The 57,671-nt window shown below is 42.3% G+C and carries 51 protein-coding genes and 2 pseudogenes (1 of these 53 running past the window's edge); 39 read left to right on the top strand and 14 right to left on the bottom strand.

Features of this window, described 5'->3' with window-relative positions:
- A protein-coding gene (locus BLD48_RS08845) for a sensor domain-containing protein (protein ID WP_071499895.1) crosses the window boundary here: on the bottom strand, positions 1-1,308 show its 5' portion. 1,191 nt of this gene lie to the left of the window's left edge; 1,308 of the gene's 2,499 nt are visible here — the first part of the coding sequence; it begins with the start codon at positions 1,306-1,308; the stop codon falls past the left edge of the window.
- 231 nt (positions 1,309-1,539) lie between these two features.
- On the opposite strand from BLD48_RS08845, the gene BLD48_RS08840 reads away from it, so the two are divergent.
- Together BLD48_RS08840 and BLD48_RS08835 are read left to right on the top strand one after the other, a co-directional pair.
- Positions 1,540-2,328 carry a flagellar hook-basal body protein gene (locus BLD48_RS08840; RefSeq protein WP_071499894.1) on the top strand — a complete coding sequence of 263 codons (789 nt, stop codon included), beginning with the start codon at positions 1,540-1,542 and terminating at the stop codon, positions 2,326-2,328.
- 15 nt (positions 2,329-2,343) lie between these two features.
- The gene (locus BLD48_RS08835; RefSeq protein WP_071499893.1) at positions 2,344-3,126 is read left to right on the top strand and encodes a flagellar hook-basal body protein; all 783 of its coding nucleotides are present in this window, start codon (positions 2,344-2,346) and stop codon (positions 3,124-3,126) included.
- Between the two features lie 400 nt (positions 3,127-3,526).
- Here BLD48_RS08835 and BLD48_RS08830 read toward each other — a convergent pair whose 3' ends face one another.
- On the bottom strand, positions 3,527-6,070 hold the full coding sequence (locus tag BLD48_RS08830; protein ID WP_071499892.1) for an ATP-binding protein: 2,544 nt from the start codon (positions 6,068-6,070) through the stop codon (positions 3,527-3,529).
- 271 nt (positions 6,071-6,341) lie between these two features.
- Here BLD48_RS08830 and BLD48_RS08825 point away from each other — a divergent pair, with 271 nt between their 5' ends.
- The 3 genes from BLD48_RS08825 to BLD48_RS08815 all read left to right on the top strand — a co-directional run bounded on the left by BLD48_RS08825 (position 6,342) and on the right by BLD48_RS08815 (position 8,626).
- Entirely contained in the window at positions 6,342-7,499 is a 1,158-nt protein-coding gene (locus tag BLD48_RS08825) for an AI-2E family transporter (protein WP_014971385.1), read from the top strand.
- A gap of 72 nt (positions 7,500-7,571) precedes the next feature.
- Positions 7,572-7,895 carry a winged helix-turn-helix transcriptional regulator gene (locus BLD48_RS08820; RefSeq protein ID WP_071499891.1) on the top strand — a complete coding sequence of 108 codons (324 nt, stop codon included), beginning with the start codon at positions 7,572-7,574 and terminating at the stop codon, positions 7,893-7,895.
- Between the two features lie 137 nt (positions 7,896-8,032).
- The gene (locus BLD48_RS08815; protein WP_071499940.1) at positions 8,033-8,626 is read left to right on the top strand and encodes a hypothetical protein; all 594 of its coding nucleotides are present in this window, start codon (positions 8,033-8,035) and stop codon (positions 8,624-8,626) included.
- Positions 8,627-8,665: 39 nt separating this feature from the next.
- Here BLD48_RS08815 and BLD48_RS08810 read toward each other — a convergent pair whose 3' ends face one another.
- Entirely contained in the window at positions 8,666-9,598 is a 933-nt protein-coding gene (locus tag BLD48_RS08810) for a class F sortase (protein ID WP_071499890.1), read from the bottom strand.
- An 86-nt stretch (positions 9,599-9,684) separates the two neighbouring features.
- Positions 9,685-11,055, bottom strand: coding sequence for a copper amine oxidase (locus BLD48_RS08805; RefSeq protein WP_071499889.1), 1,371 nt, complete (start codon positions 11,053-11,055; stop codon positions 9,685-9,687).
- Positions 11,056-11,362: 307 nt separating this feature from the next.
- On the opposite strand from BLD48_RS08805, the gene BLD48_RS08800 reads away from it, so the two are divergent.
- From BLD48_RS08800 to BLD48_RS08790, 3 genes are read left to right on the top strand one after another with little or no spacing between them, the layout of a single operon-like run.
- The gene (locus BLD48_RS08800; protein WP_071499888.1) at positions 11,363-11,659 is read left to right on the top strand and encodes a DNA-directed RNA polymerase subunit beta; all 297 of its coding nucleotides are present in this window, start codon (positions 11,363-11,365) and stop codon (positions 11,657-11,659) included.
- Between the two features lie 27 nt (positions 11,660-11,686).
- Positions 11,687-12,109: a 3-hydroxyacyl-ACP dehydratase FabZ gene (gene fabZ / locus BLD48_RS08795; protein ID WP_014971379.1), complete on the top strand. Its 423-nt coding sequence runs from the start codon at positions 11,687-11,689 to the stop codon at positions 12,107-12,109.
- 7 nt (positions 12,110-12,116) lie between these two features.
- Positions 12,117-12,539, top strand: a complete 423-nt coding sequence (locus BLD48_RS08790) for a hypothetical protein (protein WP_071499887.1) — start codon at positions 12,117-12,119, stop codon at positions 12,537-12,539.
- 185 nt (positions 12,540-12,724) lie between these two features.
- Here BLD48_RS08790 and BLD48_RS08785 read toward each other — a convergent pair.
- Positions 12,725-13,447, bottom strand: a pseudogene (locus BLD48_RS08785) (RNA-guided endonuclease TnpB family protein); the annotation flags it as partial.
- Between the two features lie 169 nt (positions 13,448-13,616).
- On the opposite strand from BLD48_RS08785, the gene BLD48_RS08780 reads away from it, so the two are divergent.
- Positions 13,617-15,107, top strand: coding sequence for an SdrD B-like domain-containing protein (locus BLD48_RS08780; RefSeq protein WP_071499886.1), 1,491 nt, complete (start codon positions 13,617-13,619; stop codon positions 15,105-15,107).
- Positions 15,108-15,223: 116 nt separating this feature from the next.
- On the top strand, positions 15,224-15,655 hold the full coding sequence (locus BLD48_RS08775) for a helix-turn-helix domain-containing protein (RefSeq protein WP_071499885.1): 432 nt from the start codon (positions 15,224-15,226) through the stop codon (positions 15,653-15,655).
- A 424-nt stretch (positions 15,656-16,079) separates the two neighbouring features.
- Here the strand turns inward: BLD48_RS08775 and BLD48_RS08770 are convergent, their stop codons facing one another.
- A complete protein-coding gene (locus BLD48_RS08770) occupies positions 16,080-16,325 on the bottom strand; it encodes a hypothetical protein (protein WP_236624340.1) in 246 nt (81 codons plus the stop codon).
- Between the two features lie 110 nt (positions 16,326-16,435).
- On the opposite strand from BLD48_RS08770, the gene BLD48_RS08765 reads away from it, so the two are divergent.
- From BLD48_RS08765 to BLD48_RS08725, 9 genes are all read left to right on the top strand, one after another.
- Positions 16,436-17,677 carry a UDP-glucose dehydrogenase family protein gene (locus BLD48_RS08765; protein WP_071499884.1) on the top strand — a complete coding sequence of 414 codons (1,242 nt, stop codon included), beginning with the start codon at positions 16,436-16,438 and terminating at the stop codon, positions 17,675-17,677.
- A gap of 65 nt (positions 17,678-17,742) precedes the next feature.
- Entirely contained in the window at positions 17,743-18,156 is a 414-nt protein-coding gene (locus BLD48_RS08760; protein WP_071499883.1) for a hypothetical protein, read from the top strand.
- Between the two features lie 537 nt (positions 18,157-18,693).
- Positions 18,694-21,990, top strand: a complete 3,297-nt coding sequence (locus BLD48_RS08755; RefSeq protein WP_071499882.1) for a hypothetical protein — start codon at positions 18,694-18,696, stop codon at positions 21,988-21,990.
- A 216-nt stretch (positions 21,991-22,206) separates the two neighbouring features.
- Positions 22,207-24,888 carry a glycoside hydrolase family 70 protein gene (locus BLD48_RS08750; protein WP_071499881.1) on the top strand — a complete coding sequence of 894 codons (2,682 nt, stop codon included), beginning with the start codon at positions 22,207-22,209 and terminating at the stop codon, positions 24,886-24,888.
- A 146-nt stretch (positions 24,889-25,034) separates the two neighbouring features.
- Complete coding sequence (locus BLD48_RS08745; RefSeq protein ID WP_236629978.1) at positions 25,035-26,618, top strand: S8 family peptidase; 1,584 nt, start codon at positions 25,035-25,037, stop codon at positions 26,616-26,618.
- A 158-nt stretch (positions 26,619-26,776) separates the two neighbouring features.
- On the top strand, positions 26,777-28,345 hold the full coding sequence (locus BLD48_RS08740) for a S8 family peptidase (protein WP_071499880.1): 1,569 nt from the start codon (positions 26,777-26,779) through the stop codon (positions 28,343-28,345).
- Positions 28,342-29,076, top strand: a complete 735-nt coding sequence (locus BLD48_RS08735) for a hypothetical protein (protein ID WP_161487708.1) — start codon at positions 28,342-28,344, stop codon at positions 29,074-29,076. The genes BLD48_RS08740 and BLD48_RS08735 overlap by 4 nt, the downstream gene beginning before the upstream one ends.
- An 18-nt stretch (positions 29,077-29,094) precedes the next feature.
- Entirely contained in the window at positions 29,095-29,799 is a 705-nt protein-coding gene (locus BLD48_RS08730; RefSeq protein WP_083412283.1) for a hypothetical protein, read from the top strand.
- Between the two features lie 27 nt (positions 29,800-29,826).
- A complete protein-coding gene (locus BLD48_RS08725; RefSeq protein WP_026830250.1) occupies positions 29,827-30,540 on the top strand; it encodes a hypothetical protein in 714 nt (237 codons plus the stop codon).
- Between the two features lie 267 nt (positions 30,541-30,807).
- Here BLD48_RS08725 and tnpB read toward each other — a convergent pair whose 3' ends face one another.
- Positions 30,808-31,980, bottom strand: a complete 1,173-nt coding sequence (gene tnpB, locus BLD48_RS08720) for an IS200/IS605 family element RNA-guided endonuclease TnpB (RefSeq protein WP_071499878.1) — start codon at positions 31,978-31,980, stop codon at positions 30,808-30,810.
- A 122-nt stretch (positions 31,981-32,102) separates the two neighbouring features.
- Here tnpB and BLD48_RS08715 point away from each other — a divergent pair, with 122 nt between their 5' ends.
- The gene (locus BLD48_RS08715; RefSeq protein WP_071499877.1) at positions 32,103-33,029 is read left to right on the top strand and encodes an LCP family glycopolymer transferase; all 927 of its coding nucleotides are present in this window, start codon (positions 32,103-32,105) and stop codon (positions 33,027-33,029) included.
- A gap of 41 nt (positions 33,030-33,070) precedes the next feature.
- Here BLD48_RS08715 and BLD48_RS08710 read toward each other — a convergent pair whose 3' ends face one another.
- On the bottom strand, positions 33,071-34,231 hold the full coding sequence (locus BLD48_RS08710) for a hypothetical protein (RefSeq protein ID WP_071499876.1): 1,161 nt from the start codon (positions 34,229-34,231) through the stop codon (positions 33,071-33,073).
- A gap of 198 nt (positions 34,232-34,429) precedes the next feature.
- On the opposite strand from BLD48_RS08710, the gene BLD48_RS08705 reads away from it, so the two are divergent.
- From BLD48_RS08705 to BLD48_RS16295, 16 genes are all read left to right on the top strand, one after another.
- Positions 34,430-35,161, top strand: coding sequence for a YveK family protein (locus tag BLD48_RS08705; protein ID WP_071499875.1), 732 nt, complete (start codon positions 34,430-34,432; stop codon positions 35,159-35,161).
- The gene (locus BLD48_RS08700) at positions 35,154-35,849 is read left to right on the top strand and encodes a CpsD/CapB family tyrosine-protein kinase (protein ID WP_026830246.1); all 696 of its coding nucleotides are present in this window, start codon (positions 35,154-35,156) and stop codon (positions 35,847-35,849) included. The genes BLD48_RS08705 and BLD48_RS08700 overlap by 8 nt, the downstream gene beginning before the upstream one ends.
- An 11-nt stretch (positions 35,850-35,860) precedes the next feature.
- Positions 35,861-36,625, top strand: coding sequence for a tyrosine-protein phosphatase (locus BLD48_RS08695; RefSeq protein WP_071499874.1), 765 nt, complete (start codon positions 35,861-35,863; stop codon positions 36,623-36,625).
- Between the two features lie 190 nt (positions 36,626-36,815).
- Positions 36,816-37,709, top strand: a complete 894-nt coding sequence (gene galU, locus BLD48_RS08690) for a UTP--glucose-1-phosphate uridylyltransferase GalU (protein ID WP_071499873.1) — start codon at positions 36,816-36,818, stop codon at positions 37,707-37,709.
- Between the two features lie 39 nt (positions 37,710-37,748).
- On the top strand, positions 37,749-39,599 hold the full coding sequence (locus BLD48_RS08685; RefSeq protein WP_071499872.1) for a nucleoside-diphosphate sugar epimerase/dehydratase: 1,851 nt from the start codon (positions 37,749-37,751) through the stop codon (positions 39,597-39,599).
- A 29-nt stretch (positions 39,600-39,628) separates the two neighbouring features.
- A complete protein-coding gene (locus BLD48_RS08680; RefSeq protein WP_071499871.1) occupies positions 39,629-40,258 on the top strand; it encodes a sugar transferase in 630 nt (209 codons plus the stop codon).
- Between the two features lie 6 nt (positions 40,259-40,264).
- Positions 40,265-41,149, top strand: a complete 885-nt coding sequence (locus BLD48_RS08675) for an NAD-dependent epimerase/dehydratase family protein (RefSeq protein WP_071499870.1) — start codon at positions 40,265-40,267, stop codon at positions 41,147-41,149.
- A gap of 48 nt (positions 41,150-41,197) precedes the next feature.
- Positions 41,198-42,370, top strand: coding sequence for a glycosyltransferase family 4 protein (locus BLD48_RS08670; RefSeq protein WP_236629977.1), 1,173 nt, complete (start codon positions 41,198-41,200; stop codon positions 42,368-42,370).
- On the top strand, positions 42,363-43,397 hold the full coding sequence (locus tag BLD48_RS08665; protein WP_071499868.1) for a polysaccharide biosynthesis protein: 1,035 nt from the start codon (positions 42,363-42,365) through the stop codon (positions 43,395-43,397). Before BLD48_RS08670 ends, BLD48_RS08665 begins: the two co-directional genes overlap by 8 nt.
- Complete coding sequence (locus BLD48_RS08660) at positions 43,394-44,278, top strand: SDR family oxidoreductase (protein ID WP_071499867.1); 885 nt, start codon at positions 43,394-43,396, stop codon at positions 44,276-44,278. Before BLD48_RS08665 ends, BLD48_RS08660 begins: the two co-directional genes overlap by 4 nt.
- The gene (wecB, locus tag BLD48_RS08655) at positions 44,271-45,398 is read left to right on the top strand and encodes a non-hydrolyzing UDP-N-acetylglucosamine 2-epimerase (protein WP_071499866.1); all 1,128 of its coding nucleotides are present in this window, start codon (positions 44,271-44,273) and stop codon (positions 45,396-45,398) included. Before BLD48_RS08660 ends, wecB begins: the two co-directional genes overlap by 8 nt.
- Positions 45,399-45,400: 2 nt before the next feature.
- Positions 45,401-46,396, top strand: a complete 996-nt coding sequence (locus BLD48_RS08650) for a glycosyltransferase (protein ID WP_071499865.1) — start codon at positions 45,401-45,403, stop codon at positions 46,394-46,396.
- 17 nt (positions 46,397-46,413) lie between these two features.
- A complete protein-coding gene (wzy, locus tag BLD48_RS08645; RefSeq protein WP_071499864.1) occupies positions 46,414-47,868 on the top strand; it encodes an O-antigen polysaccharide polymerase Wzy in 1,455 nt (484 codons plus the stop codon).
- Positions 47,865-49,232 (top strand): oligosaccharide flippase family protein, encoded by a 1,368-nt coding sequence (locus BLD48_RS08640; protein ID WP_071499863.1) that lies wholly within the window; start codon positions 47,865-47,867, stop codon positions 49,230-49,232. The genes wzy and BLD48_RS08640 overlap by 4 nt, the downstream gene beginning before the upstream one ends.
- Positions 49,229-50,422: a glycosyltransferase family protein gene (locus tag BLD48_RS08635; RefSeq protein ID WP_071499862.1), complete on the top strand. Its 1,194-nt coding sequence runs from the start codon at positions 49,229-49,231 to the stop codon at positions 50,420-50,422. The genes BLD48_RS08640 and BLD48_RS08635 overlap by 4 nt, the downstream gene beginning before the upstream one ends.
- A 329-nt stretch (positions 50,423-50,751) precedes the next feature.
- On the top strand, positions 50,752-50,928 hold the full coding sequence (locus tag BLD48_RS16295; protein ID WP_161487707.1) for a hypothetical protein: 177 nt from the start codon (positions 50,752-50,754) through the stop codon (positions 50,926-50,928).
- Positions 50,929-51,044: 116 nt separating this feature from the next.
- Here BLD48_RS16295 and BLD48_RS08630 read toward each other — a convergent pair whose 3' ends face one another.
- The gene (locus tag BLD48_RS08630) at positions 51,045-51,875 is read right to left on the bottom strand and encodes a LicD family protein (protein WP_071499861.1); all 831 of its coding nucleotides are present in this window, start codon (positions 51,873-51,875) and stop codon (positions 51,045-51,047) included.
- A gap of 157 nt (positions 51,876-52,032) precedes the next feature.
- Between BLD48_RS08630 and BLD48_RS08620 the strand changes: the two are divergent.
- The 3 genes and pseudogenes from BLD48_RS08620 to BLD48_RS16590 all read left to right on the top strand — a co-directional run bounded on the left by BLD48_RS08620 (position 52,033) and on the right by BLD48_RS16590 (position 54,052).
- Positions 52,033-53,145 (top strand): annotated as a pseudogene (locus BLD48_RS08620) (acyltransferase family protein).
- A gap of 314 nt (positions 53,146-53,459) precedes the next feature.
- The gene (locus BLD48_RS16595; RefSeq protein ID WP_255366252.1) at positions 53,460-53,795 is read left to right on the top strand and encodes a tyrosine-type recombinase/integrase; all 336 of its coding nucleotides are present in this window, start codon (positions 53,460-53,462) and stop codon (positions 53,793-53,795) included.
- Positions 53,796-53,917: 122 nt separating this feature from the next.
- Positions 53,918-54,052 carry a site-specific integrase gene (locus BLD48_RS16590; protein WP_255366251.1) on the top strand — a complete coding sequence of 45 codons (135 nt, stop codon included), beginning with the start codon at positions 53,918-53,920 and terminating at the stop codon, positions 54,050-54,052.
- Positions 54,053-54,178: 126 nt separating this feature from the next.
- On the opposite strand, the gene BLD48_RS08610 is transcribed toward BLD48_RS16590, so the two are convergent.
- From BLD48_RS08610 to BLD48_RS08590, 5 genes are read right to left on the bottom strand one after another with little or no spacing between them, the layout of a single operon-like run.
- Complete coding sequence (locus BLD48_RS08610; RefSeq protein ID WP_071499858.1) at positions 54,179-54,565, bottom strand: metalloprotease family protein; 387 nt, start codon at positions 54,563-54,565, stop codon at positions 54,179-54,181.
- A complete protein-coding gene (locus tag BLD48_RS08605) occupies positions 54,555-54,830 on the bottom strand; it encodes a hypothetical protein (protein WP_071499857.1) in 276 nt (91 codons plus the stop codon). Before BLD48_RS08605 ends, BLD48_RS08610 begins: the two co-directional genes overlap by 11 nt.
- Positions 54,827-56,101, bottom strand: a complete 1,275-nt coding sequence (locus BLD48_RS08600) for a hypothetical protein (RefSeq protein WP_236629976.1) — start codon at positions 56,099-56,101, stop codon at positions 54,827-54,829. Before BLD48_RS08600 ends, BLD48_RS08605 begins: the two co-directional genes overlap by 4 nt.
- Before the next feature lie 46 nt (positions 56,102-56,147).
- A complete protein-coding gene (locus BLD48_RS08595) occupies positions 56,148-56,876 on the bottom strand; it encodes an ATP-binding cassette domain-containing protein (RefSeq protein WP_071499855.1) in 729 nt (242 codons plus the stop codon).
- Between the two features lie 55 nt (positions 56,877-56,931).
- On the bottom strand, positions 56,932-57,150 hold the full coding sequence (locus BLD48_RS08590; RefSeq protein WP_071499854.1) for a hypothetical protein: 219 nt from the start codon (positions 57,148-57,150) through the stop codon (positions 56,932-56,934).
- Between the last annotated feature and the right edge of the window lie 521 nt (positions 57,151-57,671).

Below are 57,671 nucleotides of genomic sequence, written 5' to 3'. Positions count from 1 at the left end.
GGGTTGTACCTTTAGTTTGGCACGGGACAAGGCACGATTAGCAGTGTGAAGCAATTCCGTTGCCGTCGTCTCGTCATGTTGGAACGGACTAAGACCAATCGCCAGTTCAGCCGCCAGCTCGTAGCCTTCAATCTGAAAACGGGTCTCGTTCAGCGTCAACAGATCAAGACACGTCTCCTTTAGTGAGACTTCGTCGAACGGTTGTGTCGACAAGGCGGCATAGTGGTCGCCGGCAAGTCGGGAACAGTAGAAATCCGGTAATTTTTCCGTCAAACAGTGGCTTGTCTGTCTTAACCAGTGATCACCGATATCGTAACCAATCTGTTCATTGATCTGATGCAACTGATTAAAATCAAGCGATAAAATCGTAAACGGGTGATCGGTCCGGATTAGATGCTCGACTTCTTCAAGGAATAAGGTCCGGTTCGGCAGTCCGGTCACTTCATCGTATAAAGAGAGTTTCCGGATATCCTCTTGTTGGATCGTCTGGTCCGGTACGGGCTCGGTTTCCGAATCGTCAGTCGCTTTTGCAGCGACTTGGAACAGAAAACTGAACAGTTCCTGGTTGCCTTCTTCGGAGCGGAGTCCCTGACAAGTCACGCCTCGTGTGTAGTCGCGTGTTTGGTTCATCCGCAAGCGGCAGGAGACAGTTGGTTCACCTGTCTGAAGGAGTGTCAGTTGTTTTTTGAAATGGGGCCGGTCATCCGGATGAATTTCAAGTAAAAATTCATCGTAATCGAGTGAAGCCAGCCGATGTTGCGAGATATTCAGTAAGGAGGCGAAATGAGCCGACAAAGTGAGATGGTCCTGCTTTGTTTCGTACTCAAAAAAAGCGAGTCCCGGAAGTGACGCCGTCAATTGTTCTTTTGCCGACAGCCGGGTATGTTGAAGCCGAAGCTGAACATGTTGGGTGATGTCCCGGGCGATACCGTAGACGCCGATGATGACATGGTTTTGATAAATCGGAATGTTCGTGACGTTCATCGTTAAGCGATACCCGTCATGATGGGCGACTTCTGCTGTGAAGTGGACGGTTTCGCCGCTCAATGCCCGTTGTTTGATCGGAGCAATTCGTTTGGCTTCAGCTGGTGTGATGAAGTCGCTGAAATGCTGGTGTTGGAGTTGTTTTCCCCCATAGCCTAGAAGAAGCGAAAGTTTTTGATTATAGGAGACGATCTGTCCTTCTAGATTCAAGGTATAGACGGCATCCGGATGATTCTCTAAAAAATGGGTCGCGTCGACAAGCTGTTTAAAATCCAAGGAGCCATTGATGAAGGATTCTGTATTCTTCTTTTTAAAGAAGGGCATAACCTCACCTCGTTTCGTGTCGTCATAGTGTAATTATAACAATTTATGGGAGTTGGAAATATCAAATCTGTTGAAAAATAAGCAAATGTTTTTGAACGAAAGGGGTAGGTCTTTCGATGCATCTACGTTTTTCATTTCCTTATTTTGAAAAAAACATCGAATTCCCCAAAAATTGACCGATATACTATAAAGAAGAGAATTGAACAATAAGTCAATGAGGAGCCAACACATATGTTACGAGGAATGTACACGGCATCCAATGCCATGCAGTCGTTACAACGGCAACAAGAAATGTTAAGTAACAACCTGGCGAATGCCCGGACACCGGGTTTTCGTGCGGATCAGGCATCCCTTCGGACATTTCCTGAGATGATGATCCAGCAGTCGGCCGTCAATGAACAGTCGGGCATCCGCTCACGCGGAACGGTCGGGAAACTGGCGACAGGTGTCTTCATGCAGGCAGCAACACCGAACTTTGCCCTGGGTTCGATCACCGAGACCGGAAATGCGACAGACATTCAAATCAGCTCGCTCGAAGGAGCCGCCCTGTTTACGGTTCGCCATGCGGACCCGACGACCGGTGAAGAAGAAACCCTTTATACGACAAACGGTCAGTTCGCTGTCGGACAGGATGGGTTTTTACGGACGACTGAAAATGATCTGGTACTTGGTGAGGATGGACAACCGTTGAACGTCGTCAATGAAGATTTCGTCGTCAGCGCAGACGGTGCTGTCACGGACGGGAACGGGCAAGCGATCGGGAACCTGGGTCTTGTCGTGACGGATCAACCGGAGACGCTCGAACGGACGGGGAACGGGTTGTTCCGGTCACCGGACGCATTGAACGCTGGTGCTGTCAAAGTGGATCAAGGGGTCCTTGAACTCGGGAACGTCGAAGTCGAACAGACGATGACACAGATGAACGCCGGTCTCCGCCAGTTCGAAGCCAATCAAAAAGTCATCCAGGCCTATGACCGGACTGCTGAAAGAGCGGTCTCGGAAATCGGACGTGTCCGTTAATCAAGGAGGAAATCCATGCAATCACTTTATACATCCGCCAGTACAATGGCGCAGCTCCAGAAGCAGCTCGATACGACAGGACATAACTTGGCGAATGCCAATACGAATGGCTATAAACGACGTGAATCGCAGTTTAATGAACTGCTTGTCCGTAATCTCAACAATCAACCGGCAGGACTTGCAACAGGTCCGTTGACGACACCAGCAGGACTTCGCCTCGGTGTCGGCGGTTATGTTGCCAATGAAGCGACGCGCTTTACGACGGGGACGTTCCAAAATACGGGGCGTAATCTGGACGCGGCTCTCAGTGATCCGCATCACTTTTTTGGTGTGATTGATGCGGATGGTGTGACGAAGTTTACGCGGGACGGCAACTTTGAATTGTCACCGCAAGCAAACGGACAAGTCCTGTTGACGGATGACGCGGGACGGTCGGTCATCAATCAAGCCAACGAACCGATCACGTTACCGGACAATGCGACCTCGATCGAACTGAACAAGGACGGCAACATCACGGGTATCCTGAACGGAGAACGGCGTGTACTCGCCCGGATCGGCGTCGCCGATATCCCGAACCACGGCGAATTGACCGAAGCAGGAGCAGGGCTCTACACGGCGACAGGGCAATATCAGAATGCAGCAGGTAATCCGTTGACCGTCGGGACACTTGAGACGTCAAACGTCGACATGGGAACAGAGATGACGAACTTGACGCAGATTCAACGGGCGTACCAGTTCAATTCCAAAGCCTTGACGACATCGGACCAGATGATGGGCATCGTGACGTCGCTTAAATAAGTCAGTTGGATCAATAGCAAAGGGGCTGACTCGAAAGTAAAGACGTCTCTCGATTAAAATGAATGAAGGGAGGTGGATTTCCGGTGTTTGATCCGGAAATCCACCTCCCTTTTCCTTCGTGAACAATAAGAATTTGCATAGAAACGGCCGATGACCCCGTGAAAAGATGGGATCATCGGCCATTTGATTGATGAAGGACGGAAACGTTCATCCTCGACTCCTATGGGAAAAGGAAGCGCGATTAGCGCTTCCGTCAGGAATAGGTAAGACCCGGCATGACCGCATGGAATGTGGGCTGCCGCGGCTTACCTTCCGCCCATGGAAAGCGAGGATGTCGAAACCGTCCGTCACAAGGATTGATTTTGGCCTGACTTATGAGTCAGCCCCTTTGTCGTCTGCATTATTCTTCATACGTCAGGATCGTCGAGATGACAGCAATCGGAAAGCGGATCGTAAAGGTGGATCCGACACCGACCGTCGATTCGACGTCGATCGTTCCGTTGTGGTGTTTGACGATTTCTTTACAGATCGATAAACCAAGTCCGGTTCCACCGATTTTGCGGGTTTCCGAATTGTCGACACGATAAAACTTATCAAACAGTTTCGACATCGCTTCTTGTGGAATACCGATTCCATGGTCACGAATCATGATTTCTGCGAACCCGTCCTGATTCTGGATCTGGATCGCGATATCCCCACCGTCCGGTGAGTACTTGATGGCGTTGCTCAGCAGGTTATTCAGCAACTGCTTGATTTTTTCGGAATCGGCATCGATCATGATCGGACCTTCTGCCTCGAACGTCAACTGATGGGTCGTATGTGACGCATCATGGAAATCAATCAGTTCACTGGCAAGCTGGACGAGGTCGAACGTCGCCATTTGGTAACGTTGTTCGCTCGATTCCATCCGCTGCACGTCAAGGAAATCATTGACGAGTGTCGTCAGGCGTCCGGTTTCTGAGTGGATCGTCGTTAAATATTTACGTTGTTTCATCGCATCAATTTCACGGTTCAGCATCAGTTCCGTAAAGCCATAGATGGAAGATAACGGTGTCCGGAGTTCATGGGAGACCGTTGAGACGAACTCTTCTTTCATCCGGTCCGCTTCCGTCTCTTTTGTGACATCACGCAAGACGAGCATCGTGCCGACCCAAATCTGATTGATTTGAATTTTTTCGGCATAGATTTGAATGTAGGCATTGTGAGAGCGAATCGAGACGACAAGACTTTCGCTCGGCAGGTTTTGTTCGACGATCTGTTCGATGTACTGTTCGAACGGTTCCGGCTCATCGATGATCGACGACAAGGCCGACATCGCCTGGCGGAACGATGACAAGTTGCTATCGTCCTGGTACTCCGTCTGGACTTCCGGGAACAGTTTCATCAACGGTTCGTTGACGAGCAGCTCGTCGGATTCATGTTCGATGTAGACGACGGCTTCTCGAATCGAGTTCAGCAGTTGGCCCGTCTTGTTTTTCTCGTGCATCATTTTTTCGTAAATCCCCATCCGCATCAAGGACAGTGACAACTGATGCGAGAACGAGAGGATATCGCCCATCTGTTCCGGTGTGAAGGCATCGCGGTAACGGACGAGATAAACGCAGGCGATGATTTTTTCTTCGTTCGGATCAAGAATCGGGACAGCGACTTCATACATATAATATGGATACGGTAACGGACTGTCGTGTGCGACTTGTTTCGACGAGTGGACCGGTCGTTTCAAGACACGCGCCCGGTGGAACAACGACTGGTCGTCCTTGACGAGTTGACCGACCATCTCTTCCGTCATCCCGTATTCGATCGTCGAGCGGACATCATGCTGGTCAAGGAACAATAAGGCACCGATTTCCGAGTGGGTGATCGAGACGAGCTTCTCGATGATTTCCGGGTAAGCGGTCAGCGTCTCGCGGGAAGCAAGGGTTTCCGTCAATTCGTTTCGGTACTTCAAGTGCTGTTCGCTTCGTAACGTGATTTCAAGTGCTTCTTCAAGTTCTTCCTGCTGCGCCTGCAGTTCTTCCTGCTGGGCGACGAGTTCCTCTTGTTGCGCTTGTAATTCCTCGTTTTTCGCGAGCAGATGGACCTTGTTGTCGGCGATGGATGCTGCCATCCGGTTAAACGAAGTGGTTAAGGTATACAACTCATCATGACGTGTTGGTAACGGGATCGCGGCAATGTCTTCACCGCCCGCAAGTAACGCACTGTCACGTGACAATGTATTGACCTGCTTCGTCACCCGGCTGATGAACGGGCGGACGAGTAACAGCAGGATGATGACAAGCACGGCCAGGTTCGATAACCAGATGATCTGGGCGACACGCATCTCATCCAATAGACTGGTCTTCGCTTCGACTTCCTTTTCTTGGATCAAGGTCAAGTAGTTCGCAAGCAACGTATCGATTCCCGCTGCATCGGCATCGGTCGTCAATTGACTATTCGTCCCTTTTAAAGTGCCGTTTTGATTAAATAAATCGTCACCGTTCGATAAGGAAGCAAGTGTTTTAGGGTCGAGGAACGATTCGTCGATGGCACCCTGTTTTTTCCCTGCGACATATTCCGTCAATAGCGGTAGGGCAGTGCCGAAATAATCGTCATAGAGCGTCCGTGTGGCACCCGCATATTCTTTTCCTTGGGTATAGATGGCATTGTCTTCGAACCACGCCGTCAAACGATTGATTTCACGCTGATTGCTTTTGATCGTATCGAGCATTTCCGGTGTTCCGAACAGCACATACGATTTCACGTTGCTCTGCACACGTGTCCATTCGTTGGCTAACGCGTTAGCGTTTGTCCGGCGTTCCCGTAGATCGTCGAATATCGCATTCGTTTGATCGATCTTACGTTCTGTATAGTTATAGACGATCGCTGATGTCAGGCTCAGTGCGATAAAAACCATATAAAAAGCGAACATCAATTGTCGACCAATTTTTTGATTAATCCATTTCACTTTTATTATCCTCCATATGTAGTTTTGTTAGGTTCAAAAAAATAATTTAATAGTTTAATAGTACTTTTTAGAAGGGTTTCCATCAAACTTTAACACTTAAAGATGTAAAAAAGATATTTCAAATGTTATCTTTTAAAAAAAAGTTCGAAATGTGAGCAGAAAAAGAAAAGAATGCCCTCAACTATTTTTTGAAAATAAGGATTAGAAAAGCCGGAATAAAGGGAATCTAATGAAGGAGACGCCATTATTTTAATCATAAGGAAGTGACAAGATGCAAAAAATGTTTGAGAACAAATGGTACCGTGGTGCCTGGTGGATCATGACGCTATTGATCATCGTCTGGGTCGGCAATCATGTGACGTTTTTATTCCGACCGTTAGCGATTTTATTGCAGATGGTCGTGCCACCGCTGGCGATTGCCGGTATCCTCTACTATGTTCTGCTCCCGATCGTCGAACTACTTGAGAAGAAGATGAAGCGGCGACCAGCCGTGATTGTCGTCTTGCTCGGATTGATCAGTATCTTGACGACGCTTGGATTCATCTTTGGTCCGATGTTGTCGGATCAGATTACGGAATTCGTCAACTCGATTCCGACGCTTGCGTCACAGTTCCAGCGTCAGCTTACTGATGTCCGGGACCAATTACAAAACAGTGCCTTTTTCTCACGTTTCTTAGGGGGACAGGACGATCTGTTTAATAAGTTTTCCGGAAACATTTCCGAATACGCTTCGTCGTTTCTGAAAAACATCGGAACCGGTGTCGGCGGATTCGTCAGTGTCATCACGACGACGGTCGTCACGATTATCATCATCCCGATCATGTTGATCTATATGTTGCTTGATGGGGATAAGTTAAAAGGGAACCTTGTCAAGATGATGCCTTACGAATACCATAAGGAAACGAAAAAAATCCTCAGTGATGTCCACTTGACGATCATGAGTTACATCCGTGGACAAGTCATCGTCAGTATCGGTGTCGGGATCATCGCCTACATCGGTTATCTGATTATTGGGATTGATTATGCGTTGTTACTTGCCCTGTTTGCGACGATGACGAACATCATCCCGTTCCTCGGACCGGTCATCGGGGTCGTGCCGGCACTCATCGTCGGTTTCATCCAGGATCCGATTCTAGCGGTTTATGCGGTCGTCGTCATGACGGTCGCCCAGCAGATCGACTCGCATATCATGTCACCGCTCGTCCAAGGGAAGACACTGGATGTCCATCCGCTCACGATCATCATCGTCTTACTGGTTGCCGGTAACATCGCCGGTTTCTTTGGTGTCCTGCTTGGTGTACCGTTCTACGCCGTCATGAAAGTCATCATCTTGAATATCCGTCGTCTGTATCATCTGCGTTCACAGAAGAAGATGGTCATCGCGGAAGACGAGAAGTCGTTTAGCACGATCGTGACGACAAAAGACTGACTTTGAATTTTCGGGTCAGTTCGGTCATACTGAAAAGGTAGTGTATCGTGTCACGAAAGGGGTATGCGCCAGATGGATCAACGTCATGTAGAAGAACAGGCCGATTTATTAGCACTCCAAAAGTTTCAACATAATTTCGAGAACAGTCTCAAGTCGAGCGTCATCTATGTGTTACGGGATGGAGCCTTGACGATCGGGGAGATTGAACAGCGTCTCGATCAATCCCACGGTCAGATTCTTGAGCAACTGCAGGAACTGATTGAAGATGGACTCGTCCTTCAACAGATGTCAGAAAAGGTACAAGGCTTGGCGTATTCCTTGACGGGTCCGGCGGAAGAACTCGTTCGCCAGTTCAAGGAATCGATTTCTTGGAGTAAACAACATATCACGTACTGATTGAATCTACCCTTGAGCAGATGCTCGAGGGTATTTTTGTATGATTATAATTGTGAAAAAATGTATAATTATTGAATCGAAAGCGACATAATAAGGGGGAAGAAAGTTGACGTCAGAGTAGGAAAGAAGGAATGGGTGTGAAAACAATCCTGTTGTATGTCTTGATACCGGTATGCGTCATCTTAGTCATCGTGAAATGGATCATTCCCGTCATGGGGTGGGGAGCGGACTCTGAACCTGTCGAGCCGAATCCGATTCCCATCATGCAAAAGTGGGATGAGGATCAATTGAAACAATTTGACCTGGAAAATCGGGTGGGTGTCCGTTATACGCTTGGTGGACTGGAAGTCGAGACGTTAGCGATGAAACAGCGGGACGCGGTCCGAACGACACCGTTGTTACGTGTAGCCATCTCGAAAGAAAAACTAATTCGAATTGGCTCTGCTTCGGATCATTTGTTGGCATTGACGGTGACGATTAAGAATCAATCAAATGATCCGATTAAACTGTCAGAAAAGCTGGGGGAGTATGAAACAGGTGGGAAAACGGTCCCTGTCATGCATGAGCAACATCCTCTGACTGGTTCTTATCGGGCTGGAGAAGAACGAACAGGAATGGTGTTTATTCCGACGAATCAGAAGCAACTGACGGCTGGACACCTCGATTTGCGCTACAAAACGATGTCGGGCGAAAAACAGCTACGTGTTCCGCTTCATCAACAAAAAAACTGACCGATTCGTGCAGAGATCTGCTTGAATCGGTCAGTCTACTTATTTTTGAACGGCACTGAATGCTTCTTCTGATTCGATACCGGCTTTATTGACGGCCGTGATGATGAATCGTCCTGTAGCGTCTTTCGGTAACGGGAAGGCTTTACGTTCGATGGATTCCGTCGCACCTAACTTTTTCCGTTTCCCGTCCTGTTCCTGATAGACGTTGTACTGGACAACTTCTTCATCCTTAGATGCATACCAGTTGACGAAACCGCCGGATACCCGGACGTTCGTCGCCGGTTTCGGTGGCGTTTTGACAGGGTCGGACGCTTTTGGATCGAGTTCTGTGAAGACGACAAGACGATTGTCGTACGTGCCTTCGTTTTCATCATAGATACCGATACACGTAATCAAATTTAAGTTCCGTTGATCGGACGCTCCGAAGATTTTTTCGAGTGGCGCATCGAGATGACCATACTCTACGAGCTTCTTGACCCGGAAGACAAGCGTTCGTCCAGACTCATCCTTGATTTTGATCGTGTCGCCTTTTTTCAGTTCATCGAGCCGGTTGAAGACGGCGGGACCGGTCTTCGTGTCGGTATGGCCGTCGATGACGGCATTGCCGACGTCACCCGGACGAGGACCGAACTTGTACCAGCCGACCTGCTGTTCATTTTTCGGAGTGCCCATGGCGCCTTTTTTATCTAAACCGACCTGCTCGACGTTCGTTTTGACATCGATTTTATCGATGGCTAACGTTTTTGGAAGTTCGACTTCATTGGTCGAAAGACTTTTAAATTCTTTTTTAAAGATTTCTGATGGTTTGAGTGGGTCTTCCTTTGTCTCGGAAGATGCCGCAGACTCAGTTTTTGCATCGCCTTGTGTGATAGTTGTTTTCGTTTCATCTGTGTTTCCGAACAATAGAAAAATTAACGTACCGATTGAAACGAGCATCAAGAGGATGCTGACCGGTAATAACCATTTTTTCAAGACACGTCACTCCTTTCCGAGACAAAGTCTCTTACGAAGAAAAAGGATAGTGCCGAGGCGCTATCCTTTTTAGTATACCCAATTTCTTATGCGTTTTGACGTTTACGTGCAAGCACGATTCCAGCTGCTCCAAGAGCAAGACCGAAGAGTGCGATTGCGCCAGTCGTTGCTGCTGTATTGTTGTCGCTCATACCGCCGTTACCTGTGTTCGGCATTGATTCTGGTGTACCGTCCATGAACTTCTCTGGTGATTGTTTGACGATCGCTTCACCAAGGTTCGCACCGACGCCGTACATGTAAGCGTAAGACTCACGGAACGTGTCGACAGAACCTTTGTAGTCGCCTTCGACATACTGCATGAACGTATCTTGGACGTAAGTCTCATGACCAGAAACTGCTTCTTGTGCTGCTTTTGTCGGAAGGTTTTCTTCCGTTGCTGCGCCAAGGAAGGCACCGAAGTCATTTGAGAACATTTTGAGCATGTCTTGCGCGTCACCCATCAATTTCTTGTCGTCGTTGATTGCTGCTGTGACAAGGTTTGCTTGTGCTTCGATATGGTTTTTCGTCCAGACTTGCTCGAACTGATCTGCACCCGCTTGACCGTAAACGGATTTCATGGCCGCTTTGAAGTCCGCTGTGTGCATGTCTTCCGCCCAGTTCGCTGCATCGTAGTCTTTCGCTTGATCGACGCCAGCTGTCATGCTGATGTTTGCAAGAGCGACGTGCTCAGCTGCGAGGCTGTTGAGTGTTGACCGGAGGTCAGCTGCTTTTGTGTCGGCTTTCGTGTTGTCGAACTTCTCAGGCATCTGTGTTGTGATCGCGACTGAGAGCGCTTTTGAGATGTCATACATGCGGCTGTAGCCTTCACGGAACGTGTTGTACGATCCTTCGTAGTCACCGGCTGCATATTGTTGGAATGTTTTGTAGACGTCTGCTTCATGCGTACGGAGCACTTCTTCCGCTGCTGCCTTCGGCAACTTACCTTCTGTTGCTGTATCTAAGAAACTCGAGAGGTCTTGGACGAACTCTTCCGTTTCCGCTTTTGACGCATTGATGCCGTCTTGGTCGTCTGCTTTGACCGCTTTGACGAGATCCGTTGTGTATTTGTTATGGTCGACGAAGATTTTCTCGAACTGTTTCGCGCCTTCTTCACCGTAGACCGATGCGATCGCTGGTGTCATGTCGAGTGCGTTCTGTTTGAGTGCTGCTTCGTAATACTTAGCATCTTTTGATCCGTCATATTGTTTTTTCATGTCCATGACGGCAAGCACGAAGTGCTCAGAAAGTAACTGGTCGAGTGTCGCACGAAGGTCAGCGGCTTTTGTGTTGACCGTGACGTTTTTCGCGCCGTCCTCATGTTTCATTTCATCTCCGCCACCAGAAGCGAATGCTGCCGTTCCTGGTAATACGAGTGCTGCTGCCATAGCTGTTGCTGCGAATTTTTTAGTGTGTTTCATCTTGATATCATCCTCTCAAATTTGGGTGTGTCTAACATGTATTTGGTAGTTGTTGTCTGTATCGTTCTGAACAGCATACGCGCCCGGATTTTATTTGGATTGAAAAATCGATAAAGTTTTTTTGAAAAAGGGTTCGAATCCACTTTGCTTCCTTATATAGAAATCGAGAAACTTTTTTTACAAGTTCATCGTTTGTGCGTGTTACACTTGAAAAAAGAACCGATTTGTACCTAAGTTGCAACTATTTAATACCAGGTACTAATATGCTATACTGTTCTTTAGACTGAACCAATGAAAGGTGATCAAGATGGTACAAAATCAAGCAGGAACGGACCAACCGACCCGTGAACGTCTGAAACGTAATCAACAGATAAAGAACGAGGAACAACAAGAGCAGGAACCAAGGCAGCGTAAAAGATTACGCGAGTATTCCTCACGCCGCGTTCCGATCATTGCGCGTTTGTTGATCATTCTTCTTCTTGTCGTCCTTGCGTTAGTCATCGGTGCGATGGTTGGATATGCGACACTTGGTGGTGGCGAAGCGATGGATGTCCTCAAGCTCGACACATGGACCCGCATCACCGATTTTTGGACGAAATCTTAAACTAACCAGTGATTGGAGCTGTGTGATATGTATACGATCGAACAAATCAAGGAAGTGATTCCACACCGTTATCCCTTTTTGCTCGTCGACCGGATTCTAGAAGTCGAAGAAGGCAAGCGGGCTGTCGGCATCAAAAATGTCACGGCCAATGAAGAATTCTTTAATGGCCATTTCCCGGATTACAACGTCATGCCGGGTGTCTTGATCGTCGAAGCCTTAGCACAAGTCGGTGCCTTTGCCGTACTGAAGATGGAACAGAATCAAGGCAAGCTTGCCTTTTTTGCCGGGATTGAGAATTGTCGTTTCAAGCGTCAAGTCGTACCCGGCGATCAGCTCAAACTGGAAGTCGAACTGACGAAACTGCGTGGACCAATTGGTAAAGGGCGTGCCACAGCCACAGTCGATGGGGAAGTCGCCTGTACTGCTGAACTGACTTTCGCGATTAAGTGAACATGTGATGAAGCGCTGGATGATTCCATTGGCGATTTCGTTGCTTGTCATTCCTGGTTGTCAGCGTGCGGACAAGGTAGAGACCGCTTCCCCGACGGTCATCATCGATCCTGTCAAACGCGCCGGACAAACAGAAAACATCTCAGCTCAGATCTCAGCGACGGAAAACGATCGGATGCGCCTGACGATCCGGACGGCAAACGATATCCGACTCGACGACCAACAAGTCGATATTCGTTTGGAAGTCGCCAATCAGTCGATTCCGTTCCCGTTTGTTTCATTCGAAGCGAAAAAAATGGGAGAAGTCAGAACCTATACGTCGGATACGACGATTGAAGAGCAAGTCTTTGACGAAAACCGGTTACCGGTGCTCATCATTGATGCAGGTGCAGGACGCGGGATTGAAATCCCGCTCGAAGTCGTTCGCTGAACCAAAAGAAGCATACGATAACCATGTGTTCCCCGGTTATCGTATGCTTCTTTTTTGTCTGAAGGAATTCAAATCTTGTTATTTTTTAAAAATATACTGGTTTAATTTGCCTGCTTTGTTTAAAATTTAGGTAGCACATATGTGAACAACTCACCACTTATTTGCTTCGCAAATTGAAGTGGGCGCTTCTTGGCGAGGATCACCCTCGCCTTCTCTCGGTTCTTACTCCCGATTTTCTTGCGGGACAAGGCGCGTTGCGCCTTCTTTATCTTCTCTTCGGACTTTCGAAGGAAACGAGGATTGTCAACCTTCTCAGAAACCCGCTCATCATTCGTCAGGATGGCGAAGTGCTCCAGACCAAGGTCGATTCCTACTTTATTCTTGGCTGGAACCCATTGCGCTTCGGCTTGATCTACAAGGATGGAGATGAAGAATTTCCGGGTCTTCGTCATCGAGACCGTCGCGGACTTGATCACACCATCAAACGGACGATGTTGTTTCAACTTCACAAAACCGATTTTAGGAAGTTTCACCTTACGATCTTCGATGCGGATGCTCCCCTTCAGATTGTTGGTTGTGTAAGAGTCACGGTCGTTGTGCTTCGACTTGAACTTCGGAAATCCGACAGACTGATCTCGAAAAAAGTTGTGATACGCCTTGTTTAAGTCCATCTGAGCGTTCGCAAGAGAAAGACTGTCGACTTCTTTGAGGAAAGGGAATTCGGGCTTGTACTTCGCTGGGGTTGGGAGCTTCTGCTTCGTGTGAGGGTTGAGCTTCGAATCTTCATACAATCGGATACGCTCTTCGAGCATCTTATTGTAGACGAAACGGACACAACCGAACGTCTTCACGAAATATTCTTGTTGTGGTTTCGTCGGATAGAGTCGAAACTTGTACGCCTTCAGCAAAGCAATCACTCCTTTCAATTTGATTCGTTATACTCATTTTATCGAACGATTGGAGTCTTGAAAAGACAGGCGATTCATCTCCCACCTACGCTGGGTTTCACCCTGAGACGCTTAGAGGTGGGAGAATTCTCGCTAAATTTAGTTAAAGAATGGAGCGGAAACAAACATCATGCGAAAAATCGGAATGTACATACTCGCCTGTCTGCTCGTCTTTGGTGTCATCACACCAGCGCAGGCAGAAACGGCATTATCGTGGGATGTCAAAGGAACGGGGACGAATCCGTACACACTGACCTTTACAGGAGAAGGTGTCGTCAATCTCGAGTCAGAAACAGAATTGGTCTTTGAAAATGGCGTGACAGGACAGGACATCGACATCACGAAGACACCGATCGTGACGTTTACAGCAGAGACCGCACCGGTCGTCAAAATCATCTCGGCGGATCAAACAAAAACGATCCTGATCGAGTTTGGCCGTGAAGTCAAAGAAGAACCGACTCCAGAGGAACCGGTGACGGAAGAACCACCTGCAGAAGAGCCGGTCAAGGAAGATCCTCCTGCAGAGGAACCTGTTGAAGAGGAGCCGATCAAAGAAGAACCAGTGACGGAAGAACCGAAGCCGGAGACGGAACAACCGGTCGCAACGACAGGAACGATCAACGGAATCATCTGGTACGATGAAAATGAAGACGGTATCCGCCAAGACAAAGAAACGCGTATCAGTGATGTGCCGGTCTATCTTTTGAACACGGATTATGACGTCGTCGATGAAGCCTACACAAAAGACGGTCTCTATTCGTTCAAGGACCTGAAGCCGGGCACGTATTATGTCCAAGTGTACGGCATGGATATCGGCTACTACTACACGTCCCCTAAGCATCAAGGGACGGATCCAACGATTGATTCCGATCTGAATGATGAAGATCTGGCACGCGTCAAACTTAAAGCAGGTGACATCGTTAAGATCGATGCCGGTCTGTATGGTCAAGATGAGGAAGAAATGGACTTTGCGAACCTGTTACTTGTTACGAACTTCTTCGATGCGAACGCAGACAAGATTCCAGGCTACTCTGAGCAAACACTTCCTGCGACGTACACAGTAACGGATGCGATCACCGGAAAAGACGTCTATACGGAGAAAATCGGAAAAAACGATGCCTTGATGATCGAGATGACACCAGGAACGTATACGATCAAAACGGAAGTTGCTTCCGGATACACGGTCGAAGCAATGCACCATGTCTCACTCGATGACTTGGCGATGTCCTTCGAGCTGACGAAAGTCGAAGCGAAGGCGCTCGCTGTCGGAATGGCAGATGAAGACGAAGAAGAATTCCAGGAGTACGATGAATTCCTCAAACTGTTTAAACGAAAAGCAGCAACGGATTCGGTTACGTTGACGGATGAGACGATGGGCTATTTCCTTCTCGCAGAAATCGCGAAAGCAAAACCAGTCGTAGCACCGAAGCCGACACCGACTAAATCATCGGTCAAGACGGTCGAAGCGCCGGCGACGAATGTGGCCGATCAACAAACAACGAACACGACGTCAAACGAACGTCTCCCGCAAGCGGGTGAAGACAAACCGTTCCCATATGCAGCGACGGGAGCAGGTCTCGCTATAGTGGGACTGTGGTTACTGCTACGACGTGCAGGATAAGTGAAACCCTCTGGACCTCATCGGTTCAGGGGGCTTTTTAATGTGTGTCTTGATTGACACACACGCACACACGTGTGTATAGTAAGGGTATCAAATGAATGGAAAGAGGGATGACGATGTTAACGACAAAACAGATCAGTGAATTGTTACGTGTCTCGGAAGAAACGGTCCGTCGTTGGATTCGGACAGGCGAGCTGCATGCCGAACAAGATGGTAAAGGCTACTTGGTCGATGAACTGGCGTTAAAACGTCTCGTCGACGAGAAGTCACAGATTCCAGGCAACGCGATGAACAAAGTTCTGCCGATCATCAACGATTTGTTTGGACCGGAAGCAGCAAAGTTCGCGAAGTCGAACTTGTTTGACCCGCTCCGTCAATCGATGGATCAATCGGCACCGCCACGTCCGGAAGCGTCACCGGAATCGGTCGCAGAAGAACTGAGCCAGCTGAAACGGAAAAAACGTCGCCTCGAACTCGAACACGAACTGAAGTTGCTCGAGATTGAAGAGAAGATTGCCGTCCTGGAACAGAAGGCGAACCGTTTTTAAATAACACGTTACAAGACGGAAAGGGATGACTCAAAAGTCAATCTCTATACAGACGAGGGTGGCAGATTGTAGTTCTGCCACTATCGTCTCGTTCATAAGGAATTACTCGCCTTGATATGCTCCTCAATAGGTAGACAGATGAAATAAACAATCTGTTTTTCTATTAGGGGGGTCTTTTTTATGACAAGAACTAAGCATTCCGTTGAACAAAAATTGGATGCACTTCGAATGCTTGCATTCAGGTGGAGTGGCTTCTTTCGAGGAATCTTCTTCATCGAAACCCTATACGAAAGAGATAAAACAAGCAGCTTTCCGTGATTACCACGACGGTAAGTTTGGACCACCAGCCGTCTTATGACAAAAAAAGACCAGTCCCGCGTGCGGAACAAGTCTTGTTTGATTGATGTGCGGACACCGCTCGACCTCAAGGAGAGGTAGAATCGGTCGTCCGTTTTTTCTTGCGCCGCCAATACCAGTAGCCAAGTCCGAGTGTAATCGGGATGGCAGCCAGGTAAGGATTGGCTTCTAGATAACTGATGATCTCAAACAGCGCGAACCATCCACTGAGTAACCCGAGGATGAGTAAGATCGTCCGAATCGCTTCAGGAAGCTTGCGGATACGATATGCGAAGAGACATACGAGGCAAAAGATGATAATCGCCACGAGCATTCCTCCCATTCCCGTATCCAGTATAGCGTATTCGAAAAGCTTTTTCGATGCACAAATCGCTTTCGCTCACGTATAGTGAAGACAGGGAAACTGACGAAGGACGTGATGAGATGCAAGTAACAGTAATTGGAACAGGGTACGTGGGTCTTGTGACCGCGATTGGACTAGCCGATGCGAAACATGAGGTGGTTTGTGTCGATTTAAATAAAGAGCGGATGGAGCAACTGTCGAACGGGGTGGCTCCGATCACCGAGGAAGGAATCGAAGAGGCGTTACAACAAAATAAAAGGCGTCTGACCTTCACGACGGAGTATCCGGTATCTGACCTGTACCTGGTAGCCGTCGGGACACCAGAACGGGCTGATGGGAGTTGTGATTTATCGGCAGTCGAAGCAGTGGTTAAGTTAATCCATTCGATTCAACCAGATGCGGCTGTCGTCATGAAGTCGACGATACCACCAGGCACGACGGAGAAGTTGCAGACGGCCTACCCGTCGTTACGTTTTGCGATGGTCCCGGAGTTCTTACGGGAAGGCACAGCAATTCGTGACATGCGAAACCCACATCGCGTCATCATCGGGACACATGATCAACAGTTGGCAAGTAATTTGACGGAATTATTCAAGACGAATGCGCCAATCGTGCATGTCGATCCGACGACAGCCGAACTGACGAAGTATGCGGCAAATAGTTTTTTGGCCGTCAAAATCAGTTTCATCAATGAGATTGCGCGACTTGCGGATATTGTCGGAGCAGATGTCGAGGATGTAGCACACGGGATTGGTCTTGATCCACGAATTGGTCCTGCGTTCTTAAAAGCGGGTGCTGGTTACGGCGGCTCTTGTTTTCCGAAGGACATTGCGGCATTGACGACTCTGGCACACCAACAAGGGGAACATCTCCATGTGATTGAAGCAGCCGACCGGACAAACGAAGCACAACTGCAATATGTCCTCGACAAAATCAATCCAAGTCCCGGTCTTCATGTTGCTTTGCTGGGATTAGCTTTCAAGCCGGGAACGGACGATTTACGGGATGCGCCGGCATTACGTCTTGCCGAACGATTGATGAAGATGGGGGTTATCGTTACCGGTTATGATCCGGCAGCGAAGACGCTGCTTGATCAAAAGGATTCGATTGAAGAAGCCGTTGCAGGTGCAGATCTTGCGGTCATCATGACGGAGTGGGATGAAATCAAACAGATCACGCCAAAACTCTTGGTCAAACAGATGAAATCAGCGCGTCTGGTGGACGGCAGGAACTGTTGGGCTTACGTCAATGATCCAGGAAACGTCCAGTACGAAGGGATTGGACGTCCGAATAAAACATTTTCGAACAATCAAACCTTCTGAACTGTCATATAGGATGAGTCCACTGTGGATTCATCCTATTTTTTATACAGAAAAGGAGAAGACGCATGAAAATCGATTACTTTACTGTCATGCCAAGTGGTCCCAAAGGCGCACTTGAAACTCACTGCCTGACGAACGGAAACTGGTACGAACGAATTAGTGAAGAGTGGGAACGGGCGATTCATTACGGGGCGGGGGTGATCCGGGTTAAAGACAAAGGGGTTGAATTACGGATTCCGATTGAATTCGGACTCGGATACGTCCTACAGTACTTACGGCAATTCGTAGCAGCAGAACGACATACGATGGATCAGGCGAGACGACATCTGCACCAGCAACTCGAATGGATTGGTCGTGGCTTACCGATTCAATTGCGTCGTCTTGATGAAGTGATTGAACTGACGGCGGACACCGACCATCGATTTCGTCGGGACGCTTTTTTGGAAGCGATCGAACAAGCCAATCAAAGTATATCTTGATGTAGAAAACCACCACTTCGAATAAAGTGTGTGGTTTTATTTTATTTCACAAAAATATTGACTTGCGTGAAATTCTATATATTTGTAAGCGTTTTCTTAAAAAGGGACGTTCAGATTTTTAATTTCCATATACAACCTGTAAATATATTTTACTAGTTACTACTATTCACCTTTTTTTTACAAAAAACCTATTGTCGTTAGTTTCCTAGTTTTGTATATTGAACCTGTAGCTGAGTCATTCACTTTTTTAGAAGTGTGATTTGGTACAAACCTACCACATACGGAAATCCTTCGTATTTAAGGGTTTCGACAACATCTTTCTGTTCATCCCAAACTGGATACATAATGGATCACTGACGATTGTCTACTGAATAGGCGATGGATCGGCGCGTGAAACAGAACGTATTCCTCCGAAGAAGACAGAAGGACTGTTGCATGGAATAAAGTAAATATTTACAAATATTTTACTTTAAGTGTAGGTTATCTGGTTGGGGTTGTCGCATTTAGTTTTGAAAGATAAGAGGAGGAATTGTAAACATGGCTTACACGAAAAAATCAAACAAATTGTACGCTGCTGCAGCTGCTCTCGCAGTCACTGCATCTGTCGTCGCACCGGTTGCTGCAGACGCGGCTTCAAAGGTCTCTGTTAAATACATCGAACCAATTTTAATGAAACATGCAGGTGGTTCAAAGTATGCCGTCAAGAAATTGATGTTGCCGACAAAGGTCAAAGTCAAACTCACGAACGGCAAGTACGAAATGCGTTCAGTCAAATGGAGCGGATCCGTGAAGTTTGAAACGAAGTACATCAACAAGTACCAAGTGCTTTACGGTACAGTTGCCGGCACTTCGAAAAAAGCAATCCTCAAAGTAGAACTTCAGAACTATGTCGTTGATGTCCTCGAACCAGTCCTCGCACCAGTTGCAGTCGGAGGCAAAGTCGTTCTTCCGAGCACGATCAGCATCCGTTACAAATCAGGCATCATCGTTAAACGCCCGATCAGCAAATTCAACATCAAAACACCGGACACATCAAAAGCCGGTAAATATAAAATTGCTTACACGTACAAAGGTGCGAACTCTGTCGTAACAGGTTCGATCAACTATGAAGTCAAAGCAGCTGACATCACGAATGTCATGGGAAGCGTCGATGATCAGACACTTTCTGTTAAAGCAGACGTCATGTACGCAGCATCAGGCGCGATGGCGGATCTCTTGATCTACCCAGGTAAAGATATGTCGAAAGCACCGATCGTTGCGAAAGGGACGCTTTCAAACGGGAAATTCACGGCTTCGCAATCAGGAATCCCGGAAGGCACGCATAGCTATGTCGTCAAAGTTGGCGATGTGAAATCACCAGCAATGGACTTCACGATCGCAAACACGATGTTGACGTCAGCGAAAGCAATCGGCAACAAAAAAGTTGAAGTGTCGTTCTCACGCGCTGTTGATAGCGTTTCAGTCGACAACTTCAAAATCGCAGGTGGAACAGTCACGGCAGCTAACCTCAGCCCAGACAAAAAATCAGCGATCCTTGACGTGTCAGGTCTTGACTACGACAAAGACTACACAGTTGAAGCGAAAGGTATCTTGATCGGTGGCGTCGCTCGTGACCTCGGTTCAATGAGCTTCATGACACAAGGTGTCGAAAACCTCTGGATGCTTGAAGTTTCACCAAAAGCGTCGACAATCGTCGCAAACGGTGCCGACAACACAGAAGTGACGTTCTTGCTCAAGGACAAAGCAACTGGTGAAGTCGACCAAAATGCAGACGATATCGTTCTTAAATTATCGACATCGTTCGGAGCGCTCGCGAAAGAACGTGTCACAATCCAAGATGGTAAAGCAACGGTCATCCTCACTTCTGAGTTCAGCAACACGGATCTCGAAGCGATCATCAGAGCAGAAATCATCGAAACGGCAGCAGGCGATTACAAAAACCTTATTGGTAAAATTTCTGGAGAGACGAAAGTCAAATTCAGCACAATCGCTGTGACTCCGGCTCCGATCGAGATGATCAACGTCCTTGCAGCGGAATCGAATCAAGCAGATCGTGTCACGGTCTTCCTTGATAAAGCGGTCTCACGTGAGCTCTTACTCAAATCATTCGGACTCGATAAAGTCATGCAAGGTCTTCATGAAGAAGATTACTTGGCGAACGACAACATCCAAATCGAGCAGTTCGATGGGATGAAACGTGTCATCGGTGTCAAAGCGATTCCTTCCAACCCGAAAGCGTTCGAATTGATCTTGGACAAAGAAACACCACTCCAAGACAACGCAGTCGTCAAATTGACAGCGAAAATCACGAGCAGCACGGATACAGAAGTCAAATCAAAAGCCAGCTTCAAATTGACGGATGCTCGTCCGGCTGAAGTAACGTCGGTCAAGGCAGTTGGTCTCAACCAACTCGAAGTCAAGTTCTCTGAAGCAATCGACTCTGCGAAATTCAAAATCGATGGACAGTACGGTGAAAAGTACTTCACAGTCCTCCATTACGGATTTGACAACAAAACAGGTGTTGATCGCCGCGATACAGTCCGCATCATGTTGGATGACGACTATCCAGGTGTCAAAGAAGGCTACTTCGCAGCAGGGAAACACTCACTTCAAGTCTCGGATACAATGGACTTCGCAGCACTTTCGGATGAAAGTAACATCGGAACGACACAAAACCTCGACTTCACGGTTGCGGCAGATACAGTCAAACCGACTGCCGGCGTCGTCGTTGAATCACCTGAACAATTCCGCGTGATGTTCAGCAAAGACCTCAAAAAAGCAGACATCAAAGATCTGCTTGGTGACGAAATGAAATTTGAGCGTTACAACTCGAACACGAAGAATTATGAAGACTTCAGTGAGTATGTCGAAGTTACATCTTACGATTCACTCACTGGCGAAGCAGTCATCGAGTTGAAACGTGACTGGACGGATCTTTACGATACAGTCAATACGAAAGAAAACTACTACAACGATAAGTTCCGCATCACGCTCGCAAAAGGTGCTATCCAGGCCGAAGCGAACGGTGAGAAGAATGATGCGTTAGTACTCGACCTCAACTATGCTGGTTCACCACTCAACACACCAGATCTGAAGAGTGCTGAGATCAACACGATCGATCGCGTCATGATGTCAACGGACTTCGTCGTCATGATGAGCGAACCGGTCAAATTGCTCGATAAAGATCAAGCCAATACACCACTCATTAACGCAGAGGGTACTGTCTTGCCACCAAAAACAACGGTCGAGTTCCTCGGTAAAGACAAGAACGGTAAAGTCGTTACGGTTGACGGATCAGTTGTTGGTTACACAGATAGTACAGACATGAACTTCCAAGTGAAGGCGAACGAAAGTCTCCAACGCCTTGTCGACTTGGAAGGATACGGCGAAGAGTGGAAAGTCGTCGTCAAATCACTTTCGGATGATGTCGGTAACACGGTCGCAACAGCAACACATGACTTCAAACTCATGAAAACACCTGTGAAACCGGTCTTGACACCGTTCGAAATCGTTAAAGTTTCAGCGAACGAAAAAGACGAAAAAGATGTCATCCGCGTCAAGTTCACAGAGGGTGTTCAATACTCTGGTATGTACGATGCGACAAGCACAGCAAACTACGTCCTGAACGGAAAAGCACTTCCGGTCGGAACAAGTATCTCGCTTGCTGACTCGGATGGTATCGTATCGAACGGACTGGATATCGTTAAGATCAAAGTCCCAGCTGGTACACTCAAAACATTGTCGAACGTCATCATTGTCAACAAAGATCTTCAGTCGTATGACAACTCTGTCTTGACTGGTGGCTACGAGAAAGCAGTTCTTCTCGGGTTATAATCCGATTTACTTGAACACCTTCTGTCCAGAAATGGCTGGAAGGTGTTTTTTTTGTGATGATTAGCGCAATCGATTGCATTTCGTGAAATCTATTGACTTATTTTATTAAAATAGAGGTGTCATGACAAAAGAAAGATGTTAAATTATGTCATGTTGATTAGTAATTAAAGGGAAAAACAATCAAATACATACAGACAATAAAGGAGAATAATACCAATGAAGAACACGAAAAAAGTATCAGTCGGATTACTCGCGACCGTCGTAGCGGCAAGCAGTTTCGGTATCGCACCAAAGCAAGCAGCAGCTTACACATCAGGTGAAAAGCTGGATAACCATGTCATCTTCCAAAGTTTCAGTCTGTACCAACCGTATGACAGCAACATGTATCGGACACTCGCTAAAAAAGGTGACTTGCTGAATTCATGGGGTGTGACAGACGTTTGGATGCCACCGGCTTATCGTTCGTTCGACATGGCACGTTACATGGAAGGATATGCGATCGCTGATCGGTATGATTTTGGTGAGTTCCCACAAGGTCCAGGTGGAGCGACGGCGACGAAATATGGTAAAGCGAGTCATCTCGAGATGATGGTCGATATGTTACATGACGACAACATCAAGGTTCAGATGGATTTAGTACCAAACCAAATGCTTGGTTTGAACCAGCGTGAAGCCGTCTTCGTCCGTCGTGCGACAAGCTCAGGAGAGCCGTTCGCAAATCCGTATACGGGTGGACAAACAACGAAAACACTCGCGACACCTTACCTCGCCTATACAAAAGGGGGCGGAATGGGGCAAGCGAAATACGGTTACCTCAAAGAATGGAACAAAACCTTCTTAAACGGAACCTCTCTTCAAGGTCAAGGTACAGGACGTGTCATGACGGACAAAGACGGTAAACCGTACCGTTACTTTGGACCAAACAACGAGAAAAACTATCTCCCGGAATGGTTGATGGAAGCGTCGAAAACACAAAGCTTGAACGTCGTTGATACATATCTTGCGGCAGATGGTTGGTATGAAGTATCGCCACAAAACTGGAAACCGATGTTGTCGCAGTATGCGAAAGATCCAGGATATCTCGCCTATATGAAAGAAAATGGTTTTGCAACAAAAGAAGCATTACTTGCGTCTCCTGACAACACGAAGATTGCTAAATTGACAGAAGAATACATGAAAACACAAGCTGTCTACGGATACGGATCAGAAGAACGTTCGTATCAGAATGACAATTCGGGCATCGACATCGAAGATCAGTTCCTGTTCGTCGATGAAGCCGGCTTACCGCTTCAAGCCTACAACAAGACGATGACGAATAATGACGAGTTCCTGCTTGGAGTAGACTTGGCCAACTCGAACGCAGAAGTCATCAAAGAGCAAAAGAACTGGATGAAGTGGATGCTTGAGACGTACAAGTTCGACGGATTCCGAATCGATGCGGCGTCCCATTATGATACGGCGATTCTGAAGGCGGAAGCACAAGTCGCAAAAGAGCACTTCGGTAAAAAAGAGCATTTGAGCTACATCGAAAGCTACAAATCAGAGCAAAAATCATATATGAAAGCAAACAATGATGAACAGCTCATCATGGATTCACCACTCTACTTCACGATGCGGAATGCACTCGGAAACGAAATGTCAAAACGTCCGTTAAGTGCCATCGCAACCGGTTCAACTGTTAACCGGGCAGGAGCAGGATCGACTGATGCGTCCGCCAACTGGTCATTCGTCAACAACCATGACCAAGAGAAAAACCGTGTCAACCAAATCATGCTCGATCTCTACGGTATCAAAACAGGTGTCCAGTACGCAGCAGGCGAAGAGCCGAAATCGTTCGAAAAGATGTACGATAAAGAGACAGAGAAAAAAGCACTTAACATCTATAATGCAGAACTCGCAAGCACGAAGAAAAAATATTCGGTCGATAACGTTGTCGCACAATATGCATACTTGCTGACGAACAAAGATACAGTCCCAACCGTCTATTATGGTGACTTGTATCAGACAGATGCTTCCTATATGGCGAAACAAACACCGTATTATGATGAAATCACGAACTTGCTGAAAGTCCGCAAGCAGTACGCATACGGTGCCCAAAAAGTCGTGTCGCACACAGCGAACACGTCGAAAATCGCCGGAGATCACTTGATTTCAAGCGTACGTCTCGGTAAAAACCGCAACACGGGTGTTGCGACGGTCATCGGTAAAAAATCGACACTCAACACGACAATTAAAATCGATATGGGGAAACAGCACACGAACCAAGTCTTCGTCGATGCTAGTGGTGTCAGTAAGACGAAACTCGTCACAGATAAAAACGGTATCTTGACGGTTCCGGTCAAAGGCATGAGAACAGCAGAAGTGAATGGATACCTTGGTGTCTTCGTTCCGCAAACAACAAAAGCACCAACGGCAACGATTGAAAAAGCAAGTGTCTACCAAGGAAAAGGCATCAACCTGAAAACGAAAGTCGCAAATAGCTCATCAGCTGTCTCGTCAATTCGTTATCAAGTAGCCGATTCATCAAAAGCAACAGTCGATACAACGGGACGTCTCGTTGGTAAAGCAGCTGGTAAGACAACGGTCACAGCAACTGTGACACTAAAAGACGGTTTCGTCTTGACGACAACATTGCCGATCGAGACGAAAGTCAACAGCGTTACGCTCAAAGCAACGCAAAAAACATTGAAACCAGGTCAAGTAACGACGATCGGTTACGCGGCAGCAACGGATCAAATCAAGTCCGTCAGCTATGCGTCACTCAATAAAAAAGTCGCAACGGTCTCGTCAAAAGGTCAAGTCAAAGCAGTTAGCAAAGGAACAACGTCAATTCGCGTCACCTATACGACGGTCGGAAACTACAAGGTCGTCAAGACCTTCAAAGTCATCGTCAGGTAAGTCACTCATCCATCACCTCTCAGGTGGTGGATTTTTTTCGTCTGAAAATTGAACGAATCAGGTAAATGATTTTTAAAATTCCACATTATTCCATAATTAATGGGTATATAGGTGTATAGACCTAAGACAATTGGAGGAGTGGAAAGGTGAAAAAGATCATTACGGGTAGTCTTGCGGCAAGTGTACTGATGGGATTTAGTTTAAACGGAGAAGCGATCGACAAACAAAAAACGGTCAGTAGCCAGCAGGTGGAGCATGCAAAAGTATTACCAACGTTCCATGGCAGTTACGTCGGAGCACCGATGAAAGGACGATTTGACGAAGAGGGATTTGACGTCTGGTACATGGATGCAGCCGACTTTATCACGGACGGGACGCATCTTGAATTTGAACTCGACTGGGACGTTTACGGGACGATATTTACGAGTAAAGCAGATGCCGATGCAGGTCGCGTCTACGACCGGTACTTTCAACGTAATGACGAAACGATGTATTTCCCGCTCAGCTGGAAAGGGCGTCAGTACTTAATTCTTGAAGGGTCTCCTGGCGATACGTACTCTGTCCCGTTTAGTGTGTCGCGGTACGAACCGGTTGATTTGACGAAAGGTTCGTCTGTCACAACGAAGGCGAGCACGGCACTGATCGTCAAAACAAAACCCGGTAAGATGCGTGCAAGTAGTGTCGGTGCTAAGTCGGTTCAGTCATTGGCACCTGAATTACGACTCGAAAAATTGACGTATCGATCGGCCACGGAAGCGAACCAGGCGAAACAGAAACTTGAGCAATCCAGTGCGACAGCGTACGTCGAATACGATACGCCGGTTCAAGCATTCGGTGCCGATGCGTTCAAACACCACCAGTGGTCACTCCTGAACACCGGACAGAAAAAAGGTCTCAAAGGAGGGGACATCGGTTTCACGGCGATGCAAAAACGGATTGCGAAAAAGAAACAGTCGACGACACTCGTCGCTGTCATTGATTCAGGCGTCAACCCGAGTTATGCCGATTTCGCCGGCAAGGTCCGGATGGATCTTGGATACGATTTCGTCAATCGTTCGAAGACGGCTTGGGATGATAATGGACATGGTTCGCATGTCGCAGGCATCATCGCCGCAGGTAGTGACAATACGTACGGAATGACAGGGATCAGTGCCAAAGCTTCGATCATTCCGATTAAAATCTTGGACGAAAGCGGAGCCGGTTACACGTCGGATCTTGTGAGTGGCATCAATCATGCGGTCAAAAAAGGCGCGAAGGTCATCAATCTCAGTCTTGGTGGGTACGCGTCCTCTAAATCTGTTGAGTCAGCACTTGCCTATGCGAAAAGTGAAAATGTCTTAGTCGTCGCTGCTTCTGGTAACGAGGCGAAAAAGGCATTGTCATACCCGGCTCGTTCAAAATATGTCCTATCGGTCGGGGCGACGGGACGGACGGATAAACGCGCCTCGTTCTCGAACTACGGGACGGGACTTGATCTTGTGGCACCGGGTGTTTCTATTCCTAGTTATCTCGCGGACGGAGAACTCGCTTTTGCGAGCGGGACCTCGATGGCAGCCCCACATGTCGCGGCAGTCGCGAGTGTCTTGTACAGTCTGAAACCGACGATCAAAGCGACCGATGTCGAAAGTATCCTCAAAAAATCAGCGAAGGATCTTGGCAGTAAAGGGTACGATACGACATATGGATCGGGTCGTCTCAATGCCGACAAAGCAGCCAGTTACATTAAATGAAGCAAGGCGAATCCGTTCTTTCAAAGGATTCGCTTTTTTACGATTTATTTTAAATTTCCAGAAAAAATTCTGATGAAAAATCAAAAATTAGGTGTTTATCGTAAAAATTTCCATTATACTGGATGCATAGGACAAAAGGCGGATGGAGGAGTGAAAAAATGCAAAAATGGTTAGTCGGCTTGACGGTTTTCGGTCTACTGGGAACAGCCGTACCGATTCAAACAGAAGCAGCAGGGACCGGTGCGCAAAAATTACCGGCGCTGGACGCGAAAACAAAGAAAGCCTACATTAAAGGAAAGTTTGACAGCAAAGGAAAAGCCTTGTTTTACTTTGATACAAAAACCTACCTGACGGGCGGCACTCACCTCAAGTTTGCTGCGGACGCGACGGAAGCGGTCACGGTCTATGAATCACAAACAGACTATAAACAACAACTGGTCTACGGACGGTACGATCAAGTTACGAATCAGTCGCTGATCTTCCCACTCAGTTGGATTGGACGTCAATACATAGAGATTGAAGGAAAGAAAAATACGGCGTTTGTCGTCCCGTTTAAACTCGAACGCCTACAACCGCTTCGGGAGTCGATTGGTCAGTCGAGCACATCGGCGAAAGCGAGCAGTCTCGTCGTCAAATGGACGGGAACAGCTGATCAGAATCAGCAGTTGTCTGAGCAAACGGATGCCGTCAAACGGGAAACGATTGACGCAGGACTCAAGCTCGAGAAATTCACGTACCGGACGGTCATGCAGGCACTTGCCGCGAAACGCCAACTCGAACAAACACGTGGCGTCGCCTATGTCGAACTCGATAGTCAGATGCATGGACTCGGAAATGATGTCTTCAAATCGTATCAGTGGTCGTTGAACAATACCGGACAACGGGGTGGCGTCAAAGGAGCCGATATCAATTTCGACGCGATGAAAAAGCGGATTACTTCGAAAAAACAATCGACGGTCCTCGTCGCTGTCATCGATACCGGGATCAACCCGACGTACGCCGATTTTGCCGGACGGGTCCGGATGGATCTTGGGTATGATTTCGTCAACCGCCGTCAGCTCGCCATCGATGATCATGGTCATGGCTCACACATTGCTGGTATCATCGCGTCGAACAGCAATAATACGTACGGCATGTCTGGCATCAATGCAAAAGCATCGATCATCCCGATCAAAGTGCTCGGGGAAGACAACTACGGTTCCAACTCGAATATCGCCAAAGGGATCCTGCATGCGGTGAAGAAGAAAGCCAAAGTCATCAATATCAGCATCGGTGGCGGATTCTCGTCCCGGGCGATTGAAGATGCTCTCGCCTATGCGAAAAAACAAGGAGTTCTTGTTGTCGTCGCGGCAGGGAATGAAGGAACGAACAAACTGTCCTATCCGGCACGGTCGCAGTATGCGCTCTCAGTCGGGTCCTCCAACCGGTTCGACAAACGATCGGCTTTCTCGAACTATGGCGAAGGACTCGATTTGATTGCACCAGGACAAGACATTCCAAGTTACCTGAGTGACGGGGTATCGGCCTTCTGGAGCGGGACGTCGATGGCAGCACCGCATGTCGCCGGTGTCGCGAGCGTCCTCTACAGCTTAAAACCGACGATCAAAGCGTCTGAAGTCGAAAGCATTCTCAAAAAATCAGCACAAGACCTTGGGAAAAAAGGATATGACACGTCGTACGGGTACGGACGGCTTGATGCTGACCGGGCTGTGAGACTCTTGAAATGAAGAAAGTAGAGATAGCGATGAGACGGTTGAAACAACTGATCACGGGGCTCATTGTCGGTGTACTCTGTCTGACTGCGACGATAGAAGTACAGGCGATATCGAAGGAAGAAAAACAGGTGCTAGCAACCTACCGGTCATTTGCGTTTGGACTGACGTTGGTACAAGTCGCCAAAGTCATGTACGGAAAGTCCTACAAACAACACTTGACTGAGAAGAACGGGGCGACAGTCTTTAAGCAAAAGGCAATACGCGTCAAAAACGAACAAGGATACCGGACACGGACGTATGCGTTTTTCGACCGGTCGAAGACATTGCCGACGCGGATGGAACTGGAGTTTGATACGAAACGAAACAAATCGACGTACTACCTCACCACGAAAGCACTCCAGTTTCTTGCGGATTCACCCACCGGATTACGAGAAAGTACCCGGACGATTCCTCATATCACACGGATACACAGCGGACAAACGGAACGGCAACTGGATCGTCATGTCTCGGGTCAACAAGGGCTGGGACATGTGGCGATGCGGTGGAGTTGGGATTATACAGCCGTCCAGACGAAGCAGGAACGGAAAAAGTATAAGTACCTGGGGCAATCAAAAGTTTACGTGTTCGACAGTTCGAATCCGCACAAACAAATTGATCTGGTCATGCATTATGATGATCGTCATAAAAAATACAAAGTGAATTACTACTCTGTCTTAACGCTTGAAGAAGACGAGGTAAAGTAAAAAAGAGGAGCGTCATTCGTGCGAAAGAATATCTGGAAATATACCTTGATGCTGACACTCGCCACATCGATCGTATTCAGTGGAACGGCCAATGCGGCGACGACACAGGAAAAACAAGTCACGACTGCGTTTGCGAAGTATAAGACAGGAATGACGATTGCCGAGTTTGCGAAACAACGGTATGGCAAAACCTATAAAAAACACCTGACGAAAAAGAATGGGCGGACGATTTTAAAGGAAAAGTCACCAAAAGAAGAGACGTCTAAGGACTTGGACTTCGTATTCTACTTCATTCCCGGTAAACAGGAAAAAAACTATATGACGTTTTTGTTTGCAGCCAAGCCGAAAGATAAAGTCTACCGTTTGGCATTAAGATCTCTTGAATTCAGTGGAGAGAATCCGATGGGCGTTCGGCAAAGTGATAAACAGCTGAAGCGAGGTAAACAAGTCGAGTACGATATGACGGAACAGCAGCTCGACAAAGTACTGACAGGAAAAGGTCTGGGTGACTGGATGACATGGTCGACAACAGATTTCAGTCATAGCTTTTCAAAACAAGAGCTGAAAAAAATGGGTCTTGGTGAAGGGAAAACAAAGGTCTATATTTTCCGGACGAATCATTCGAACAAACGATTACAAGTCCATATGACATTCGATTCCAAGAAAAAAACCTACCGTGTCGATTGGATGGAAAATATATCGAGTACTCAAGTACTCTACTAATCCTAAAACAGAAAAGAGCGACTACACATGACAACAACATTCGGTAAATTAACAATCGCAGCACTCATCGCCGGTTCAACACTGATTGCAGGAACAGCAGAAGCGGCAACGAAAGAAGAAACGCAAGCAACCGTCCAGTTTGAAGCTTTGAAACCAGGCATGACGATGGAGCAGGTCGCAAAAGTTCTTTACGGAAAAAGTTATAAAACACAATTAACAAAAAAAGACGGTTCGACGATGTTGAAGAAAAAACCAGAGTTCTCGGATAAAGAAGATGGACAGAAGTTTGTGGCGTATGACTTTCATGATACGAAAGTGAAAGTGGCACCAACGTATACTTCGCTGTCGTTTGTGACAAAAAGTAAGGATTCAGTCTATCGTCTGACATCGAGAATGATTGAAGTCACGGCAAAAACAAAACTTGGTGTGCGTGAAAGTAAGATGCAACTGACTAAAGGTGCCAAGTTGACAGAAGGCATGACAGAAAAACAGCTCGATGCCGTCTTGACGGGCAAGGGACTTGGCGAATGGATGGACTGGGGACACTTTGATTATTCCACGGTCGCTTCAAAAGCAGATATCAAGTTGGGGCTTGCTGATCCGGTCATGATGAAGTCATACGTCTTCCAAACGACGGATCCGAAAAAACGGATGGTTGTCAGCATGGACTACAACTTCAAGAAAAAAATCTACGAAGTCTTTATGTACGAGAAAGTATCAGCAATGGAGTCATTGCTCTAATTCAACGAAACATGAACTATTCGTATTGATTTTGATTAAAAAGAGTTTACCAACCGGTAGACTCTTTTTTTCATCTTTTCCCGTTTTTGACAATTCACAGCCGAATTTCAGTATACTCGACTATAAGATGTTTTTGGTTTGACCGATAAGTAACGAGAACTCATGAAGTTACATAGTAAACAAGCAATGAGTTTGAACTACCTCCACCTACGTTTTGCCTAGAGGTGGAGGATTCCTGAGTTATCCGACCTAACGGTCGAAACCTGATCAGGCTAACCCCGTCGTCCCGACGGTTGAAGAAGCTAAGATGCGTTCTGCTTCTTGTTTGAGATTCAGTCCTGCATTCACATCACGATCGTGGTGGATGCCGCAAATCGGGCATGTCCATTCACGCAAACCAAGATGCTTCACGTCTTTGTGTTGATGTCCGCAACTGGAGCACAGTTGACTGGAAGCAAAGGTCTTGCCGACTTTCACGACGGTCTTCCCGTACCATTCTGCCTTGTACTCCAGCATGCGGAAGAACTCTGACCAACTGACCTCGGAGATGGACTTGCTCAACTTGCGGTTCTTCTTCATGTCCTTCACCTGCAAGGTTTCGATGCCGATGACGTCGTGGTTTTTGACGATCTCGGTTGACACCTTGTGAAGGAAATCGTCTCGCTTGTTGGCGATTTTCTCGTGGATGCGGGCGACCTTCCGCTTTTGCTTCTGATAGTTCTTTGCCTCGGAAAGTTTTAATTTCTTGTTCAAGGCGATGAGTTGACGACGGGACAACGTTCGTTGTTCACGTGCGAGCTTCTTCTCAAGCGAACGGAAGTAACGGTCATTCTTGTACACCGTGCCGTCCGATAAGATGGCAAAGTTCTTCAACCCGACATCGACGCCGACGGATGAGCCCTTCTTTGGCATTTCGTTGATCTCCTGCTCGACGAGCAGGGAGACGAAGTATTTTCCTGAAGCGTTACGTCGAATCGTGGCGTTCAAGATTCGTCCTACTACCTGCCTCGAGTTGGCGAAACGCAACCACTTCAGCTTAGGAAGTTTTAACTTGTTGCGGACAATCGAGACTTCGGGAAGTTGGTTCTTCTTCTCGATATTGGTCTTGTATGATTGGACGGGATTGCGCTTCGATTTGAATCGAGGCCGTTCGTTCTGCTTCTTGAAGAAGCGGTCATACGCATCGGTCAGGTGTTTGACGCTCGATTGAAGCGAATGGCTATCGACTTCTTTCAGCCAGTCGAACTCTTGCTTCAACATAGGAATTTCTTTCGAGCAAGAATCGTAAGACAGTCCTTTACCTGTCGCTTTATACGTCTTATCCCACTTCGCTAAAAAGTGGTTGAAGACGAAGCGCGAACAACCAATGGTCTTCGCGATGAGGATTTCCTGCTCTTTTGTCGGGTATATTCTGAATTTGTAAGCCTTATGCTTCAACATGATTTTCACCTCCTTGAAAGGTATTATACCCGAAAGGGAGGGGGGCGATTCACCTCCCACTTTCACTTCGTTTAGAAGTGGGAGTACTCTCGCCTAATTTAGATAGAAGGGAACGTGGAAACATGGAACGTGTCAAAAAAAGAAGGAAAGTCAAAAAACGCTGGACACCATTAAAAGTTTTACTGTTGATCGCCTTAGTGCTGGTCGTCGGAATCGGAGGTTTCATCGGTTATACGTATTACCAGGTCGACCAAACCGTCAAAAAAATTCAGTCACCGGTTAAAAATACAGGGGATGAAGTCGTCGAGAAACAAAAACCGGTTTCCGTCTTGTTACTCGGAGTTGATCAACGCCCAGGGGAACGCGGACGAAGTGACTCGATCATGATCATGACACTCAACCCGACCCAAAACGAAAGTCGTCTGATCAGCATCCCACGTGATACGAAAGTCGATATCGTCGGTCACGGGACAACTGATAAAATAAACCATGCCTATTCGTTCGGTGGACCGGAGATGGCCATCAAGACAGTCGAGAAATTCCTTGATATTCCGATTAACTACTACGCGGAAATCAATATGGAAGGATTCACGTCACTGGTCGATGCCGTTGGGGGTGTGACCGTTAATAACGATTTAGATTTCAAAGTCGGCGAGAAACAGTTCACCGTCGGGAAAATCAATTTGAATGGTGATGAAGCTTTGAAATACACCCGGATGCGTTATGAAGATCCGCGTGGTGACTTCGGTCGCCAGATGCGTCAACGCCAAGTCATCGAACAAGTCGTCGCTAAATTATCATCAGACGTCTCGGTCAGTAAGTTCAATGCGATCATGGATGTCGTCGGGAAAAATGCACAGACCAATGTGTCGTTCAAACCGATGCGGACACTTGCCTTTGACTACATGGACGCTTTCAAAAATCAAAAGAACTTAAAGCTTGAAGGAACAGGTGGAAAAGAAGCGGATGGCATTTATTACTGGCATCCGACAGACGATTCACTGGCACAAACAAAAACGGCATTACGTTACTCACTTGGTCTGGAGTAAACAAAAGGGACAATCCGAAAAATGGATTGTCCCTTTTGTTGTTATAGATTTTGTTCCGCCAAGCGAACACGGCTGGTACTTGTTTCTGTTTGTTCGAATCGTTGCAGGCGATAAGAATTACTTGTCACAAGCCCAGTCATCTCTGTTTCGAGTTGGAGGGGAGCGAGTGTCGCCAGTTCAGCATTGGTGATTGCTGTTTCAGCCCAGTCGATTGCGATGACCTTGTTATTTTGAAGTGTAAAAAAATGATTTCCGTAAAACAGGTACGTGTTGACCTCGTCGGAAAACGTACGTTCCGGTGGACCATAAGTACTATTTAAATCTTCTGCGGTTTTGCCGATAAGGTCAATGAGCGTCTCGGTGACAAAGCTTGTATCGAGATTGTCACTGACCCACGTCAATAAGGATTCGTCGGCAATCGCGTCTCCTTTTAATGACTTCGTCGTATCGGTATTTTTGATGTAACCCGTCAATTCATCCGTCAATTCAACCTTACTGATGGAATCGGTTGTTTCAAGAACCCGATAACCATCGCCAAAGTCAGCTTCAAAAAGTAGATCGGTCAAGGCGGAATCACTGTAGATATTGCTATTTCTAGTTTTGACGTAAAGGACATTTGGTTCTTCTTTGATATCCGGTACGGGTTCTTCTGTTTTTTCTTTTGATTTTTCAACAGTGACCGGTTGTTCGATCGTTGACTTCGGTTTGCTTGAAGACGGACTCGCGATGTAGTTCGAGTAGACATACGTTCCGCCGGCACCAAGAAGGAAACATAAGATCAATAGAGCAACCCAGCCCCAGGGAATTTTTCTTTTAACGCGTGGTTCTGGTCTGGTTTTCACTTTTTTTCGACGGACAGCTTCTGGTTCGCGGTGTGTACGCGATAAGGATGGGGCGATTTCTTCTTGTTCTTCTTTCGATTCGACCGGTCCATCTTCTTTAAGGATGGGACGAGCGACAAGTGTTCCATAAAAATCAGCCAATTCATCATGGTGTTTGCCGGCTAAAAAGGCTGACCATTCTTCGGCGGTCACTGTATCCTGCTTGAACGGAACAAGTGGTGTCTGGCCGGTCAAACGAATCATCGTATCCGTTAACGATTCTGTCGAAGCAAGGCTTAAACGAATCCGTTCGTGAAGGCGACGGATGTCTTCTTCCGAGTGAGATGTATAGTATTGAAGGGCTTGTAGAGAGCGATGCATGAAGATCTTCCTCCTATGTTGATATCCGGAAATTCATGTAAAAAGAAACATGTCATTCTTTATTATACGCAACAAATTTCAAAAAACGTATGTTATTTCCTGAAATTTAATCAACCATTTCCCAATTTTTTGTTATACTGAGTTCTAGTTGATGAAAAAAGCCACCGTATTAGACAAATAAAGGAGAATAATTAAACCATGAATGAAACGATCAGCTTACAAGAATTATTTTCAATTTTGAGAAAATCGCTTTGGCGGATTCTCGCATTGACCATCGTCGCAGCCGTCATCTCATTTGCCGTCAGTACCTTTTTGATCAAACCGACCTATCAAGCCGGTACGCAAATTTTGGTCACACCGAAAAAACAGGAAAACAATGTGATTGACGCTGCGCAAGTCCAATCGTCCGTCACACTTGTCAATACATACCGAGTCATCATCAAGAGTCCCGCTATCTTAGAAAAAGTCCAGGCAGAAGTCGAAAACGCACCTGATAATATCAATGCTTTGAACAATATGATTACTGTCGAGAGTGAACAAAATTCACAAGTCATCAATGTATCCGTTCAAAATACGGATGCCGCCCTTGCGTCAAACGTTGCAAACTCCGTTGCAAAAGTTTTTAGTGAAGACATCACGGACCTGATGAACGTCGATAACGTCAAAGTGTTATCTGTTTCAGGCATTCCGACTGCTCCGGTCAGTCCGAATATCATCTTGAATACAGCAATTGCTGCAGTTGTTGGTTTCCTGCTCGGTGTTGGATTAGCCTTCTTACGTGAAGTCCTCGATCGTCGGATTCGGACAGAGGAACAAGTCCAGCAAATTCTTGATTTGCCTGTTTTAGGAAGCATACCGGATATCGACAGCAAAGTCTTCAAGTCATCAGCGAAAGCAGCGAAACGAGAGGCGGTCAAACAATATGGCTAAGAAAAATAAAATGAATAAAGATGCCCGTAATCTGATTACGGTCACTCAACCGAAGTCGCCGATTGCAGAACAGTACCGGACCATCCGGACGAACATTGAATTCATGGCAGTGGATAAAGAGATTCAAGTCATGCTTGTGACATCAGCCACTCAAAGTGAAGGGAAATCGACGACGTCATCGAATCTTGCCGTCGCATATGCGCAACAAGGAAAAAAAGTCTTGATCATCGATACGGATATGCGCCGTCCGACCGTGCATTATACGTTCCGTGTCGCCAATGGTCTGGGATTATCGAGTTTGCTGACACGCCAAGCCGAGCTTGAAAAAGCGATTTTGCCGACAAAAGTCGAAAATTTATCGATCTTAACGGCAGGACCGATCCCGCCGAACCCGGCTGAATTGTTATCGTCCAAGGCGATGGAAAACCTCATTTTGAAATTACGTGAAGAATATCATGTCATCATCCTGGATGCACCGCCATTACTTCAAGTGGCCGACAGCCGGATTACATCTAAACTGACGGACGGTGTTGTACTGGTCGTCAGCTGTATGACGTCAGATCGTCAACGTGTTCTTAAAGCAAAAGAACAACTCGAACTGGCCGAAGCGAAGATCCTCGGTGTCGTCTTAAACCGCCGGGAGCTGACGGATGATTCAGCGTATCAATACTATTATTCCTATGAATAAGGGGTGCCACCATGGTTGATCTTCATTGTCATTTATTACCGCTGGTCGATGATGGTCCGGCGAGTGTCGAACAAATGTTACAGCTGGCAGAGCAGGCAGCAAGTGAAGGTGTCACACGAATCATTGCGACACCGCACCTGTTTCATCCGCAGTTTGAGACGGAAGACGTCGATGTGAAACTGACCGTCGATGAATTAAACGTCCTGCTCCATCAACGAAATATTCCGATTGTCGTCTATCCGGGGCATGAGATTCGTTTGACGGGTGATTTGATTGAGCAAGTCCAAAAGGGTATGGCGTTACCGCTCGCGAATTCCCGTTATTTACTGATTGAGTTCCCCTCGACCGGAATTCCGTCGTATGCGCGACAAGTGTTTGCCGAATTAATTTCGGACGGCTATATTCCCGTCATCGCTCATCCGGAAAAAAACAAAGCGATCATTCAAAATCCGACATTATTATTTGAATTGATTTCGAATGGGGCGATCAGCCAGGTGACCTGTGCCAGTCTGATTGGGAAGTACGGCAAGGACGTCCAACGGTTTGCAGTTGCCTTACTCGAAAACGGACTAGCCCATCTCGTGGCGTCAGACGCCCATCATACTGAAAAACGTCCGTTCTACTGGGAACAATGCCGAAAATATTTGGAACACGAATTAGAAGACTGGTTGTACGAAGAAATTTATGAGAATAATGAAGCGGTTCTTCTGAATCAGCTCATGACAATTAATCCTCCAAATCCGGTTGAGAAGAACTGGAAAGGTCAGTGGGTATAAAGGAAGTAATGTCAAGAAAATGTAAAGAGAGTGAAAAGGCACTCTCTTTTTTCTATGTTAACGCTTACATTATTAAAAAATGGAAAACTTTATGGAATATACAACACTGGATGTGGTATCTTAATTTACATAAAGAATACCAAATTAATTATATTATGGGAATCTAGAATTAGATCTGGGAGTTGATTTCATGAATCGTGTAAAAAAGGCGGTTATTCCAGCTGCTGGACTTGGCACACGTTTTTTACCGGCGACAAAAGCGATGCCAAAAGAAATGTTGCCGATCGTCGATAAGCCGACGATTCAATATATCATCGAAGAAGCGATTGAATCGGGAATTGAAGATATTTTAATCATTACCGGTAAAGGCAAACGGGCCATCGAAGATCATTTTGATTCAGTTCCGGAACTAGAAGCGAACTTGATTGCGAAAAATAAATCAGAGTTGTTGCATTTAGTAGAAGCAACGACAAACATCAACATTCATTTCATTCGTCAGTCGAAACCAAAGGGTCTCGGAGACGCGATTCTCCAAGCAAAGGCCTTCATTGGCAACGAACCGTTCGTCGTCATGCTTGGGGATGATATCGTCCAAGCCGATATTCCGTGTACACGTCAATTAATCGAGCAATATGAGATTACGAACAGTTCAATCATTGGCGTTCAACCCGTTGCGGATAAAGATACGCATCGCTACGGTATCGTCGATCCAAGTACAAGCATCTCTGCGAACTTACATAAGGTGAAATCATTTGTTGAAAAGCCGGCACAAGGCACGGCACCATCGAACTTAGCGATTTTAGGCCGCTATTTACTGACACCTGAAATCTTTAAATACTTAGAAACACAGGAAGTCGGGTCAGGCGGCGAGATTCAATTGACGGACGCGATTACACGACTGAATGAAATGCAACGGGTCTTTGCTTATGAATTTGACGGAAAGCGCTATGACGTCGGTGAAAAACTGGGCTTCATTCAAACGACACTCGAGTTTGCCTTGAAACGGGATGACCTGGGAGATGACGTTGCAAAGATGATGGCAGACTTACTCGCAGAACGTGCGAAGGCCTCTTCGCTTGTCTAAGCACGTGTCCTCCATCATAAAGAGAAAGGAGACTGTCCTTTGAAATTCTACTATTATTATCGGACTCTGACGTTAGCCTGCATCGATGCTGTCGCTTTAGGAATCGCGATGGGGTTTACCTATTTTTTCTTATATCCAAAAGAACTGTTTGAATTAATCGACAGTAAATTATTAGTGCAGTCAGCTGCCGTCTTTGCCTTACTGTTTGTCTCGTTAGCCTTCTTGATGAAGCTATACCGCGTCAACTGGAAGTATGCCAGTATTCAGGAAGCATTGACCTTATCTTTGTCACTCGGGGCAAGTTCGATTGGTTTAATGATCTATCAAAAATTTGTGTTTGGACAAGTACTCGAACGGATCACGATTCTTAGTTTTTGTATTTCTTTATTATTGCTCGGAGCGATTCGTGTTGCGCTACGACTACTTGGAATCGGACAACATTGGCGAAAATATGCCTTACCTCGCCGGATGGTCAAGTCACGCAAACGGACACTTGTCATTGGTGCCGGACGAGCTGGACGCTCGTTAGTCCGTCAATTATATGTATCTCCGTTCCATGAGCTAAAGCCTGTTGCATTTTTGGATGATGATCCAAAAAATATGCATTTCATGATTCAAGGAATCGAAGTCGTTGGGACGACTGCAAATTTAAAAGCAGTCATTGAAAAACACCGGATTGAAGCGATTGTACTCGCGATTCCGTCAATGACACAGCAACGACGGGTTGAACTGATCACGGAAGCGAAAACGCTTTGTAAAAACGTCCAAACGTTGCCGATGATTGAAGAGTTGATTACCGGTAAGGTTTCTGTCAGTGCGATTCGGGACGTTTCGATTGAAGATTTACTAGGTCGTGAACCGGTTGAACTCGATATTTCGGGGATTAAATCTGAAATCGAAGGACGAACGGTTCTTGTGACCGGAGCAGGTGGATCGATTGGATCAGAAATTTGCCGACAAATCATTCAATTCAATCCAACAACACTTGTCTTACTGGGGCATGGTGAAAACAGTATTTACCTGATTGAACGAGAGCTACGCGGACTTCAGTTTCCGATTAACTTAGTCCCGATCATTGCAGATGTCCAAGATCGCACGCGACTGGAAGAAGTGTTTGCGACACATAAACCACAGGTCGTTTTCCACGCAGCAGCCCATAAACATGTCCCGTTAATGGAAGCGAACCCGTACGAATCGGTCAAAAACAATGTCTATGGGACAAAAAACGTCGCCGAAGTGGCGGACCTCTTCCAAGCAGAGCGGTTTGTGATGATTTCAACCGATAAAGCTGTCAATCCAACAAACGTCATGGGATCAACCAAACGGATTGCAGAAATGATTGTTCAAGATTTAGGACAACGGAGCCAGACAAAGTTTGCTGTCGTACGTTTCGGAAATGTACTGGGTAGTCGTGGCTCAGTGATTCCACTGTTCAAATCACAGATTTTAGCGGGCGGACCGGTTACGGTCACCCATCCGGAAATGACGCGATTCTTTATGACGATTCCGGAAGCAAGTCGCTTAGTGATTCAAGCCGGTATCTTAGCGGATGGTGGAGAAGTGTTTGTTCTTGATATGGGTGAACCGGTTAAAATCGTTGACCTTGCAAAAAATATGATTGAACTGAGTGGTTTTACAGAAGATGAGATGCCAATCGTGTTCTCAGGAATTCGCCCGGGTGAGAAAATGTATGAGGAACTACTGAAAGATGGCGAAGTTGATCCGGAAGCAATTTATCCAAAAATTTTTGTCGGGCGAACACGTCAGAAAGAACCAATCATGAATATTCTAAATGTAGTGGAACGGCATAAGAATGCCCCACTTCAATTAAGAAACGTCTTACTTGATATTGCGAATGACGTTGTGATTCGTGAAGAAAACTTAGTCTGATAAAAGATATCAAAAAGGAGGAATGAAATTTGAATTACTTAAAAATCAAACGTCCACTTGGATTTTCGATTGCCTTTGTTGCCTGTTTAGTATTAATTCCTGTCTTTATCTTAATCATGGCTGCAATTAAAGTGGAATCACGAGGCCCAGTATTTTTTAAGCAAAAACGAGTCGGTCTAAATAAAAATTATTTTAATATTTTAAAATTCCGAACAATGTACATTGAAACACCTAATGATACACCAACGCATTTGCTAGCAAATCCGGATGTATATATTACGCGTGTTGGTAAAATTCTACGAAAAACAAGCCTCGATGAATTACCGCAACTGTTTAATATTTTGAAAGGCGAAATGGCATTTGTAGGACCACGTCCTGCTTTATGGAATCAATATGATTTGATCGACGAACGAGATAAATATCAGGCCAATGATACCTTACCCGGTTTGACAGGTTGGGCACAAATCAATGGTCGCGATGAACTACCGATCGAGATCAAAGCCAAGTTAGATGGAGATTATGTGAAGAAGATCGGATTAATGATGGATATAAAATGTTTTGTCGCTACCATTTTTACGGTGATCAAAAGTGAAGGTGTGAAAGAAGGTGTTCACACTAATGAGCCGACACGTGAAGCCGCTGCAACAAAGGAGATATAAAATAAATTGAAAAAAATACTTATTACCGGAATTACAGGGAATGTCGGATCTGAAATAGCAGATTCTTTGAAAAACGAGTACAACATAATAGGTACTTCTAGAAATGAAGGTATTGTAAATCCGTTCGAAACCATTACTTGTGATTTAAGTGAATCAGATCAAGTGAATCAGTTATTTTTAGAGCATCCTGATATCGAATATGTGATCCATTGTGCTGCTTTAGCACATAATAAAGGAACTGATTTAAGCGAAGGGGCTTTTATAAAAAATAATTTGATACCGACAAAGAATCTGGTGAACGCCGTTAATTCTTTGGAGAAAATAAAATCATTTATTTATATAAGCAGTATCTCCGTGTATGGTGAGCAGCACAATAAAACGTTGTATTTAGAAACGGATGAGTGTTTACCACAATCTCCTTATGCAAAGACAAAACTTCAATCAGAACAGTATTTAAAAAAACACGCACAATTCCATTATTCCGCGTTGAGACTAGCACCTGTATATAGTTCGAAATTCCTCTTGAATGTCGATAGAAGAATACGAATTCGTGATTTTAATTACTTGGTAGGAAACGGTGATACCAAGTTATCTTTATGTTCGATGGAAACGATTTTGAGAGTGGTTAAACACGAATTACGAAAAGAAAAAAGTAGTAGTGAAGTATTTAATGTTGCTGATAAAAATCCGCTTACATATAAATACTTAAAGAAAACGTATGGATCAAAAAAGATAACGGTTTTCATTCCAAGAATAGCAGTTGTTCTTATGAATCAAATAAACAAAAAAACGATTAAAAATCAGTTTATCCATGAGAATACATTGAAACTGTTAGAAGATAAAATTTATCCGGCAGATAAAATTTTTAAAGAAATGGATCAGGTGTTTTAAATGAACGTATTGCTCATCACGCAGTATTTTTGGCCAGAAGGATTTCGAGTGAATGATATTGCAACTGAATATCAAAAACGGGGTAATAAAGTTACGGTTTTAACAGGTTTGCCTAATTATCCTACTGGAGTAATTCCTCAAGAATATAAAAAAAAGAAAAACCGTATTCAAATCTACAATGATGTAAAAGTAGTGCGTTCTTTTCTAATTGAGAGAGGCAAACGATTAAGTGGTCTGGCTTTAAACTACGTTTCTTTTGCGCTAGCATCCATTATTCCTGCTTTGACTAAAATTCCTAAGAAAGATTACAAGATTATTCTTGTATATCAGGTTTCCCCGGTTTCTATGATCATTCCGGGAATCGTCCTAAAATACTTGTACAAAAAACCATTGGTAATCTATTGTCACGATTTATGGCCTGCAAGTCTAACGACTGTTGGCATAAATGATAAAGGGTTTTTCTACAAAATCGTAAAGCATATCAGTCGATTTATTTATTCACAAGCAGATGAATTAGTCATTAGCTCTAAATCATTTGAAATGTATTTAAGAGACGAACTTCATTTGAAAAATACGGTAACTTATCTTCCTGTATATGCAGAAGATTTGTTTGGTGATATTCAAAAAAATATAAATCCAAAAGAGACATTAGATTTAGTTTTTGCAGGAAATATCGGTGAGATTCAAGGTGTAGAAGATATTATTGAAACTGCAAATCTCTTGAAAAATGCAAAAGATATTATTTTTCATATTGTAGGTGATGGGACAGCTCATTCCAATTGTGTAGATTTGGCTAAAAAATATAGTTTAAATAACGTCGTTTTTCATGGAAGACATCCCATTGAGAAGATGAAAGAGTTCTACGACAAAGCGGACGCTTTTTTAGTATCAATGAAGAAAAATGAAATCGTATCGTATACGCTACCAAATAAAGTTCAATCATATTTGGCAGCAGGTAAACCGGTGTTAGGTATGATTGATGGGGAAACGAATTCAATCATCCATGAATCTGACTGTGGATATTGTGTGGAAGCAGAAAATTTTCAAGCATTTGCAGAAAAAATCATTGAATTTAAACGAAATGCTGAAAAACATCAGGAATTCGGAGAAAATGCGAAGCGATATTACGAAAACAATTTCTCGAAAAAAGATTTTTTTGAGAAACTTGATCAAATACTACAAAAAACATATAGAAGAGTGAAGGAGAATGAACATGTTTAAAGATAAAGTGTTACTAATTACTGGAGGAACTGGATCTTTTGGAAACGCTGTAATGGAACGATTCCTACATACAGATATTAAGGAAATCCGCATTTTTTCTCGGGATGAAAAAAAACAAGATGACATGCGTAAAAAGTATAACAATGAGAAGTTAAAGTTTTATCTAGGTGATGTACGTGATATCTCAAGTATTAAAAATGCCATGTACGGCGTGGATTTTGTATTTCATGCTGCGGCATTAAAACAAGTACCTTCTTGTGAATTTTTCCCGTTAGAAGCAGTAAAAACAAATGTATTAGGAACAGAGAATGTATTAGATGCAGCGATAGAGATGAAGGTTAAAAAAGTCATCTGTCTGTCAACAGATAAAGCAGCATATCCAATCAATGCAATGGGAATTTCTAAAGCCATGATGGAAAAAGTATTTGTAGCCAAATCATTAAAAGTATCTCCAGAAGACACTATGATTTGTGGTACACGATACGGAAACGTAATGGCTTCAAGAGGATCAGTCATTCCTTTATTCATCGATCAAATCAAGAGCGGCAAACCATTGACGATTACGAATCCGGACATGACTAGATTCTTGATGAGTCTTGAAGATGCCGTAGAGCTTGTCATCTTTGCCTTTAATAATGCAGTGGCTGGTGACATTATGGTTCAAAAAGCACCAGCAGCAACTATTCGTAACTTAGCAGCCGCATTGATTGAGATATTCGGAGCAAACAACGAAATCAAGGTTACGGGAACACGACATGGTGAAAAGCTCTACGAGACGTTATTAACTCGCGAAGAACATCTTGTGTCGGATGACCTTGAAGGTTTTTATAGAGTCCCAGCCGATACAAGAGACTTAAATTACGACAAATATTTTGTGGATGGAAGCCAAGAATTATCAACTGAAACAGAATATAATTCACATAATACAAAGCAACTCGGTATCAATGAAATCAAAGAGTTACTTTTAACAGTTGGTTATGTACGTGAACAATTGGAACTAGTAAAAAGTGAGGCATCTGTAAATTGAAAATTTTAGTTTTAGGTGCTACAGGTATGGCTGGTCATATGATTTCACTTTATCTAAAAGAGGCTGGCCATGATGTCGTAGGGTTTTCTAGAAAAGGGACAGAGTTCCTAGATAAAAATGTTATAGGGGATGTCACCAATTTCGAAATGCTCAAAAAAGAAATTCTATCTAATCATTACGATGCTGTCATTAATTGTATCGGTATCTTAAATAGTGACGCAGAAGATCATAAAAGCAATGCTGTATTATTAAACGGCTATTTACCACATTTTTTGTCGGATGTTACTGCCAATACCAATACTAAAATCATTCATATGAGTACCGATTGTGTATATTCAGGATCAGAAAACATTTTATTCACGGAAAATCAATTACCTAATGGTCCGACATTTTATGATCGTTCGAAAGCATTAGGAGAAATTATTAACGAAAAAGACTTAACGTTCCGTAATTCAATCATTGGTCCAGACATCAGCCAAGAGGGGATCGGATTATTTAACTGGTTTATGAAACAGAGCGGTTCAATTGGAGGATATACTTCTGTTCTATGGACAGGTGTGACGACATTGACTTTAGCGAAAGCCATTGATCAAGCATTAAAAGAAGATTTATCAGGCCTGTATCACCTGGTAAACAATGAACTGATTAGTAAGTATGATCTTTTATGTCTCTTCAATCGTTATTTTAAGAATGAAGAACTTATAATACAAAAAAATGAAGATGTGAAAAGCTTAAAAGGCTTATATAATACACGATCAGACTTTACGTTTTCGGTACCAACTTATGAAGTGATGATAGAAGAAATGTACGATTGGGTCATTGACCATAAAGACCTGTATTCGTACCGATTTGAAATGGAAGTGGGAAAAATAAATGACTAAAAAATTAAAAGTGATGACGATTGTAGGGACACGTCCTGAAACTATTCGTCTCAGTGAAACCATTAAGAAGTTTGACCAGTATTTTGACCATGTATTCGTCCACACAGGTCAAAATTATGATTATTCATTAAATCAAGTCTTCTTTGAAGACTTTAACTTAAGACAACCGGATCATTTCTTAGAAGCTGTCGGATCAAACTTAGGAGAGACGATGGGGAACATCATCAGTAAATCATATGAGCTCTTCGTTCAAGAAAAACCGGAAGCGTTATTGATTTTAGGAGATACAAACTCAGCACTATCAGCAATCTCAGCAAAACGATTAAAAATTCCAATTTTCCATATGGAAGCGGGAAATCGGTGTTTTGATCAAAATTTACCGGAAGAAATCAACCGGAAAATTGTAGACCATATTGCTGATGTCAATTTACCGTATACAGAACATGCAAGAAGATATTTAATTAGTGAAGGATATCGAAAGGAACATATCTATGTCACTGGATCACCAATGGCAGAAGTTTTGCATTTGAATCAAGAGTCCATTTTAAAAAGTGATGTCTTGAAACAGTTGAATTTAGAAAGTAAAAAGTATATTTTGGTTTCGGCACACCGAGAAGAAAATATCGACAACGAAGAGAACTTCTTATCCCTTATGGGGGCAATTAATAAAATTGCCGAGAAATATCAAGTCCCTGTCATTTACTCTACACATCCAAGAGCAAAGAAAACAATTGAAGCACGTCAATTTAAGTTTCACCCGTTGGTACAAAACTTAGAGCCATTCGGATTCTTTGACTACAATAATTTACAACTGAATGCATTATGTGTTCTCTCAGACAGTGGAACAATTCCAGAAGAAGCATCTATTTTAGAGTTCCCGGCAGTTTCGATTCGAACATCAACAGAGCGACCGGAAGCACTTGATAAGGCTGGAATCATTTTAGGTGGAATTAAAGAAAGAGATGTGCTTCAATCAGTTGAGCTTTGCTTAGCTATGTATAACAATAAAGAAAAATCAGCACCGGTAATTGATTATCAGGATCAAAATGTATCGAATAAAGTGATCAAAGTAATTCAAAGCTATACGCCAATCGTGAATAAGGTAATTTGGGGAAAATGAATATGAGAAAAAAAATTATGATATTTAATGTTCCTGCGCAAGAATTGGGTGCACTGACTATACTAAATAATGCATACAAAGCAGCATTAGATGATCATAATGATTATATTTTCATCATCAGTGGCGATTATTTAAAAAAGGCTGACAACATTGATGTTGTCAGCTTACCTTGGGTGAAAAAAAGTTGGTTTCATAGACTGTTTTTTGATTACTTCATTTCGATAAGATTAATTAAAAAATATGAAGCGGATGAAGTAATTAGTTATCAAAATATGACTGTAAGGGCACCTAAAAATATTAAACAAAAAGTGTATCTGCATAATGCGATACCCTTTACAGACATTAATTTTTCCGTAAAAAAAGAGACTAAGTTATGGATTTATAAAAAAATAATTTCCAAGAAAATTTTACATTCTTTAAAGAAGGCTGATCAAATAATCGTTCAAACAAATTGGATGAAGTCTAGTGTTCTAAAAAAAATTAATAGTATTGATTCAGATCAAGTTGTGGTAGAAAACACCAGTGAATTAATCTCTAATTTAATCGGAAAAGATCATAAGTATATAGCAGACGGTTTTATAAACAAATATATCTATCCAGCAGCTCCTTTTGTATATAAAAATCATCTCGAAATTGTAGAAGCATGTAAGCAGTTAACTGAGCAAGAAAAGAAAAAAGTTAAAATTGTGTTTACTTTCGAAGGAAATGAAAGTGAAAATGCAAAAAAAATTAAGCAAGAAATAATTCAAAACAATTTGCCGATTTTCTTGATTGGTAAGATAACCCCTAAAGAAGTACAACAATATTATCTGACTCATCAACTGCTTTTTAGTTCGAAATTAGAAACATTAGGATTACCACTTCTTGAAGCTCAGATGTTTAATACGCCAATAGTATATCGAAAGTCTGTTTTATTTGATGAAGTAACTAATTCGTATAGTAATGAAAAGAGTTATAGAACTATTGTAGCTTTAAAAAAAATACTAATTAAATTTTAGATAAAGTAGGAGATTGAATGAATAATACTTTGTTTATTTTAAGGTTCAGCAATTCAATAAAATATTTTTTAACATTAGGAACGACTTTATTATTCTTTCTTATTTTACATTATGATATTAATAATCTAATGAGTTTGTCAAAAATAAGCATGATATTATGGTTATTCCTCTTTTTTAGTTGGATATTTATAGAAAAAGAAATAATTAATTTTTATAGTATTTTCCTTGTTTTCATTTTCATGTTTTATTTTGGAGATTTTTTTCTCTATATTATAGACTACGATTTTACAAGTAATAGAAACATTACTTCTGGTTTAGTAGCAGAATCAATTATAAAAATTAGCGTATTATTTCTTATGAAATTCTTATTAATAATGCATTTGTTTGTTATAATTACGAGCTATTTCTTATCAAAAAATAAATCTATAAAATCTGATAATAAACATCAAATATCAACAAATATGCTGAATTCTTTAAAAATATCATCTGTAGTAATATTTATGATAACCTGTATACCGTCATTTAGTATTTTATTTAGCAATATTTATACGACATTTACCCAAGGATATGGTCAAATATTTTTGGCAGAAGAGTACTCTTTAGGAGGATTCTCCAATATTAAAAGATTTATAAGTAGTTTTTTTATTCCTAATCTTTTTTTAATGTTAATTTTATTCAAGGATACAAAATATATAAAATTAATAAGTAGTATAATTATATTTTATTTAGGAATTTATTTTTTGAGTGGGTCTCGAATAAATGCAATTTTAATAATTGCAGCTTTTATCATGATTAAAAACTATTGGTATAAGAAAGTTGAGAAAAAGGAATATATTTATTTAATGGTATTATTAATAACTATGTCTATTTTATTACCATTAATTTCAGAATTAAGAAACGATCTTTTTAAAACTAGTATTGATACGGATTTGTTTATAAATATGATGAACAATTTAGTGAACAAAAACCCTATATTAACAAATTTGGAAGAATCAGGATATACTTTTTTAGTAATTGCTACAGTAATAAATAATGTAGGAATAAATGTTGAGTATATTTATGGATTATCTTATGTTAATAACCTTTTTATGATTTTGCCTAACGTATTTTGGGATGTACATCCTGCCACATCATCTAATACTGACTTAGCTTTCCAAGATTTTTTGACTATTTATGGTGGCATTGGCTCTTCATTTATTGCAGAAGCGTATTATAATTTTGGGAAATATTCTATAAGTACTGCAGCTATTTTTGGATGTATCATTGCATTTGTTACACACAAAATTAAAGTAAGTGCAAAAAACAAAAATTTAATTCAATTTTACATCTATATTTACGCATCTTCCTTGATTTTGATATATGTAAGAAGTGACACAGTAAGTTTTCTGAGGAACATAACTTTATATGCAGTAGCTCCTTTATTACTAGGGTGGTTGATAAGCAAAATAAGCAAAAATAAGAGGGAATCATGAGCTTAATATTTTTAATATGTTCGCAAGTATTTGGATTAGCGTTGGGCTTGATAAAGTCATTAGTCCTACCAATATTTTTAAGTATTGAAGATTTTGCATTTTGGCAAATCTATTTACTTTATACCGGGTACATTGCTGTATTTTCGTTTGGATTTAATGACGGATTATTGGTGAGGTATGGAAAATACGACTTTAACAAGTTACCTCTAAATTTAGTTGGCAGATCAATAAAGTACTTTATGTTTTTTATAATTGCTTTAACAAGTTTTATTATTTTAATCTCTTTATTGATTCCATATAACGACAAAACTTTATTGTTCATCTTTATTACTTTAAATATTCCTTTAGTAGTTTTAAATGGAATATTTTTATTTTTATTACAGAGTACAAATCAGATAAAAAAATATAGTGTTTATTCTGTGATTGATAAATTTATAGTGATAATAACAATTTTTGTTTTTATATATTTAGATATAAAAAATATATATGTCATTATAATGGTTGACATGGCTTCTAGATTTATACAAATTCTTTTGATGTATATTGAATTCTACAAATTATTCAAGCCTGAAGGAGATAATAAATCAACAAGAAAAATAATATCAGAAATCCAAAAAAATATTTCTAGAGGTTCCTATATCTTAATTACAAACTTAATAGGAATGTTATTGTTTGGATATGGATTGTTTGTAATAGAGAGATTTATGTCTCTAAAAGATTATTCGCTATTTTCTTTAGGCATTTCTACTACAAATATTTTATTGTTATTTATTAATGCAGTTTCAATAGTAGTTTTCCCATATCTAAGTAGATTAGAAAATAATCAAGTTTTTTCTAAAGTAACTCAAATAAATTTTTTGACTACACATTTTTCCATATTTATTTGTAATATATATATAATAATTGTTTTTATTTTAGAGAACTATTTAGAAAAATACTCTGATTTACTGATTTTCTTACCTTTTATTTTTCTTAGTGTAGTTTTACAGATTAAATTTAACATCATTTTATATCCAACGATCAAACTACTTAAGAGAGAGAAAATCATCTTCAAAATAAATCTAAAATTATTAATCTTATCGATAATTTTTACATCTTTATCGATTATTTATTACCATTCACTTTTGTATGCTGCAATTACGATGTATATAGTTTTATATTTGAGAAATTATGTTTTAGGAAAATTGATTTCAAAAGATACAAAAGATATAAAAAAGGTAAAATATCTTGAACTGTTAAGTCATATAATATTCATAACAATTGTTCTATTTTTTGAGAATAAATTTTATTTATACACTATATATTCAATATTTATTCTGATAATTGATGCTAAAAAAATAGTTTTGAGAGGGAAATTTATTTGAAAACAATTGTATTTTTAACAGGTAGTTATTTTCCGGATCATTCTGCAGTAAGTAATTGTATCGAACGTGTAATTCTTAAATTAGAGAATTCTTTTAAAGTAATTGTTATTTGTCCTCAAACAGATAAAAATCAACCGTTAACTGAAGTTCACAATAACCATAAAATTATAAGGTTTTCCTATAAAAATATGGATAATAAATTAGTTAGGAGAATGAAAAGGATATTTAACAAGTACTCTTTACTTGATGATTTAATCAACGGATATTTAAATGAAATTGAAAAGATAGATACTATAGATACTATTGTTCCAGCAGTTATGCCTTTTGAAACTGCTATTGCATCCTATAAAGCAAAAGAAAAAAACTACGAATTGAAAGTAGTTCCTTTTATGTTTGATCCTTTTTCAAATAATAGTAATTTACATTACCATAAGCTTTTAAAGAAAATAAAAATGAAAAATCTACTAGAAATTGAATCATTTCTTATTGAGTCATCACACTATTTACTTTTAATTCATCATCTGAAACAACACTTTATCAAGAAACACCATTCTAATAAAGAGAAGTATGTTTTTGTTGAACATCCATTGTTTGAAAAAGATTTTTATGACTTAGATACAAATATTAATAAAAAAGATATTAAAATAGTTTACACAGGTAGTTTCTATAAAAAAATTAGAAATCCAGAATATTTTTTAAAAGTTATGAGTAACGTCATAAAAAAGAATGAAAATATATATTTACATATTTACTCTTTCGGTGATTGTAAAAAAATAATTAAAAAGTGGAGTGAAGACAATACTAAGATTACTGATCACAATAGTGTTACTTCTGACATTGCAAGGGAAAAAATGAGAACTTCAGATATTTTAATCGGTGTGGGGAATTCAACTAGTTCACAAACACCCAGTAAAATTTTTGAATATATTTCTTTTAAAAAGAAAATATTATATTTTATTAAAGATAAAAATGATAGAAACATTGAAATTCTAAAAAAATATCCGTATGCATTGTTAATAGAAGAATCGAATAAAAATTTAGATGAAGTCTCAGACGAAATAAATAAATTCATCGAAAAAACTAGTGTTAATAATACCGAAATCGATGAAAAAATTAATCAAATATTTAAAGATGCAAGTCCTAATTATATAGCAGATATAATTAAACGAAATATAAACTTAAAAGATTAGAGTGATTCGTATTCAATTACAAAGAAAAATTATAAAATATGAATTTTATTCAGATTTTAGACAAACCCTCATTTCAACTTTGAAATGAGGGTTTGTCTTATGTAATCGCATAAAGTTGTGTTGAAAACCAGGATTTCGACTGGAATCCCATGACCAGTTCGCCAATTTTTTGAGCTTGAGGGCACTAAAAGTAAGCATCGCTTGTAGCATTGTTTTTTTAGACCACGAAATCTGGCCTAACGCATGCCATACTTTTCTTTTGTGTCCGCGAAGACACGTTCGATTGTCTCCTGCCACTTTCGATACAATGCCCGATTCACAGAAGAAGTGTGCCGCAAATTTTCCACCTCATCCATCGCTTTTTAGGGAAAAAACAAGCAGGAGCGACCCTGCAGCGAAGCGAAGCGATGATTGTCCCAGAAAAACGATTCGAATCGAACAAAAAAGCAGTTCTTCTCGATCAAGAGAAAAATCACTACTTTGTCTTCAGTCTGTATAAAATATGAATTTTATTTGCTCTATTTTATGTTCTAATTTAATTTTAAAACGATTATTTTGTACTATAATATTAAGTAGAGAAAAAATCAGTAAGAATTTTTTTATTATGTTATCGGTAAATATCTCATAATTTTTTTGCTGATTTCTCTATTATTTGATGTCTATTTCCTCTTTGATTTATTTCTGGTATTTTTTTGTAATCACCATATAAATTTGTGAGGTAAGATATATAACCTAAAGGCGCTTTCACTTCTAAATTCTCAAATCTAAGAATTTCACTTCTCTCGAACCACTGTTTTTTTACCACTTCCTTTTTGAATCCGTATGATCCACCCGAACAAACCATCAATTTATTATCCTCAGTATTTTTTGCATTAATAGCATGGATTAGAGCGATCATTAACTTTTTTGGGAAAGGAAAAAGAAATATTTTATAAAAGACGCTCATTTTTCTACTTGTTAATTTATAATTTGATTTTACTAATATCATTTTTTGAAGAAGCATAGTACCTTTTTCTTGGATGCAAGATAACAATTTATTTGAATGGACGTCATCGAAAGGAAAGATGTCTATATAGATGCCGTGATGGATATTTACGTATTGTGTAACTTCTTCTTTATAAATGGTATTGTTTACTCGAAGCTTAGAAAATGGCATAGCAAAATGAGGATCAGTATCCCAATTTTGTAAGAAATAAAGTCCCTCATTGTAACAATCAAAATCATTTCTAAATAGTGTAATGAACCTATTATAATCTTGACGTGTCATTCCAATGTCCACATCATCATCCCAAGGTATAAAGCCTTTGTGGCGGACTGCCCCTAATAAAGTACCAGCAATAATAAAATAATTTATTTTATTCTCTTCTAAGTACTCTATTAAAAATCGCAATGCTTCAATTTGAATTTGTTTTACTTGATTTGTATCAATTGAAATTAATTCTGGTTCTCTCAAAAAAATCAACTCCTTTTGTAGCTTATAAATATTTAAACATTAATTTTTGAATAATTGCATATAAATTATAAAAACTAAAAAATATTAACTTGATTTTCAAAAATAATAAACCTATTAAAGTAATTAATGTAATTTAAATAAAAAATAAAAATAAAATATGTTAATATTATCCTATAGGAGGTTTTTTATGGGGTTTATTAATAAAAAGATGTACTCATTACAAATGATTCTATCTGTTGCCGCCATATTAGTTTTGTTCTATCATGCAACGTTACTTTTTCGTTATTCATTTAATTATGAGTATGCTTACGGTATCTTTTCATTTGGTTATTCTGGAGTTGATATCTTTTTTGTTCTTAGCGGCTTTTTAATGTATTATCTGCATCATAATGACTTTGGAAACCTCGCAAATACGAAAATGTTTATAAAAAAGAGATTTATTCGTATATATCCTATATATTGGATCTTTTTAATAATTATTTTATGTACATATTTTTTAGAACCTACTCTTGGAACCGAAAGTTCAAAGGTGGGATTGAATATTCTGAAATCTTTTGCTTTATTTCCTTAAGATCAAGAAAACAATCTTTTAGGAGTCGCTTGGACTTTAAGTTATGAAGTATTCTTTTATTTATGTTTTGGAATAGCAATTACCATGAACAAAAAAATAACTCCATTATTAATCGGAATATGGCTTACTGTTTTCTTATTCTTTTCGATTTTACAACCAAACTCTTTTTTTATTAATTTTTTATTTAATCCGATAAACATCGAATTTTCACTTGGGATTTTTATTGCTTTTCAGATAGTTTCTAAAAAATCAATCAACTTTAAATTATATTATTTCGGTGGGGCCCTATTATTTTCATTAGCTATTTTAAATATTAAATTTGAATTAATAGAAATTAATCGTGTATTTCAATTTGGAGTTCCTGCCTCCATGATAATTTTTGGAACAGTAGCTAAAGAGCTATACGGTAATTTCACTAAAAATACTATGTTGATTTATCTTGGTGATGCATCTTACTCTATCTATTTGACACATTATTTACTATTATCATTGTTCTCAAAAATCTTTTCTTCTCTTAATTTTTTCAGTATTATGGGCTTTCCGATTAGTGTGACATTGATCATAGTTCTTACTTTGTTAGTAGGGTGCCTTTTCCATGAATTTATTGAGAAGCCCGTACTTAAAATATTAAGTCGTTTACTTTTTAAAAATAAAGTTAGTGAACACAAATCCTCTGTCGTAAATAAGAAGTCATCATAAATACTATTTTTAGGCCCTTAAAAAATGCCTATCCTTTATTTTAATGAATTAAATGGGTAACTGATTCAAAGGGAATAAACAGGGAATCTTCCTACTACAACAATTGAAGGAGGATTTCTCATGACCCACTTCGACTATTTGGAACAGTATCTTTTCACGCATATCACTTACAGCAAACAGACGATCAAAGCCTATCGCAGGATCTCCGGCAGATGAAAAAGTATTGTGTAGAATGGTCGGTTAAGTCTCTTCAAGCGTATTTTGATTAGCTGATTCAACGCTACAAACCTACAACACGCCGATATCATGCATTGATGGCACTGGGGAATGAACTTGTCCGAGCGAAACGTCTCAAGGCAAATCCGATGCAACAAGTCCGCCGGATTATCCATCAGCAGATCCAACAACGCGAATATCATCCGCTTGAAGAGGTGATTCAAACCATCCGTCAAATCACGGATCGAACCTATCGTCTATTCTTTGAATTAATCAGTCAAACGGGCCTCCGATTCGTGGAGGCCCGTTTGTTTTCGATCGAAGATATTCAATTTGCGTCGTTGACGTTGCTCGTACGGAACGGGAAAGGACGACGCCTGAGGACGGTTCGTCTTGTTTATGGACTTTCTAATAAGCTGCAAGCGTTTTTGTAGGGCGAGAGACGGGAATCGTTTTTCGTTCCGTTCGTGGTCAAGCGATCAACGAACAGTAGGCTCGTCATGTATTAAGTAGGCAGTCAATAGCGGCAAGTGGACGACCGTTACATCCGAATGACTTGCGCGTTTTCTTCGCAATGTCTCTCTATCAGGCTGGAAATCGTGAACTGCTTGAGATTCAACTATTACTTGGTCACAGCAGCTCCCGAACAACAGAAGGCTACATCCTCAGCCAGGAAACGAAGCTCCAGTAAATCATCGATACGTTGTCGGCATGAGGCGGTTGATCGAGAACCGGGTGTTTACGTCGTCTTGGCATCAGCTTGATGCTCCTGATAAATCGTCGTCGTACAAGTCTGCACTCCTATTTTCATTAAACATCAGCTTCTTTGTTTGACCCGCTTCTGTTTTTGAATTATTTTAACGAGTGATAAAAATATCATCTGTCCGTCTGTCGTGATGGGGAAAAAGTTAAATACATTTGCTAAACAAAGTATTTTCACCACTACCCACGCTCCGCCGTCCCCTTCGACCCATATACCAAAAGAGAAAAGAAGTAATGGTGCTGAACCTGAAATGATCAGATTTTGCCAGTCTCTATGAGTATTATGATAACGGACCGTCGGAGTCAGAAAACGGTCGAACGTCAATCGTGGCTGACGTCGGAAGAGAAGCGCAAAACACCAATGGATACCTTCGTGGATGGTCACGACTATACCAATCAACAGTACATAACTGATCAGGAGCAGCAGTGTCTCAGCTGTCATGTCGAGCAGAAGTCCGTCGTGTCTGCATGAATAATCCAAATAAAGTGAATAGTACAATAAAGACGAGATACATGATGAGTGCCTGCAGTGTCAATGAGAAGTGCGTATTCAGTTCTTCTTTCGTCATCACAGTAGAAATTTTCAGACCGGTCATCGTTGTCACAACACTGGTTTCATTGATTTGGAAAAGCTCATAAATATAATCAATTAGGAATATGACCGCCCAGATTACTGTTCCTACACCAATCAATTTTGTGATCTTCATTTTGCCACCTCGTATTCTTTCTTTAGTATGAGATATAACACACCGAGCAAGAACAATAATGCAGGGTATAGAGCACCGTCTATGCTGACAAGTACTGATAAGAGAACAATTAAGATAATCGTCAAGACGGAAGCAATCGTCTCATTGATATTGCTTTGTGATTTCGGAAATAAAAACCCTGCGATTGTTGCCGCAAAAAAGATATTGATCCCGTATAGATAGGGGTTCAAACTATTTGTCTCCACAATCCCGACATATAAGGCAGGGGCCATTAGAATGATCGACACTCCGAGGAGAGAGCCAAGCTCCATCAACGGATGGATGCGGTATAACCGATACAGTTTGCGTACCGCCAACGTCGCATCTGCGTATGTGATCGTTACGATTCCTAAAATCGGTAAAAGGAATAACCACAGTTGCATCGTCCCCCCCAGACCTACTTGATAGAGCGCCCCGGCTGACATGACAGCTAGTAATGCCCAGAAGTAAAGGAAGTTCTTACTTCGAATAATGGCTGGCATCGTTGTTGCCAGTCCAATATTAAAAGCGGGCAAGCCCAATTTAAAGTAACTCTGACGCACGTAGAGGTGATTGCGGGAGAAGAAAATGGTTTGCAGTAGATACGTACCTCCGCCAATCAAGAGACTTCCTGCTAGTACGAATAGGGTTAGTGTAAGAATAGAGTACGGCAGCGTGCTGACCCAGACATCGATTTGAAATCGTGTCTTGATTAAATGAAAGGTCACCAAGCCGATCAGACATAAATCGAGCACGAATCCTAATAGGGTGCGCTTAAGTCCGGAGATGTTTTGTAACAAGGCTGCGTACAAAAAATCAAGAATCCAAAAGCTTGCAATGAAAACAGTATGTAGCGTCAAGAGAACGAGCAACGCGACTCCCCATGGCATCGGAATCAACTTCAATGCAGGTGCCACGATAATCATCAATAACTCAAAAAAGACGAGCGCGACACTCAACTTAAACAAGCGTTGACTGACGTTGACTTCCCGTTCAAAAAAAGGAAGTGTTTGGGCGAAGAATAAAGAGTTCCGATTTAACGAGACTGTCGCGTTCAAAAGAATGAACATGAACGTGCCTAAAATGAAAACCACGTTGAAATAACTGCTCAACGTCATTTTTCCTGCTAACAAGAGCGTCGTCTGATCAGCTTCTTTCGCATTGGTAGTCAATGTCGAAAGTTGAACCATATTCAAATAAAAGTATCCGAGGTAGGCTGCCGTCAGCAATAGGAGTAATCCATAACGGTTCAATCGGCTACGAAAGAACGGACGATTGAACAAACCGTGAAACGTGTCGTTATAGAAGAACTTCAGAAGACATAAAATGTTTTTGAACGATGGCGAACTTCTCACGCAAGACCTCCTCTTGTTTTATGACTTGTGTCAATTCTTCGGGAGACCCCTCAAAGTGTATAAGGGAACCATGACGCATGAGTCTGACGTCATTCGGAAAACGATCAATCGTGTTCCGTTCATGCGATACGATGATGATTTTCTTCGTCTCGCCAACCGCTGCGAACAGCTCCTGTACCAGAAGGGATGTATCGAAATCCAGTCCGCCGAAAATTTCATCCGCGATTATATACTCAGTATTGGCAGCGAGTGCTGCAACAATTTGAATTTTCTTCTTCATTCCAAAGGAGTACGATTCGATGGTTTTGTGTTGTCCATCCGCTAAATCGAGTAGTTCGATTAAGATGGGTGCTTTCTCATACTCACTTGTCTCGTATCGACTTAAAACGAACTGGACATATTCTTTACCTGTCATATAGCCAGGCAAATAAAAATCTGATGGTAGATAAAAGAACTTTGATTTATATGCTTTGCTACCTGGAGATAATTCATCAATCAAAATCTCACCACTGTCTGCTTCGAGTAAGTGGGTCATCATATTTAGTAACGTCGTTTTTCCACTACCGTTTGTACCCACGATCACAGAAACACCAGTTTTGGAGAACGTTGTTGATAATTGATCAATAATACGATTTTTTTTGAACGACTTCGTTAACTGTTTGATTTCAATCATTTTCTCGCCTCCTAAGAAAAACGGGAGCCCAAAGAGCCCCCGCTTGTTAAGTACGTTACGAGGCTTTACAGCCAATACCCATTTCCCACACCTTTGGCCAATTCAGCTTTACGTTTCCGTTAAAGCTGTAGCCGCGGCTTGTGCAATAAAAGGCATATGCAAAAATTCCAACTAAAAGGACTAACGCAAAAACCATCCAGAACCACTTGTTTTCGATCATGTTAAAGAATTTTTCTTCCAATGATAACTGATACGATACGAACATTGCAGACATCCGAACGCCTCCTTCCTCTGTAAAGATAGAAAGTCATTTACCCTAATGAAACATGGCATTAGTTTTTTTTAGGGGAAATTAAAACTTTCTTCCACTCGATTGTAACAAAAATTCCAATATTAGGAACAAGTCCTTTTGGAGCATCTTACTCAAAGAATAATCATGACTTTTCTACCGAGGATTTCTCTAATACTAGTAGGTTATTAACTTGTTTTATAAATATCTGAATGGAACGTCCTACAAAAAGTAAAGATTATTCTCATAGTAGAATTAGATATATTATGGAAGATGTGTTTGACATTACGTATTAATTGAGAAATCGATGACATAAACAAGTATAGTTTTTTAGTTTGGGTCAGATGGTCTTCAGGGGATTTTTAGAGGATGGATAATTTGGGATGTTCCTGTGAGCTGAGGGATAGGCAAGTGTTGAAGTAGTGATCATATATTCGAAAAGACGATAAAACAAAAACGGGATTGGATGAAGTGAAATTTGAAGAGACTGATATGCTCCCACAAAA

The organism is Exiguobacterium sp. KRL4 (assembly GCF_001870785.1).
GTDB lineage: Bacteria > Bacillota > Bacilli > Exiguobacteriales > Exiguobacteriaceae > Exiguobacterium_A.
This window is presented reverse-complemented; position numbering and strand designations above follow the sequence as displayed.

What these genes read in the sequence shown, in the direction of transcription:
- BLD48_RS08840 (WP_071499894.1), top strand. Translation starts at nt 1,540, where the DNA reads ATGTTACGAGGAATGTACACGGCATCCAATGCCATGCAGTCGTTACAA.
- BLD48_RS08835 (WP_071499893.1), top strand. Translation starts at nt 2,344, where the DNA reads ATGCAATCACTTTATACATCCGCCAGTACAATGGCGCAGCTCCAGAAG.
- BLD48_RS08825 (WP_014971385.1), top strand. Translation starts at nt 6,342, where the DNA reads ATGCAAAAAATGTTTGAGAACAAATGGTACCGTGGTGCCTGGTGGATC.
- BLD48_RS08820 (WP_071499891.1), top strand. Translation starts at nt 7,572, where the DNA reads ATGGATCAACGTCATGTAGAAGAACAGGCCGATTTATTAGCACTCCAA.
- BLD48_RS08805 (WP_071499889.1), bottom strand. Translation starts at nt 11,055, where the DNA reads ATGAAACACACTAAAAAATTCGCAGCAACAGCTATGGCAGCAGCACTC.
- BLD48_RS08800 (WP_071499888.1), top strand. Translation starts at nt 11,363, where the DNA reads ATGGTACAAAATCAAGCAGGAACGGACCAACCGACCCGTGAACGTCTG.
- fabZ (WP_014971379.1), top strand. Translation starts at nt 11,687, where the DNA reads ATGTATACGATCGAACAAATCAAGGAAGTGATTCCACACCGTTATCCC.
- BLD48_RS08790 (WP_071499887.1), top strand. Translation starts at nt 12,117, where the DNA reads ATGAAGCGCTGGATGATTCCATTGGCGATTTCGTTGCTTGTCATTCCT.
- BLD48_RS08780 (WP_071499886.1), top strand. Translation starts at nt 13,617, where the DNA reads ATGCGAAAAATCGGAATGTACATACTCGCCTGTCTGCTCGTCTTTGGT.
- BLD48_RS08775 (WP_071499885.1), top strand. Translation starts at nt 15,224, where the DNA reads ATGTTAACGACAAAACAGATCAGTGAATTGTTACGTGTCTCGGAAGAA.
- BLD48_RS08770 (WP_236624340.1), bottom strand. Translation starts at nt 16,325, where the DNA reads ATGCTCGTGGCGATTATCATCTTTTGCCTCGTATGTCTCTTCGCATAT.
- BLD48_RS08765 (WP_071499884.1), top strand. Translation starts at nt 16,436, where the DNA reads ATGCAAGTAACAGTAATTGGAACAGGGTACGTGGGTCTTGTGACCGCG.
- BLD48_RS08760 (WP_071499883.1), top strand. Translation starts at nt 17,743, where the DNA reads ATGAAAATCGATTACTTTACTGTCATGCCAAGTGGTCCCAAAGGCGCA.
- BLD48_RS08755 (WP_071499882.1), top strand. Translation starts at nt 18,694, where the DNA reads ATGGCTTACACGAAAAAATCAAACAAATTGTACGCTGCTGCAGCTGCT.
- BLD48_RS08750 (WP_071499881.1), top strand. Translation starts at nt 22,207, where the DNA reads ATGAAGAACACGAAAAAAGTATCAGTCGGATTACTCGCGACCGTCGTA.
- BLD48_RS08740 (WP_071499880.1), top strand. Translation starts at nt 26,777, where the DNA reads ATGCAAAAATGGTTAGTCGGCTTGACGGTTTTCGGTCTACTGGGAACA.
- BLD48_RS08735 (WP_161487708.1), top strand. Translation starts at nt 28,342, where the DNA reads ATGAAGAAAGTAGAGATAGCGATGAGACGGTTGAAACAACTGATCACG.
- BLD48_RS08725 (WP_026830250.1), top strand. Translation starts at nt 29,827, where the DNA reads ATGACAACAACATTCGGTAAATTAACAATCGCAGCACTCATCGCCGGT.
- tnpB (WP_071499878.1), bottom strand. Translation starts at nt 31,980, where the DNA reads ATGTTGAAGCATAAGGCTTACAAATTCAGAATATACCCGACAAAAGAG.
- BLD48_RS08715 (WP_071499877.1), top strand. Translation starts at nt 32,103, where the DNA reads ATGGAACGTGTCAAAAAAAGAAGGAAAGTCAAAAAACGCTGGACACCA.
- BLD48_RS08710 (WP_071499876.1), bottom strand. Translation starts at nt 34,231, where the DNA reads ATGCATCGCTCTCTACAAGCCCTTCAATACTATACATCTCACTCGGAA.
- BLD48_RS08705 (WP_071499875.1), top strand. Translation starts at nt 34,430, where the DNA reads ATGAATGAAACGATCAGCTTACAAGAATTATTTTCAATTTTGAGAAAA.
- BLD48_RS08700 (WP_026830246.1), top strand. Translation starts at nt 35,154, where the DNA reads ATGGCTAAGAAAAATAAAATGAATAAAGATGCCCGTAATCTGATTACG.
- BLD48_RS08695 (WP_071499874.1), top strand. Translation starts at nt 35,861, where the DNA reads ATGGTTGATCTTCATTGTCATTTATTACCGCTGGTCGATGATGGTCCG.
- galU (WP_071499873.1), top strand. Translation starts at nt 36,816, where the DNA reads ATGAATCGTGTAAAAAAGGCGGTTATTCCAGCTGCTGGACTTGGCACA.
- BLD48_RS08665 (WP_071499868.1), top strand. Translation starts at nt 42,363, where the DNA reads ATGTTTAAAGATAAAGTGTTACTAATTACTGGAGGAACTGGATCTTTT.
- wecB (WP_071499866.1), top strand. Translation starts at nt 44,271, where the DNA reads ATGACTAAAAAATTAAAAGTGATGACGATTGTAGGGACACGTCCTGAA.
- BLD48_RS08650 (WP_071499865.1), top strand. Translation starts at nt 45,401, where the DNA reads ATGAGAAAAAAAATTATGATATTTAATGTTCCTGCGCAAGAATTGGGT.
- wzy (WP_071499864.1), top strand. Translation starts at nt 46,414, where the DNA reads ATGAATAATACTTTGTTTATTTTAAGGTTCAGCAATTCAATAAAATAT.
- BLD48_RS08640 (WP_071499863.1), top strand. Translation starts at nt 47,865, where the DNA reads ATGAGCTTAATATTTTTAATATGTTCGCAAGTATTTGGATTAGCGTTG.
- BLD48_RS16595 (WP_255366252.1), top strand. Translation starts at nt 53,460, where the DNA reads ATGGCACTGGGGAATGAACTTGTCCGAGCGAAACGTCTCAAGGCAAAT.
- BLD48_RS08610 (WP_071499858.1), bottom strand. Translation starts at nt 54,565, where the DNA reads ATGACAGCTGAGACACTGCTGCTCCTGATCAGTTATGTACTGTTGATT.
- BLD48_RS08605 (WP_071499857.1), bottom strand. Translation starts at nt 54,830, where the DNA reads ATGAAGATCACAAAATTGATTGGTGTAGGAACAGTAATCTGGGCGGTC.
- BLD48_RS08595 (WP_071499855.1), bottom strand. Translation starts at nt 56,876, where the DNA reads ATGATTGAAATCAAACAGTTAACGAAGTCGTTCAAAAAAAATCGTATT.
- BLD48_RS08590 (WP_071499854.1), bottom strand. Translation starts at nt 57,150, where the DNA reads ATGTCTGCAATGTTCGTATCGTATCAGTTATCATTGGAAGAAAAATTC.